The organism is Ruegeria sp. HKCCD8929 (assembly GCF_013031405.1).
Taxonomy (GTDB): Bacteria; Pseudomonadota; Alphaproteobacteria; order Rhodobacterales; family Rhodobacteraceae; genus Ruegeria.
This window is the reverse complement of record NZ_WPZY01000023.1, coordinates 1-56,420: the sequence shown is the minus strand read 5'-3', so window position 1 is coordinate 56,420 and position 56,420 is coordinate 1. Positions and strand designations below refer to the sequence as shown.

Below are 56,420 nucleotides of genomic sequence, written 5' to 3'. Positions count from 1 at the left end.
GTTTTCCGAGCCGTGAATCACGCAGAGCAGCGAAAATCAATGCATCCTGACCCTAGCGGTCCTGAGCGGTCCGATCTCAGCACAGGATAGTGCGGCGACCGATACGCCAAATTTCTTGGTCATCTGGGGCGATGACATCGGATACTGGAACATCAGCGCCTACAATCAAGGCATGATGGGCTATGAAACGCCCAATATCGACCGCATCGCCAACGAAGGAATGCTGTTCACTCACAGCTATGGGGAACAATCGTGCACCGCAGGCCGGGCCTCTTTCATCACGGGTCAATCCGGGTTCCGCACTGGGTTGCTGAAGGTGGGGCTGCCGGGCGCCAAGGAGGGCATGTCACCCAAAGATCCGACAATTGCCGAATACATGCAATCCAAAGGGTACATCACCGCACAATATGGTAAGAATCATCTGGGCGACCGGGACGAGCATCTGCCGACCAACCACGGTTTTGATGAGTTCTTCGGCAATCTCTATCACCTGAATGCCGAGGAAGAGCCCGAAAACGTCGACTATCCCAAAGATCCGGCCTTTCGGGAACAGTTCGGGCCGCGCGGCGTGATCAAGGCCTCGGCCGATGGATCGGTCGAAGACACCGGCCCGTTGACCCGCAAACGGATGGAGACCATCGACGAAGAGGTCACCGCCGGGGCGCTTGACTTCATGCAGCGCGCCGTCGATCAGGGCAAACCGTTCTTCCTGTGGTACAACACCACGCGCATGCATATCTTCACGCACCTCAAAGAGGAAAGCCAGGGCGTCACAGGCCTGGGCGTCTATCCGGACGGCATGGTCGAGCATGACAAGATGGTGGGTCAGATACTCGACAAGCTGGATGAGCTTGGCATCGCCGACAATACCGTCGTGATGTATTCCACCGACAACGGCGCCGAGGTGTTTTCCTGGCCGGATGGCGGCACAACCCCGTTCAAGGGTGAGAAGAACGACAACTGGGAAGGCGGCTATCGCGTTCCGATGATGATCAAATGGCCCGGTGTCATCGAGCCCGGCCGCAAATCGAACCAGCTTATCAGCCATCTCGACTGGTTCCCGACCTTCATGTCGGCACTCGGTGACGGAGACATGAAGGAGCGCATGCTGACCGAGGCTCCGTTTGGTGAGGAAAACGAACCGGTTCACCTTGATGGTTACGACTTCATGCCCTTCTTCAAGGGCGAAGAGGAAATCGGCCCGCGCCGCGAGTTCATCTATTTCTCGGATGGCGGCGATCTGGTGAACCTGCGCTACAACCGCTGGAAGATCGTTTTTGCGGCGCAGCGCTCGGAAGGGTTTGATGTCTGGCAGGAACCGCTGATTTTCCTGCGCCTGCCTAAGATCATCGACCTTTATGCCGACCCGTTCGAGCGGGCACAGCACGAGTCCATCGGATATTCCAAATGGCGCCTGGACCGCACCTATCTTCTGGTTCCGGCGCAGGCGATCGTTGCGAGTTTCCTTGGCACCTTCAAGGATTACCCGCCGCGGCAAAAGCCCGCCAGTTTCTCGATCGATCAGGTTCTTGAAAATCTGCAATCTGCGTCGGCAAGCCGTCAGTGATCAGGTGATCACAAGTCACACCAACACGTGGCGCGGGATTGCCCCGCGCCGTATTCCCAACAAAAGAGATTGCTCATGAACATGCGCCTGTTGGCCACTGCGGCCCTTTCGGCCTTGCCGTTTGCCGCTTTGGCGGACCCGCTTCCATCGTGGAATGACACACCGACAAAGGCTGCGATCATCGCGTTCGTGGAACGGGTGAGCGATCCAAACACCGCCGAGTTCGTGCCCGAAGAGGCGCGCATCGCAACCTTCGACAACGACGGCACGCTCTGGGGCGAGCAGCCGCTTTACTTTCAACTGATCTATGCGCTGGACCGATTGCGAGAAAAGGCCGAGGCCGATCCGTCCATATTGAAATCCGATGCCCTGAAAGCCGCTGCCAAAGGTGATACCGATACGGTTCTGGCCAGCGGGCAGGACGGGCTGCTTGAAATCCTCAATGTCTCCCACTCGGGCATGAGCGTCGAGGCGTTTCAGGGCGACGTGGCCGATTGGATCGCGACCGCAAGACATCCGACCACGGGCATGACCTACAACCAGATGATCTATGCGCCGATGTTGGAACTGCTGGACTATCTAGAAACATCGGGCTTTCAGACCTGGATCGTTTCGGGTGGCGGCATTCACTTCATGCGCGCTTTTGCCAGCGAGACCTACGGCATCCCGGTCGAGCGCATCATCGGCTCGGCCACCCCAACCCGGTACGAGGTGGTGGACGGAGTCCCGGTGATCATCAAGGATCCCGGTATCGCCTTTGTCGATGACAAGGCGGGCAAGCCGGTCGGGATCGACTCGCATATCGGCCGCCGTCCGATCTTTGTCGGCGGCAATTCCGATGGCGATTTCCAGATGCTCGAATATGCCACCGCAGGCGATGGCCCGGCGCTTGGCGTGATCGTGCATCATACCGATGCGGAGCGCGAGTTTGCCTATGACCGCGAGAGCCATATCGGAAAGCTCGAAAAAGGCTTGGATGAGGCAGAGCAGCGCGGCTGGGTCATTATCGACATGCAGAACGACTGGGTAAGAATATGGCCGCAATGATCCCACCCCGCGACCAGATTGATGCCCTGCGGGGCCGTATGGGTCAGTCCATCATCGGCCAGCGCGACGTTGTCGAGCGCCTGCTGATCGGTCTGCTTGCAAACGGTAACCTGCTGGTCGAGGGCCTTCCAGGGCTGGCCAAGACGCGGGCGATCAAGGCGATGGCGAAGAACCTGGAAAGCGATTTTAGCCGCATCCAGTTCACACCCGATCTGCTGCCATCCGACGTGACCGGCACGGATGTCTATTACCAGACCGATGCGGGCGGCGCGTTCCGTTTCGAGGCCGGCCCGATCTTTGCCAACATCGTTCTGGCCGATGAAATCAACCGCGCGCCGGCCAAGGTACAGGCTGCCCTATTGGAAGCAATGGAAGAACGGCAGGTCACCGTGGGCGGCAAGACCCACAAGATGGCGCCATTGTTCATGGTCATGGCCACACAGAACCCGGTCGAACAGGAAGGCACCTATGCGCTGCCCGAGGCGCAGCTGGACCGCTTTTTGATGCATGTCCTGATCAGCTATCCGCCCGTTGAAGACGAGGTCAAGGTCATTCGCCTCGTGCGCGACGAAGAAATCGCGGCGCAACGCGATGCGCCAACCGAGAACAAGCCTGCATCGATCCCGCAGCAGGCGATCTTTGCCGCCCGGTCCGAAATCGGCGCGATCCATGTCTCGGACCTGATTGACCGCTACTTCGCCGATCTGGTGCAGGCCACCCGCTCGCCCGATCTTTACGGGGACGACCTCAGCCGCTGGATCGAGGTGGGCGCCAGCCCGCGTGCGTCCATAGCGCTGGACAAGTGCAGTCGAACCCATGCTTGGCTAAACGATCGCGATTACGTCGATCCGGCGGATGTGCGCGCCATTGCGCCGGATGTTCTGCGTCACCGGTTGGCGCTCAGCTATGAGGCGCATGGCGAAGGGGTCAGCGCTGACCGGGTGATCGACGAGATACTGGCGCAGGTCGCCCTGCCGTGAGACGCAGATGTTGAACCGCAACGCATCGCAACGATTGGGGCAGGTTCGCCCCCAGCCCACGCAAACCGACGATCCGCGCGTACGCGTGGACGTGGCACATCTGCGCGCGCTCGAGGCTCGGGCCAGGGCGCTGCGGTTTCTGCCGCGCCAACCGGCGCGGTCGGTGCTGAACGGCCGCCATGCCTCGCGGTTGCGAGGACGGGGGCTGAACTTCGAAGAGCTGCGTAGCTACCTGCCTGGCGACGACGTTCGTTCGATCGACTGGAAAGTGACCGCCCGCACTGGCGAGCCCTATGTCCGGGTGATGACAGAGGAACGCGATCGCCCGGCGTTGATAGTGGTGGATCAGCGTATGTCCATGTTCTTTGGCTCGACGCACAACATGAAATCGGTCACCGCGGCTGAGGCGGCAGCGTTGTCGGCCTATCGCATCTTCGATCAGGGTGACCGGGTGGGTGGCATCATCTTTACCGATGACAGGATTGCCGAAATCCGTCCCGCCCGAAGCCGCGCGGCGCTGTCGCGTTTCATTGCCGTTCTGGCCGCGGCCAATGCGCAGCTGCATGCCGACGCGCCCAAGGTCGATCCCATTCGTCTGACCGATGTATTGCGGTCGGTTGCGCGCATCGCACCGCGCGACCACCTGTTCATCGTGCTCAGCGATTTTGACGTGATCGACGCCGAGACCGAACGCCTCGTTTCGGGCCTGTCACGCCGCAACGATCTGGTTATCGGGTTGGTCACCGATCCTTTTGCACAGGACCTGCCGCGCGATCTGTCAATCATCATATCGAATGGTGAGTTGCAGGCAGAAATCCGGACATCCGACAGCCGGCAACATGCGGCGCTGACGGAGTTTGCCAGCGGGCGCGTGGCACAGGTTCTGGATTGGCAGCGCCGCTTTGGCGTACCTGTTCTGCCGCTGTCCGCAGGTCAGGAGACGTTGCCGCAAATCCGGCACCTGATGGGGCTTGGGCCGGGATGAACGAAACCGAAATCCCTGCCGACACGTCACTTGTCGAGTTGCTGGATCAACTGGTGGTTCCGGAACTGCCTGCGCCCATTTCGATGGTGCCCCAAACCATGGGCTGGCCGATTGTAGGCGCTGTGCTGGTGCTGCTGCTTACCTATGCGCTTTGGCGTTGGTTTCGGGTTTATCGCGCCAATGCCTATCGCCGCGCGGCGCTGGCAGAGTTGGCCGGGGCAGGGGATGACCCGGCGCAAGTGGCTCGCATTCTGCGCCGGGCGGCGCTGGCAGGGTTCGACCGCCGCGATGTCGCGGGCCTGCGAGGGCGGGATTGGATCGCGTTTCTTGAAAAGACCGGCGGCGAGCCTTGGGAAGAGGTCCTGAAGGAACCGTTGTTAACAGGCCCATACCGGCACTACGCCACAATCGCGCCACGGCTGACCGCTCGCGCTGCGCGTTGGATCAGGACCCATGACCGCGAGGCGCCGTCATGATCCAGCTGGCGTTTCTCTGGGCGTTTGTGCTGCTACCCGCGCCCCTTCTGATTTGGCGCTTCGTGCCGCCCCATCGCGAGAAGGTCACAGCGCTGCGGGTGCCGTTTTTCCGGCAGGTTGCGCAGGCTCTGGGGCAGGAGCCTCGTGCGGGCGCGATTATCCTGTCGCGCACGGCAGTACAGATGATCACGGCGGCGCTCTGCTGGGTGCTGATCGTGATCGCGCTGACCCGCCCTGAACGTGTTGGCCGCCCCATTGAGATCGAAAAATCCGCACGCGATATGATCCTCGCCATCGATGTGTCCGGGTCCATGGACACTGTGGATTTCATCAATGCCGAGGGCGAGAAACTGCAGCGCTTTGCCGCCGTGCAGGAAGTCGTGCGCGACTTCGTCACGGGGCGCGAGGGCGATCGGGTGGCGTTGATCGTCTTCGGCTCCAAGGCTTATCTGCAATCGCCGCTGACCGCAGATTTGCAAACCATCGTCGATCTGCTGGATCGCACGCAGGTGAGCATGGCAGGGCCGCATACCGCACTTGGGGATGCCATCGGTCTGGCGATCCACACCTTCGAGGCCAGTGCAATCGATGAACGCGTGCTGATCCTGCTATCGGATGGCAGCGACACCGCCAGCCGAATGGACCCGGTCAATGCCGCAGAGATCGCCAGCGACAACGGCGTCACCATCATGACCATCGGCGTGGGCAACCCGGACGCTTCGGGCGAGGACAAGGTTGACCTTGGGGTGCTCGAAGACGTGGCGGACCGCACCGGCGGGAGCTATTTCTTTGCCGCCGATCAATCGGCGCTCGGCGAGATATATGACAGGATCAACGCGCAAACTCCGCGGCAGGTCGAAACCCTGTCCTATCGCCCCCGTCAGGCGCTGGCATGGATTCCGCTCGGCTGGCGGCACTTTTGGGGAGCGCTGCCCTTGGCTGGATGATACTTGGAGCCCGACACGGGCGGAGGGCGCGCGCATGACTGACCTGTGGCTGGCCCTGTCGGTGTTTCATTTCCTGCGCCCCAGTTGGCTTTTACTGGTGCCGGTGCTTCTTGCCTTGTGGTGGCTGTCGCGCCGCCGCCACCGCGGCAAGGCCACAGGCACCGAGGGCATCGCGCCGCATTTGCAGGCGGCGATACAGGTCGGCTACCCCGAGGCGCGGCGCATCCGCCCCGTCGACGGTGTGGTCCTCACGTTGCTCTTGTCGGTGCTGGCGGCGGCTGGTCCGACATGGTCACGCCAGCCCAACCCGCTGGTGGCGCAGTCGGCGCCTGTGGTGGTGGTGTTCAAGGTCACTGCGTCGATGGAAAACACCGACCTTGCCCCAAGCCGCCTTGAGCGCGGCAAGCAGAAGATCCGGGATTTTCTGGATCTGCGGGCCGGGGCGCGGTCGGCTCTGTTGGCTTATGCGGGCAGCGCCCATGTGGTTGTGCCCATGACCGAGGACGCCTCGATCATCCTGCCCTATCTGGAAGGCCTGTCGCCCGAGATCATGCCCAAGGACGGTGCAAGCCTTGCCCCGGCGCTGGAGCGCGCGCAGGACTTGTTGGAGGGCGAAGGCGGTGGCGCGCTGCTTTTGGTGGCGGATGCGCTTGATCCGGCGGATGTTGCCACTGTCGAAGACATTCCGATACCGGTTTCGGTCCTTTCCACAATGCCCGAGGGCACCCGTGACCGCGGGCTGGATGCGCTTGGCGGACGCGTGATCGGCGTGCGGCCGGACGATGACGACATCCTCCGCCTGGACCGCGCGTTGAACGCAAGTTACCGCCGGAACCTGCTGGAGAACTCCGATGACCCATGGCTTGACCGTGGTCCGCTGCTGGCATGGCCTGTCGTGCTCTTGCTGCTTCTGTGGTTCCGGCGGGGCTGGACCATGCAATGGGCTGCTGCTTTGGCAGTAATGCTGGTCTGGACGCCGGACCAATCCCGCGCCGAGGGCGTGGCGGATTGGTTTTGGGCCCCTGACCAGCAAGGCCAGCACGCCTATGACCGCAAGGAATACAGCCGGGCCGCCGATCTTTTCACCGACCCTTTGTGGCGGGGCTGGCCCCTTTATCGTGCGGGACGGTACGAGGAGTCGGCGCTGATCCTTGAACGTGTCGAAACCGCACAGGCCGCCATGATGCAGGGCCTCGCCAATATCCGCAACCATGCCTACCGCGACGGGGTGCGTTCGTTCGAGACGGCGCTGGCGCGTGATCCGGACTATCCTGGTGCGGCGGAAAATCTTGAGACCGCAAAGCGCGTTGTTGCCTATATTGAGGCGGCGCAACAGGCGCAGGATACTCGCGATCAGACCGAATTGCGCCCCGATGACGTAACCTATGATAACGAAGAGAACAAAGGACAGGAGCTTCAGGTTGAACTGCCGCAGGAGGGCGCCGATGGTGCAGGGTTGCAAAGTGCCGAGCAATGGATGAACTCGGTGGACACCGAGACAGGTGAGTTCTTGAAAATGCGGTTCATGCTGGAAGCGGCGCAGGCACCCGCTGGGGAAGGGCAGGGGGCAGTCAATGAGTAGGATGTGGCTCTTTGCGGCTCTGTTCACCGGGACCCTGCCGCTGGCCAGCGCGGCGCAAGAGCTGTTTCCCGGCTTCAGGTCCAACGCCGAAATCAAGGCCGAAGAGGATAAGGCACAGGCCGAAACCGCCGGCGAGGAGACGCAAACTGCAACACCCGATGAACCAGTTCTGCGCGCCGAGCTGTCAGAGACTGACGTCGTTCCGGGGCAGGCGCTGGACCTGCGCCTGACGCTGTTGGTGCCGACCTACATGCCCAATCCGCCAGTCATCCCGGCGTTTGATCAACCCAACCTTAAGATCGACTCACCCGAAAGCGGATCGGGCCCGGTCACCGAGATCATTGGTGGAGACAGTTGGTCTGGCATCACAAAACGATACAGGATCACGCCTCTGGTGCCCGGGCGCTTTGAGGTTCCGTCAATGGACATACAGCTGACCTGGGCTGATCCGGAAACCAACGCCCCGGTCGAAACCACCGTCACGGTTGCCGCGCAGAGCTTTACCGCGACGGTGCCGGAGGGTGCCGCGGGGCTTGATCCCTTCATCGCGGCCCGGGCGCTGTCGCTGACGCAGGCGATTGAGGGGGACGCCGACGCGTTGCAGCCCGGTGACAGCCTCAGCCGCACGCTGACGGCAGAGATAACTGGCGCCAGTGCAATTTTGCTGCCCGAGCTGATGCCCACGGGCGAGATTCCGGGCCTAGCCACCTATCCCGACAGCCCGACCGTCTCCGATCGGGATGAATGGGGGCAGATCACTGGCACCCGTGTCGAACGCATGGTCTATGTGGCGGAAAGCGGTGTGACAGGCAGCTTGCCTGCTGTTGCCATCGACTGGCTCAATCTGGAAACCGGTCAGGTGGAAACCGCCACCGCCGAGGTCGTGCCTTACGCTGTCAAAGGGCCGATCCTGCCGAACACCGGGGACAAGCGGTATCTGGTGTTCATCGGAGTTGCTGCGCTCCTGATCCTGCTGGTTCTGCTCTGGTCCGTCCGGCGGCTGTTTCTCCGGCAGAGCAACAAAGTATCCGCGCCCGCGACAGAAGCAAGCCTTTTTCGCGCGCTCATGAAGGTGGTGAAAGCCCGCGATCTGGCTCATCTTTACGGGGCGCTGGATCAATGGGCGGTCATGGTGTCGGGGTCGGATCCCCGCTCCCGGACCGATCTGCAGCAGGCCCTGACCGGGATCGGGGCCGCCGCTTATAGCCGTGACAAAGCCGATGCCAATGCCGTATGGGCGGCACTTGAGAAAACCTTGTCTGCCGCCCGCCGCAGCAAAAGCTCCAGAACCGCGTCGCACACGCTGCCGCCACTGAACCCAACTCGCGCAACCTGACCAGCAAAGGACCGCAATGCGCCTGCTCATGATCGCCACGCTTGCCCTCGCAAGCCTCGCCACCACGGCAGCGGCCCAGCTTGCGGGCTATGTGGGTTCCGGGTTTTTGCGGACTGCCACAAGGTCGAAACCGACGCGTGGAGGGGCTCGCATCATGCCAAAGCCTGGACAGAGGCCACGGCCGACAACGTTCTGGCCGATTTCGACGGCACGGAATTTGTGCTTGGTGACACGCGCGCGCGCTTTCGCATTGGCCTGGACGGCACCCGCTATGCCACCGTGACCGAACGCGACGGCGCGAAGACCGACTATCCGGTGCATTCGGTCATTGGCGTCGAACCTCTGCAGCAATACCTGATCGAGACCGCGCCGGGTCGCCTGCAGAGCTTTGACGTGGTTTGGGATACCGAGCGAAAGGCGTGGTTCCACCTGTATCCGGACCAGAACGTGCCGCCATCGGATGGTCTCCACTGGACCGGGCCCTACAAGAACTGGAACGGGCGTTGCGCCGTCTGTCATGCCACCGGGTATGACGCAGGCTATGATCCTGATACCGAGACCTATCGGTCCACGCAGTCCGAAATCGGAGTCGGATGCGAGGCCTGCCATGGTCCCGGTGCCGGACATGTCGAATGGACCCGAGGCGACGGGGAGGCGGCCCGCATCGCCAATTCCGGATTTCCGGCCGATCTTTCTACGCCCGAGGGCCTGATCCAGCAATGCGCCGGATGCCATTCGCGCCGCGAAGCCTTTTTTGACCACAGTCCCGAACCTGGAACGCCATATCACGACGCCTATAATCTGTCGCTGTTGCGACCCGGATCGTACTACCCGGACGGGCAAATCCGGGATGAGGTCTATGTCTAGGGCTCGTTCCTGCAATCTAAGATGTACGCCAAGGGTGTGACATGTTCCGATTGTCACGATGCGCACTCTGCCCAAATGATGGCCGAGGGCAACGCGGTCTGCACTCAATGCCACAACCCGGCCGGAAATCCCCGGTTCCCCAGCTTGCCGCTGGGCGAGTTCGACAGCCCCGCGCATCACCACCACCCTGAGGGCAGCCCCGGTGGGCAATGCAAATCCTGCCACATGCCCGAGCGGGTCTATATGGGAAATGACTGGCGCGCCGATCATTCCATCCGCATTCCGCGCCCCGATCTGACCGAGGCAACGGGGGCGCCTGATGCATGCACCACCTGCCACACCGACCAAAACCCGGAATGGGCCGCCGCGCGGATACGTGACTGGTTTCCGGACCGTGCGCAGCCCGGTGTGCATTTCGGACAGATTTTGGCGCGCGCCGAACTCAATCCGCGCCTGGCGTCGGACGATCTTGTGGAACTCGCCCATGACGATCAAGCCCCGATGCTGGTCCGTGCGACGGCCATCTGGCTGATTGGCCAGACTGCTGACCCGGCCACCATCGACCGGGTCGCGGACCTGGCGGCCTCCCCTGACGCCACTCTGCGCACCGCAGCGGTCGAGGCCATGCGCAGCCTGCCCGGCCATCAGCGTGTGCAAAAGATGCTGCCGCTTCTCGATGATCCCGCACGCAACGTGCGGATCGCGGCTGCGCGCGGGTTCTATAATGCGCCCATTGCGCATATGCCGGACAGGATCGCCGCGTCTTTCCGAAAAGCCCTTGCGGAATGGCAAAACGCAATGGCCGCACGTCTGGATTTTCCGGAAACGCATCTGCAACTGGGGGGCTTCGCCCCGACCACACGCAACCTGCCCGCAGCGGAGCGGGCCTTTGAAAAGGCGGTTGAGCTGGATCCAAAGCTGGTCGATGCCTGGATCATGCGCATCCGCATTGCCGCGATTTCAGGTCAGCAAGACACCATGCACGCATTGATTGACGCCGCGCTGACCGCAAATCCGGGCGATCTGAGTCTGCAAAACCTGATTGCGGAACTGACCGGGGCGCAAGTGGATTTGCTGCCACCTGTTGCGGACCCAGCCGAATAAGTCTCTCGCGTTTCATTTTTGCGAGTTTTGCGTATCCTGCGCGGCAGTGCGAGTATTTTGATGGCTTCAGGTCTCAATCGCAGCAGCGCCCTTACGCATCGGGACAAAGCAGCAGCACACCCGAATAACGTTTCCGAGCCATCACCTGCATTACAGGTCTTTCAATGGAGTTCAATTGCGATTCAACCATGGGAAGTGTTTAATGAATCAAACGACGCATTGGGCGACTACGGCGCAAGAGGTCCATTCCCGACATTGGATGAAGTTCGCTCTGTGCGTGTGATGTAACTGGACCGGGGTCTGTCTGTGCCACGATAGGCAGAGAACACGCCCGAAGAAAAAGCGAGCCGCTGTGTTGACGCGTTTAGGTGCACTTTGGGCAGCTCTGATTGCGACCCCAGTTCTGGCCGAACAATCGTTGGAAAGCGAAGCGAGCGACCCGACCGCCTCGCTGATGGCATTTCAGTTGCAGAATTTCTACGCGCCGAGTTTGCACAACAGGTCCGGGTCGCAGAACTTGCTACAGTTCCGCGCCGCGATCCCCTTTGAACTGGGGTCAACCAACCATATTGCGCGCCTGACACTGCCCTATGTCACGCACAACTCTGGCGGCCAAACAGGCTTTGCGGATACCACGCTGTTCAACCTGACGACCTTTGATCGTGAGTGGGGGCGTTTTGGCGTCGGAGCCGTTGCTTTGCTGCCCACGGGCACCGATGGCCTGAGCGCCGAGAAATGGGGGTTGGGTCCTGCCGCCGGCTTCGTGGCGCAGACCGACTGGGGGCTGTTCGGACTTTTTAATCAGAACATCTTCACGGTGGCGGGCGACGACGCGCGCCCGGATGTAAACCTGTCCACATTGCAGCCGATCCTGAACGTCGAGCTTGGGTCCGGATGGTCGGTTGGAACGTCGGAAATGACCTTTGTTTATGACTGGGAGCGCAGCGAATTCACCGCCCTGCCGGTGGGGATCAAACTGTCCAAGCTGACGCAACCGGGTCGCTTGCCTGTGCAGTGGCAGCTGAGTTACGAGCGTGATTTCTATGATCGGGGTACAGGTCCCCGGGATACGATTGGCCTGACGGCGAAGCTACTGGTGCCGAAATAGTGGTTCGCGCTGGTGCCATCCGCCTCAGAACGACATGATCCGTTCGACGACCCAGAAGGTTGCGACTGCGCCGATGCCATAGCTGACGGTCGTCCCCGCCAAACTGCCGGGTGCACGCCACTGCGCCAGAGCCCGCGGTGACGCGGCACGCAGCAGCAGGGCAGCCATTAAAACGCAGCCAACAAAGGCAAGCTGCCCGGCCTCGACCCCCAGATTGAACGCGAGCAACGCTATCACGATATCTTGCTCTGGCAAGCCGATCTCACGCAGCGCGCCGGCAAACCCCAAACCATGCAGCAACCCGAAGGCAAAGGCGATCAGCCAGGGAAAGCGCTCGGATAAGCGTTCCTGCCCCGAGCGGGACTTGAGCGTTTCGACGGCAAGAAACACAATGGATAGCGCAATGACGGCCTCGACTGGCGGGCCGGGCACGGAGATATGCCCCAGCGCCGCCAGCGCCAGCGTGATGGAATGGGCAACCGTAAACGCCGTGATCGCACCGACCAGGCGCCAGAAATTCCGGATCAGCAGCAACAGGGCAAACACAAACAGCAGGTGGTCCCACCCTTCGAGGATGTGCTCAAATCCCAGTGCCAGATAACTGCCAAACACGCTTAGAGTGCTGGGTTGAGCCGGAACAGCATATTCGGCCTGATCCGGAGTCAGACGGATTGTGGAGGTCGCGCCGTCGAGCGCCTCGATCCGCAACAGAACATCTGTGCGCTGCGCAGGCAGCCCCGATATGGAAACCGTTTTCCCCTCCAGTCCTTCGGGGCAATCCGAAACCCACGCGGCGATCCAGGCAGAGCCGTCAAATCTCGACCCCGGTCCGGTCATCGGGGTGCAGGTTGGCGGAAGCTGTAGCTCGATGTTCTTCGGCCTGCCTGCGACGTCGGGTTTGCGCCAGAAAACCTGCCACGTGTCCGGGTTCAGCTGCCGCATATCCACAAAACCGGGTTCCAGTGCGTGACCGAACGCTCCGACGCCGGGAAGCAATACCAGCAGCAATGTCAGCAGGAGCCGTTTGATCACTGGCCGATCCTCGCCGCTACATCATCCGCCGACGGGGTAGAGACGTCATATTTCGATTTCAGCGCGTCAAACTGAGCTTCGGAAAGCTCGGACTTCAGATCGCGACGCCAATCGAACAGGACGTCATCGCGGATCTGGTCAAAGGGTGGCAGGAGGGCGGGTTCGGTTGTGTCGATACGGACAATGTGAAAGCCGAAGCTGGAGGGAACCGGTCCGGCCCACGTGCCTTTGGGCAGCTCCTCAAGGGCAGCAAAGAACCCGCGGCCAAAGGTGGCATCAACCTGCCTTGCTGTGCTGAGCGGCTGCGCAGAAGGCAAGAGGCTTGCGCTGGCGAATTGCGCGGCGTTGGTGCCGCCGTTCAGCGCGGTAAGCATTGCGTCGATCTGCGCCGGATCGGGGGTTGGCCCCAGCCCCACCTGTTGGAACGCCACCCGGCCGGGCCGCATGAACCGCGCGCTGTTCTCGGCCAGATGCGCCTGGAGAACTGAGTCATCCGGTTCAGTGGATTGGGCCAGCGACAGAGTCAGAAACTCCATCTTCTGGGCTAGCCGGTTACGCACCACGCTGTCGCCGCGGTCCAATCCTAGGGCCCGAGCCTCGCGTACCAGAACCTCTTGACGCAGAAAAGCGTCTTGCAGCCCGTCCAGTTCCTTAGGCGTGGGCCGGCGTTGCCAGGTCGATTGAAACTGATCGATCAATCGGTCAATGTCCTGATCGTCGACGATGATCCTGTCTGTGCTGTCAGGCACGGCGGGCGCAGGGTTCAGATAGCTGAACCAGGCGAATACCGCGATGCCCAGAAGGAAAAAGTGGAGCAAGGGCTCTTTGAGAAAGGACATGCCGGACCGCGTTTGGAATTGAATGGCGGACAGGCGCGGAAACGCCTGCCCGATAGGCCTAGCCCGGTGTGTACCAGATCGGCGAGGTATAGGCGCGATCCTGAACCGCGACCGGAATGTCGTCCGGAACGTCCACGCCAAATATCTTGGCGTCATAGGTGGTCCAGCGAGGCGTCGGGATCTCGATCACGCGCACATAATAAAAGGCGCTTTGGTCCGGATCGAATTCCGGGTCCTGCCAATAAGCCTCCAGCATCGGTGCGCCGATTGCATTGGTATAGGTGGCGTTGTCACCATCGACCGTGTTGCCGACCGGTTTGTCACAGCGGTTGTTGGCCGTGGTGCCACGATTGTCTGAGCAGGCGACGTCATGGATTGCCTCATGGGTCTCACCTTCAGCATCCAGCCATCCCTTGATCACCTGCACCCGGTCCAGATTGGCGCCGTCCGGGTCGCGCAGGGCGCGGATCAGCAAGGCCGGGGCGGCACCGTCCTGCGCGGCGGCCAGGTCGCCACCCATCGGGACACCGGCGGCATAGCCATGCGTCGCAAAATCCGGTCGGGCCAGATCGCCCTCGACAAAGTCATAGCCCGCAAAGACCCGGACCCGCAGCCGCGTTCCTGTGGTGGCATAGACCTCACGCCGTTTCATCGCGTCCCAGATCGCCTCTCGCGTGTTCTCACGTGCCCAGACCGCAGCCAGGCCCGATGCAGAGCTATAGGCCGCGGTTATGTCGTCCGAAGGATCGTCTGGCGTCAGCGCTCCGGTGATCGCCTCGTCCATGCGCACGGGATCATTGGTCGGCTCCAACGCCGAGACCTTGCCAAAGAAATTGTCTTCGGTCGACGTCGACAGGCCCGTATGGCTGTCGGTCGATCCTACCAGGCCGAATTTGAATGGATTTACCCCCAGATCGCGCCGATAGGCGAGGCCGCGTTTCAGAGCCTCGCGCGCATATTCGCGCGGCAGCATGTCGGGGGTCTTGAGCTGCGGTCCAAAGCTGCCCTTGTCCCAGGTTTCGAAATCCGCAAACTCATCCTCGGGAGACAGCAACGGGTGCGCCTCTCCGTCACCTTTCATCTGGGTCACCTCATAGATAGGCTCCCACCGCTGGCGGCGCGTGGCGTAATCCGCGCTGAGCGGTGCGCCTGAAAGCGTGACGTCATCAAACATCAGCCCGTTGGACAGGTTGCCGTTGTGGGCAAGGGCTAGAACCTGCCCGCCGGTCGTGTCTTCATAGGCTTGCAGCCAGTCCCACAGCTTTTCCGGGTCCTCCGTGTCGTATGCGGACAAGGGCACCACCTGATCAGCCTTGTCCTTACCGTCCCGGAAAATGACATTTCGATGCAGGTTGTTGCCATTCGGAGCGGTGGTCCATTCAAACCCTATGAAAGTGGTGAACGCGCCGGGCTGGTTGTGGCGTTCGGCGGCTTCGGTTGTTTTGGCCCAATAGCTCTCCATCAGACCGGTGTCTGCCATCGGGTCCGCCGCACCGGGTGTATTCACCTCGTTGAACCAGATCCCATAGGCATCACGCAGGGCATCCATCGTCCGGGGGGCGAACGTCTCGCTGATCGAGCGGCTCCAGTCATTGGCCTGCATAACGGCATCGCCTGAGGTCAGCGCGACGGGCAGACCGAGGTTTTCGGCATGGTCCGTTACCACCAGCCAGTCGAGTGGACGCTCAAGGCGTGCGGGTATGCCCAGTGACGAGGTGACGGCCTCGCCCTGGGCGAACCGATAGGCGTCATCCGGGGACAGTGTGGCAAGAACCAGCCCTGCATCCGCCGAATAGGCCGTGTGTAGATGGGTGTCGCCGAACAGCACCTGATTGGGAAAATCCTGTTCGAGATACGGCGAATATCCGGCGCTTTCGGGGGGCACCGGAATAACCTCTTGCGCCGCAATCGGAGAAGCTGTGAGGACGAAAGGGATGGCTTTCAGCCAGCTAAACTTACGCATTGTGACCTCCGCTATCGATATGCAATCCTGATTGGGAATCGGTACGTATGGTAAAGACTTCGTATCGTTTCATTTTGTGCAAAAGAGTGGGGCGTTGCAACCATTTGGCGAACCGCCAAGCCATCCTTGCGGCAGAAGGCACACGGAAAAAGCCCGGTCTGTTACGCTGTTGTGTGTCACTCGTTTTGACTGGAATGTTTCGTTAAACCGAGCCTGAATGCACGGCATTCTAGGCTTGAAACGGATCACCAAGCGTCTGTCCGTTAGCTTCAGGAGTGTGCAGAATGACGTACCTCAAACACCTTTCAGCAACAGCATTTTTCCTCGCGGCTTTGCCCGCCGGCGCGCAGGTTAACACCGACGGCGGCACCATAGATCCCGCCGAAACGGCACGGTTTTTCAGCCAGCCAGGATACTCTCCTTACGCGGGACGCCCGTTTCCAACCCGTCCACTCTGGGGTGAGCAGCATCTGCACACGTCATGGTCGGGTGATGCCATTGCCGGAGGTACCCGGATTGGCCCCGATGAGGCACTGCGCTTTGCCAAGGGCGAGGAAGTGATCTCGACCACCGGGCAGAAGGTGCGCCTGTCGCGGCCTTATGATTGGATGGTCATCGCAGACCATTCCGACGCGCTGGGGTCGATGAACAAGGTACAGGCAGGAGATCCAGCATTCATGGCGGATCCTCTGCTGAAGAGTTGGCACAACAAGATGCAGCAAGGCGGCAGCAGCGCAGCCGAGGTGCTGATGGAGGTCATCACTCTGCAGGGCTTGGGAGAATTGCCGGACATTATCACTGATTTCGACACGCAGCACGACATCTGGCGTGACCAGACCGCGATTGTCGAGAGCCATAATGACCCCGGCACTTTCTCGGCGATTATCGGTTATGAATGGACGTCGAATTTCGGCGGCGGTAACAACCTGCACCGCAACGTCATCTATAGGGACGGCAAGGACAAAGCCGACATCGTGCGGCCCTACACGACTTTCGAAAGCGACATTCCCAACAAGCTGTGGGAGTGGATGCAGGTTTACGAGGACACGACCGGGGGTCGGGTCCTTGCGATCCCGCACAATGGCAACCTGTCCAACGGGCTGATGTTCGCCACTGAAACCCCGGACGGACGGCCGATCGACGCGGAATGGGCGCAGGCACGCGCCCGGTGGGAGCCGTTATACGAACTGACCCAGTCCAAGGGCACGTCCGAACAGCACCCCTCGCTGTCCCCATCAGACGAGTTCGCGGATTTCGAGATCTGGGATGCGGGCAATCTGAACGTGGTTCCCAAGGAACCGGGTATGATCGAGTTCGAATATGCTCGCCAAGCCCTGAAACGCGGTCTGAAGCTGCAAGACGAATTTGGGGTCAATCCGTTCAAGTTCGGGCTGGTCGGATCGACGGATTCTCATACCGGTCTTTCGACGGCTGAAGAAGAGAACTATTTCGGCAAGTTCCCGGCCAGTGAGCCGGGCCCGGAACGGTCGACCGGCAACGCGTTCGACTTCGAGGGCCGCATCGTCAAGGATTGGCAATTGGGTGCTTCGGGTTTGATGGCAGTCTGGTCGTCCGAAAACACCCGTGTCGCGATCTGGGATGCGATGAAACGCAAAGAGGTCTATGGCACCACCGGGCCACGGATCACCGTGCGGTTCTTTGGCGGCTGGAACTTCGCCTCCCATGACGCGCTTGGCCGCAACCCCGGGGCTGTGGGATATGCCAAAGGCGTTCCTATGGGTGGCGATTTGCCACCGGCGGGAGCAGGGACCGCGCCGTCGTTTTTAGTCGCCGCGCTGAAAGACCCGTATTCAGGAAATCTAGACCGTATCCAGATCATAAAGGGTTGGGTCGATGACGCCGGGGATATGCACGAAAAAATCCATGACGTCGTTTGGTCCGGCGACCGCGCGCCGGATGTGGATGGCAAGTTAGCCTTGGTTGGCTCGACTGTTGACGTTGCAAATGCGACCTGGTCCAACACCATCGGCGCGCCAGAACTAATCACCGTCTGGACCGATCCCGATTTCGATCCTGCGCAGAAAGCGTTCTACTACGCGCGTGTCCTTGAAATCCCGACGCCGCGCTGGACGGCCTATGATCAGGCCTATTACCCAGAGGCCACGTTCGGCCCCGAGGTGCCAATGACGCTTGTCGAACGTGCTTATACCTCGCCTATCTGGTATACGCCGGAAGGATAGGTTGCATTGCGGGCTCAGATGCTAATTCGGTTTCTGAATGGCGCCGTGGGTCAGCGACGTTGAAACTAAGGCGGTCAGCGTAAGCAGCCGATATCCACCTTCGTCTGCTTCGCTGTCATCCGTAACGCAGTGCATTCCAAATCCAAACGAAAGGCTGCCTTGGTGATACGGCCCCGGACCGTCCTCAGTTTCGAATGTCAAACACGGTCGAGGTATCATCACCAAGGCACTGGCACTGCTTGATCACCTCTATGCTAAGAACCGCAGACGGTGCCAATAGCGGGGATTGATACATGTTGAAAGGAACGTGCCATTGCGGCGAAGTTGGCTGGACTCTCGAAACTGCACCAGAACTGGTCACGGCCTGTAACTGCACAATTTGCCGCCGTTACGGAGTTCTCTGGGCCAATGGTTACATCGGCCATGACATTCAAACGACCGGGCAATCCAATGCTTATCGGCGTCGCGATGGCGGAGATATCCATTTCCATTTCTGCGCCTATTGCGGATGTGTGACGCATTACGTTGCGTGTTCCGAGGACGAAAACGGGCGCAAGCGGACTGCTGTGAATGTTCGGATGTCTGACCCCTCCGCAATCAGTGAGCTTCCAGTCCGCCACTTCGACGGGCACGACAGCTTCAAGGAACTTCCACGTGACAGCCAGAAGGTAAAGGACATGTGGTTTTGAGGTGCCGGCGAAATGGGGCCTTCACACACCCGAAAGGGCGGCCCCAGATTCGGACAGGCAGAACGATACTGAAATAGCGGTTGATGGTCCCTTGCAGTCTATCGCGCAGCGTTGCTTCTACCGAACATGCGCTTCAGAGTGTCATCACGCCGGATCCACTGATGCCAGATCAACGCAATGGCAATGTGCCCGGCCACCAGCAACCCCAATATCCACCCCATTTCGCCGTGCCAGTCCGCTGGCGCCCGCATCCATGTCACATGTTCCTCACGATCGGGGAAGACGGAAATGCCGAGAAGGTTGAAGCCCTTTTTGTTGCCTGCCGCTGCAAGTATTCGGACAGCGGGAACAACGACCATCAGCGTGTAGAGTATGATATGACCAGTGACTGCCACTCGCCCCATGACCCCGGAGTGACGCGGTCGGCGAGACATATTCGCAAGCCCCCAGACTCCGCGAACGAGAACCAGAAAAAACAGCGCGATGCCGAGGGGTAGGTGGTAGCTCCAGAGGATCCGCCACATGATATGCCCGCGTGGCAGTCCCCAATGGGCTGCGGCAGACAGAAACTGCGCGGCGAGCAAAGCGGCCATGCCCCAGTGCAGGGCGCGGGTCACGCGGTCATAGGTTTCAGGCCGGTCGGCAGGGCGGCTCATTTTCTTCTCCGGGCTGCGGGCGTGCTGCCATGTCTATTGTTTAAGGGGGTGGACGGTCCAGTCGCGCATGAAATCCGGTCTTCACGCTCTCCGGTTGCCAGATAAGTCGGCGGCTGGCACACTTCCGCCATTGGTTGACGGATTTGATGATGCAGACACGCCAGACGGAAAATCTCGCCAACGCCGTCCGGCTTCTTGTTGCGATGGGCGGGTTCGTTTCGGCGCCGGGACCCAAAACCGGCCTTTCTGTTTACGACGCCATCCGTAAGATCGCTGCTCGTCCGCCGAAGTCGCTCAAAACCATGGCGGACGAACTGACCGAGGCCGCTGGTACCGCTTTTGCCAGATTTCCTGACACGCCGCGGGATGCGGACATCCTCTTTGTTCAGATGGTCGAGGTCGGTCTATTGACGCCGCAGGAGATCGCCGCCGAAGGCATGGATGCCGCGGCATGCACCAGGGCGATGCTCGCCAAGCTCACCGAAAAGACCGATCCGACGGGTGAAATGCGCCGAACCGGGATGCGCACGCTCTTTGCCGACATCACGCAGGCCACCCTCGCCCCTCTGCTCGGCTCCAAGGAATACGCCGCCGACCTGACGCCCGCTTACATGGCGGAGAGTCTACAAGCAGCGCACCGCACCGAGCGCAAGATCGAGAATGTCGCCGCAAAGCTTGACAATCTTGCGGCCCAGTCACGCGACACCCTCGACGCCCTCGCGCTCCGTTTCGGCGAGCTAACGCCCGAAGCGCTGCCACTCCCCGATCTGCGCACCTTCCTGATCGAGAAGGCCCGCGATTACAGGGATCTCCGGCAAGAAGTTGAAGCGCTTCGCGGTACTGCTCCACGCATCGACAACGTCCTTTCCGCAGTTGAGGCCACAATCGAGTCACTGGATCTCGACGAAGCCGAGCGCCTGTTGGCATCCGTCCGCGAAACCAGCGCCGAGGCGCTCCGCAAACCGTTAGAGGACAATGCCAGAGTGATGGAGGCTCAGGCTCGGATCGCGCTGATGCGCGGGCGGCCGGAGAGGGCGTTTACCTTGTTGTCGAGCGCGGCCGACGGCTTTGCCGCGCTTGACCCGCTGGAGCCGTCCCGGCGGCGTCTTTCATATGCGCGCGCGTTCTACGAATATGGTGAACGCTTCGGCGGACCGGTGACCGAATTGGCCGAGCGTGTGGCGCAGGCAATTCTGGGCGTTGTCAATGACGCCGATTCAGTGATCTTTTCCGAGGCACAAAACGTGCTGGGCCTTTCCCTTCTGTCACAGGGCCGCTACGCGGCGGACGCTCATGGCAGCGACCTTCTGGAGCGCGCGGTCGAGGCGTTCACCATCGCGGGCAGGGTGGCAGAGGGACATCTGCGTGCCGCCGCGCTCGACAACCTGTCGCTGGTTCGGATGACGCAAGCGCATCGGGCAGCGCCCCCTGACCGCTCGGTTTTGCTGCGCAGTGCGATCGAAGGATCGCAGGCAGCAATCGAACTCTTTGGCGATGACCGGCTGTCGGTCGCGCGTGCCCTCAACAACCTCGGCAATGCGCAACTGATGCTGGCCGACGATTTAGAAGGTGCTGAGCTTGATGAGGCGCTCGACCGCGCCTTTGAGGCGCTTGACCGCGCCACGCGGCTTTTTGGCGAGCTTGGCGATATCATGAACATGGCCGGCGCAAGGTTTGGTGTGGCGACGGTGATCGAGCGGCAGGCAACGGTCCGGGATGACCCGGCACGCCGAAAGCATGCCATCGATGAGTTCAGCCGTGCGCAGCAGTTCTACCGCGAGCATGAGATGCCGCAGGACGCCGCCATGGCCGCTGGCGCGCTTGGATCGGCGTTGCTGAAACACGCCACGAATGCACCACCGGAACATATCGTCCCACTGCTGACTGCGGCAGAGGCCGCACTTGCGGAGGCCGCAGAACACTACCGGGAGACGGGGCAACCCCTGGTCGAGGTCGCGCTTTTGCGCAAACATGCCATCTCGGAGGAGATGCGCGCCCTGGCGGAGCCACCGTCGGAGGCAGCGGATCTGTTGCGCCAAGCGCAGGCGCGCCTCAGACGAGCGGTGGACCTCGGGGCCTCTGGCCTCGAAGCGGACAAGCTTCACGCGGCGCTGGAGCGGATAGAAGGCAAGCTTTCTGCGCTTTCCTGACGGCTCGGCGGAATACTTGAAAACTCCATTTTTTGAACCGGTTGGGCCGCTCGGTGAATGCGCGTTTTGCAATGGCATTGCGAGGCTGCGCCGCGAAAGTTGACCAATTCGATATTGGTAAATAAGGTACATGTATGAACAGGTTGGTACATGAAGATACAAGTAAGAGTTTGATCGGCGCCCCGAAGTCCGTGAAAATCGCCAATGTGCTTGAGGCGGAAATTCGGTCCGGGTCCTTGGGGAAGGGCGCCGCACTGGCAAGCGAGAACGCTCTGGTCAAGCGGTTTTCCGTCAGTCGGAACACTGTTCGCAAAAGCCTCGAAATCCTGAATGAAAAAGGGCTTATCACGACCAAAAGCGGCATCGGGTCTTTTGTGACCTACGGGGGGCAAACCATTGATGACCGCCGTGGGTGGAGCGTCGCGCTGTCATCTGCCGAAGACCAGATAGCCACACGCGTTTTGCGCATTGCACGGGCGCACATGGATTTTGACGATGCACCTCCTGACGCCCGGGCTGAGTGCCTTTTCGTAGACAGACTTCGGTTCCAGGTGGCAACGGGTCTTGCCGTTTCTTTGGAGCGAAGCCGGGTGGTCTGGCGCTCCGGCTTCGATGACATTCTGCGCGAAGGTTTGAAAAACGGCTCTCTGACCGAAACCCTGCGCGGCAAGGGGCTGGTGGTTGCAAGTGGAGATGAGTGGGCAAATGTTCTGCCATCCCTTCCGGAGAACGACGCCAAGGTGCTGGGGCGATGCGCCGGAGAGCCGATGCTGATGTTGCGCCGCCTGACCCGCGCGGCTGATGGAACGGTGATCGAATATGTTCAGAGCATTCTCGACCCGGTTCGTTTCGGTCTGCATATGGAGTTTTGAGGCGATATGGGCGCTGCATCCTCAAAACTGGACCGGGCCTATGGGGCGCTTATCGGAATGGCCATCGGCGATGCGCTTGGAATGCCTTCGCAAACCATGTCTCCGGAGCAGATTTGCCGGCACTATGGCCAGATCACGGGATTTGTTGCGCCGTATCCGAACCACCCAGTCTCGCATGGGTTGTCTGCCGGACAGGTGACGGATGACACCGAGCAGGCTTTGATGCTGGCCCGCAGGCTCGTCTCGGGTAGGGGCCGGATTGACGAGGATCTGCTGGCACAGGACCTGTTGGAGTGGGAGGCCGGTGTAAAGGCGCGAGGTTTGCGCGATTTGCTGGGCCCGTCCTCCAAAGCCGCATTGGATGCAATGCTGGCCGGATCCCCCGTCACGGAAACCGGCCGCAACGGCACCACCAACGGGGCTGCGATGCGCATTGCACCCATCGGCATCGCGGTCGCCGCAGAACCGATGTCGGAATTTGTTGATCAGGTAGAACTGGCTTGCCGGATGACTCACAATACGGGCGAAGCGATTGCCGCAGCAGCTGCTGTTGCGGCGGTGATCAGCTGCGGAGTCGAAGGCGGCACTTTCGTGGGGGCTCTACCGGTCGCCTTGAAAGCCGCCGAAGAGGGTCAATCAAGGGGTTACCCGGTAGGTGACGGCGACATCGCAGTGCGGATTTCGACGGCTGTGTCTTGTGCGAAAGAGGGTGCCGCCGCCGATGAGCTTGCAGCCAAAATCGGAACGTCTGTCGCATCGCATGAATCGGTTGCCGCCGCCTTCGGAATTGTTTTGCTTGCAGCCGGGGATCCGTGGCAAGCGGCTCTGATCGCGGCGAATATCGGTGACGATACCGACACGATTGGCGCCATTTCCTGTGCAATGGCCGGGGCCTGTTCCGGGGCTGGCGCCATTCCGAAAGAGGCGATTGAAACAATCGCGACAGCCAATTCACTGCCCTTGGAAGAGACGGCGTGGGATCTTCTGTCCCTGCGCACCGGCACGGATGTCCCGGCACATTTAGGGGAGGCACAAGCATGAGCGCCCGTTTACTTCAAATGTCCGGCGTCGTGGTCGATTTACTCTACAGCGTTGCTGCCGTCCCCGCCCCAGGAGAGGAGGCGATCGTGGATAGTTTTTCTATCAAGCCCGGCGGCGGGTTCAATGCGATGGTTGCGGCCAAAAGGGCAGGGATGGACGTTTGGTATGGAGGGGCACTTGGAACAGGGCCTTTTGCGCGGATCGTTCGCGAGGGATTGAACCAAGAGGCCATTCCATTCCTGCGCCCGCAGGACACCGAGCGTGATCAGGGCTGCTGCACGGTGCTCATCGATCAGACCGGAGAGCGGACTTTCATCGCAAGCGATGGGGCCGAGGGGCACGCAACGGCTCAGGCCCTTTCGCAGGTCACGGCGTCCGGGTTCGACTGGACACTGCTGTCCGGCTACGCGTTGCATTACAAGGGGTCGTGCTGGGCAATGCAGGATTGGCTGCAAAGCGATGCGCCTATTTCAAACCTCGTGTTCGACCCGTCGCCCGTAGTGTCTGCGCTGCCCGCCGATGCGTTGGAGGCGGCCCGCGCCCGCGCCACCTGGATCAGTGCGAATGCCCGTGAGGCTGCCATTCTCACCGGGATTACCGACCCTGTCGAAGCGGCACGGGCACTGGCCAGCGAGATACCGAAAGACGGAGGCGCGGTCGTGCGGGATGGAAGGAATGGCTGCGTGATCGCAACAGACGAGCTCTGCGAACGGGTTCCGGCTTATCCGGTGACACCGGTCGACACCAATGGTGCGGGAGATGCACATCTGGGCAGCTTCATTGCCAGGCTTGCCCAACGCAGTAATCCGCTTGATGCGGCGCGCTATGCAAATGTCGCCGCTGCGCTGTCCACAACAAAAAAAGGGCCGGCAACCGCGCCTGAAAAAGAAGAGGTCGCCGCCGCGATGAACAGGAAAGAGGCGGTTTAGAGACCCGGAGAGCACAAGAAAACCCAATGGGAGGATGTCATGAATATGAACCTGTTTTATGCGACGGCAGTTGGTGCGTTCGCTGCCCTGTCTGCGGCCAATGCGGACGAAATCCGAGTCTTGAACTGGCAGGGTTATGGTACCGATCTGGATTGGGCTGTTTCGGCCTTTACCGAGGCGACCGGCCACACCGTGGTCCATGAGTATTTCAACTCGGAACAGGAGATGCTGACCAAATTGCGCACCAACCCGGGTGCGTATGACGTGGTGCTGATCAATGCGGCCTTCACACCGCAAGCTCAGGACGAAGGGCTGATCGGGCCGGTTGATACTTCCAAGATCGCCAATCTGGCGGACGTTCCCGAAGATTTGGCCGGCAATCGGGACCTCAATGCGGGCGGTGCGCTGCACGGGGTGCCCTGGACCTGGGGGCTGACGTCATTTGCGGTCAATACGAATGATTTTGCCGAGGCGCCAACCTCGATCGAAGTGTTCTGGGACGAACAATACACCGGTAAGGTGTCGATCCGCGACGATGCGCTGGAGGCTGTGCAATTCGCGGCCATAGCCACAGGTCAGAACATCAATGACATCTCGGACCTCGATGCGGTCAAGGACAAGCTTTCGGCGCTGATGCCCCAGATCAAGACCTATTGGGGATCGGAAAACGACTGGAACCAGTTCATGGCGGCAGGCGATCTGGCCGTGGCGACCTTCTGGTCGGGTTCGGCCAGCCGTTCAATCTCTGCGGGGTTGCCGGTTCAGTTTGTTGTTCCGCAGGAGGGGGCCATAGGCTGGCTGGACGGGTTGTCGATCCCGGCCTCGTCAACCAAACAGGACGCGGCACATGCCTTTATCAACTGGATGATTGACCCGGAGTTTTACGTCAAGTGGGCCGCCGAGGGCGCCCCGGCGTCGGCCAATGCGAAAGCCGCAGCTGCCTTGCCCGATGACGCGTTCAACAAGCGCATCCTCGGTGATCCCGAAGTGGTTGCACGCGTGCAGTTCCAGCGTCCGGTGTCGGATGAGAACCGCGAGAAGTATCTGGAGCTATGGCAGGGTCTGAAGGCCGCCCAGTAACACGCAGGGCCAACAGGGGGCGGCAGATGTCAGCAAATCTCGCCAATCAGGAACGGCTTCGGATATTCGGTTTGCTGTCCCCGGCCTACCTCTGGCTGACGGTGGCGATTTTTCTGCCGCTGTCTGCCATGCTCTATTTCAGTTTTCTGTCCGACGTACCTTTTGGCGATGCCGACTGGCATCACACCACCAAAAACTATCAGGCGTTCTTTCAGACCAAGACCTATGCAACGCTGTTGTGGAAATCCATCCGCCTTGGCCTAACGGTGACGGCGGTTGCGGTTCTTGTGGGCTTTCCCTGCGCATATGTTCTGGCCAAAACCATCAAGGGCCGGTCGCGAGAGGCGTTGTTTCTGCTGGTCATACTGCCGTTCTGGTCCAATTCACTGGTGCGGATTTTCTCCTGGGCCATCGTGTTGCGCGGGAACGGGGTGCTTGAATTGGGGCTGAATGCAATCCTGCCTTTCCAGGTGGACGTGAACCTGATGTTCTCGACACCTGCCGTCGTCATAGGACTGGTCCACTCCTACCTGCCTTACGTCATTCTCACATCTTACCTGGCGCTGCAGGCAATAGACGACAACCTGATCGATGCGGCCCGTTCGATGGGGGCAAACAAGCTGACCATCCTCTGGCGCGTCATCCTGCCATTGTCGTTGCCGGGCTTGCTGGCCGGTGCAGTCCTGATCTTCGTGCCGGTCGTTGGGTCTTTCATGGAGCCACGCATTCTTGGCGGGCGGGTCGGCACCTATTATGGCACGGTGATCGAGGATCAGTTCGTGGCGGTGTTCAACTGGCCGCTCGGCGCCGCCTTATCCTTTATTTTGCTGGCCGTGGTGTTGCTCATCCTCGCGATTGCCAGCCCAGTATTGAAAAGGGCCCAGACATGAGTGGAGTGTTTCTTGCGCGCCTTGGTAAGCTGTGGTTGGCCTGCATCCTGTTCTTTCTTTACGCCCCCATCGCCGTGATGGCATTCATGTCCTTCAATGCCTCGCAATACTACCAACTGCCGTTCGACTTCTCGCTGAAATGGTACGAGAAACTGGCCGGCAACCAAGAGATCGTCGATGCGGCCACCCGGTCGGTCATGATCGCTCTGGCGACCACCGTCATCGCGACCATTCTGGGCACGGCAGCTTCTGTCGCGCTCTTTCGGTACGAGTTTCGGGGCAAGCGGTTCCTGCAAGTGATGCTGTTTCCGCCGATCGCCATTCCCTGGCTGATCACCGGCACGGCAATGCTCATCTTCTTCTTCGGGGTCGGTCTGGGGCGGGGAACCCCTTCGGTAATCATCGGCCATGTCGCCCTGGCGCTTCCTTACGTGATTGTCGTTGTCAGCGCGCGGCTCGCCACTTTTGATGCCACGCTGGAGGAAGCGGCCCGATCCCTTGGGGCAGACAGCTGGACCGTGACCCGCGAAGTGACCTTGCCCTGGATCTCCTCAGGGGTCATCGCGGGGGCGCTGTTTGCTTTCGCCGTCAGCTTTGATCAGTTCGTGGTTTCATATTTTTTGTCGGAACCGGGCGACAGCACCTTGCCGGTGTTGATCTACACCTCGATCCGCAAAGGGTTCACGCCTGAAATCAATGCGATCTCGACAATCATCATCGTCGTTTCAATGGCCGTGATGTTGTTTGCGGCCCGGTTTTCCAATTTTGGGGGAGAGCGTTAATGGCCGAAGTCTCGGTAAACAACGTCACCAAGACCTTTGGTTCTCTGAAAGCCTTGGATGACGTCACGATGGACTTTCCCGACGGCGGGTTTTTTGCGCTGCTCGGCCCCTCCGGCAGCGGCAAGACGACCTTGTTGCGTGCGATTGCCGGGTTCATTTTTGCCGACAGCGGAACCATCCGCATCGGTGACCAGCCGGTTGAGAATGTGCCTGTCGAGAAACGCGATATCGGCATGATGTTTCAGAACTACGCCCTGTTTCCCAACATGACTGTTTCGGACAATGTCGGCTTTGGCCTGCGTGTGCGCAAGGTCGGGGCGGCAGAGGAACGTCGCCGCATCGGTGAGGCGCTTGATCTGGTGCAGCTTGGGCAACACGGGGACCGAAAACCTCATCAATTGTCAGGCGGTCAACGGCAGAGAGTGGCGCTGGCCCGGGCGATCGTGACAAACCCGCGGGTTTTGCTGCTGGACGAACCGCTTTCGGCTTTGGACAAGGCTCTGCGGGTCGATATGCAGTTCGAACTCAAACGCATTCAGCGCGAAATCGGCATCACCACGATTTTCGTGACCCACGACCAGGAAGAGGCGCTGACCCTGTCCGACAAGATCGGCATTCTGCGCGACGGCAAGATGATCCAGGCGGGCCCTCCGCGCGACGTTTATAGCAACCCCGCCGATCTCTTTACCGCAACGTTCTTGGGCGAAGCCAATATCCTTGATGCCCTCGCCGGCGAGGGCGCCGATATCAAGATACCCCATGGCTTTCCGACCGGAGGCACCTTGGCCGTAAGGCCCGAGAATATCTCTATATCACAGACCGAGCCGACGGCGAACGGGCTGTCAAAATGCCAGGCGGTACTGGAGCGCCGGGTTTTTGCCGGTGCGATGGCCACCTGCATCCTTCAAAGCAATGGGAACAGAATCAAGGTGATATCCCGCGACCAGGACATTCCATCGGATGTTGCCGAGGGAGACCGCCTTTGGCTGACTTGGCCGGTGGAGAAAACCCTGTCCGTTCCAAGTGGGCGGCATTAGACCGAACCGCGTGATCAAGACGGCAGGCCTGAGAGTGTGATCGCCTACGTTAGCTCGCATACTTAGATCAGCCCGCAATCAGCGGGAGGATTGCTCAGGTCGGAACGCTCCTGCTGCATCCGTTATGCCGAAGGGCGCCATCGTTCGGCTACCGGCGCGACAACACCCAGGCAATCTATGGCTCGCGCCGCAATTTGATCGACCACGTCGCTCAAATTGCGCGGTTCAAGATAGAAGCCGGTTCTGGTCCAGGACCTGAACACGATAGGCACCAGCATTGTGGCTACCGACATTGTCCGGTTCGCTGGCGTGAGGTCGGGTTACAACCACGGGCCAGGTGATAAGCGGCCCCGCGTCGCCCGGCCGATGCGTCTGAACAGGCAGCGTCGACAAGTCAACCTCGGCCCCCTTCTGGACCACGCTTTGAACCGGCGCCGATCCGACAAGCTTGGGTCGTGTCGCAAGAGCAGCCTTCAGCATCGGCCACCGCGACAGCGCATCGCGCAGCCCATCGGGTGGTGTTGGGGCGCGGAGCGCAGCCAGAAACGCGCCAAGGTCGCCCAAGCCATCAATTGAAACACCAAGCCCGGCGGCGACGCGTTCAGCGGTCCCGAAGAGGTTTACCACAACAGGGACGTCCGAGCGCCTGCCCTGTCCGATCACAGGCTGGTCAAACCGCAAAACCGGTCCATGCGCCTCTAGTACGGCGCGGTGAACCGCAGTCATCTGATGACGCACTGAAACCGGATCGGACACAGCTTTGAACTGTCCGGTCTCTTCGCACCAATCCAGGAAATGTCAAAGAGTTGGATATGGCGGCAATGTGCGAATGAGAGGGCTCCGACAAGGGTTCCTCCCCCCTAACAGCCGTCCCACACGACACACTTGACAACAGTCAATTCCCCAAGACCGAGCGCAGCCTAGGAAGGCAAAAGTGGTGAACTTCCCTGAGGCAGCAGGAGGTCTGTTTGTCCAATCCTCAAAACCTGATACCACGTTGCCCTGCGCCTTTGGCAGCGGCTCTGCGGGTTATGCCGCTTGCGCCGCTGTCGCTCTCGCTGACCGTATTCTCGCGCAAAATCGTAACGAACAATCCCTGCCTGTTTCAGCGTCTCGGTGAGTATGGCCGGACCGATTTCGTTCTCGATCCAATCGATCTGCCGATTGTCCTGTGCCTCAATCCCAACGATGGCCTGCCAAAAGTGAAACTCACCCGGCGGCAGACAGAAGGTACGGCGCGGATTTCCGGTCCGATGGCGGCGCTGCTTGGGTTGGTCCATGGCGCGTTCGATGGTGACGCTCTGTTTTTCTCGCGCGATCTCGTGGTCGAAGGCGATACGGGTGCTGCTCTGGCCCTGCGCAATGCAATAGATGACGCGGAGTTGGATCTGGCCCAAGAGGCGGCGGCGCTATCGGGACCGTTTGCGCGCCCGTTACAACAGCTGATCGCCTTGGCAGAACGCCAAACGGGGCTGTATCTGACACGGCCAGAGGATGCGGCAATATGGTGATGGAAATCGTCTGTCCGGCGGGAACCCCAGCCGCATTGCGGGCTGCCGTCAAGGCAGGTGCGCATACCGTTTACTGCGGCTTCAATGACGAAACCAATGCGCGCAATTTTCCCGGTCTGAATTTCAATCGGTCTGAGATGCGCGATGGGGTGGCCTTTGCTCATGCACGTGGCGCCAAGGTGCTGGTCGCCATCAACACGTTTCCCCGCGCTGGCGATGAGGCGATCTGGCACCGCGCAGTCGGCGACGCCGAGGCCTGCGGCGCGGATGCGGTGATCTTGGCTGATCTTGGACTGCTGGACCATGCGTCCCGCAATCACCCCGGGTTGCGGCGACATCTGTCGGTGCAGGCGGCGGCGGCCAATGCCGATGTCATCAATTTCTACGCCGGTACTTTTGGCGTCAGACGGGTGGTCCTGCCACGTGTCCTGTCTGTGCCCGAGATTGCGGCCATCAACGCCGAGGCCGAAGTCGAGACCGAGGTGTTTGTGTTCGGCGGTCTCTGCGTGATGGCCGAGGGCCGCTGTTCGCTGTCCTCCTACGCCACCGGCTTGTCCCCTAACATGAACGGCGTGTGCTCTCCCGCCAGCCACGTGGAATACAATGAAGATCAGGGCGTTCTGGACGCGCGCTTGGGCGGCTATCTCATTCACCGCGTCGATAGGGGAGAGCCTGCACCCTATCCGACTCTGTGTAAGGGGTGTTTCTCGGCGGGTGAGAAGGCTGGGCACCTGTTCGAAGACCCAGTCAGCCTGAATGCCGAAAGGCTGATCCCGCAGTTGCAGAAGGCCGGGGTGACGGCCCTGAAGATCGAAGGCCGGCAGCGCTCGAAATCCTATGTCGCGCAGGTTGTGCGCAATTTCCGCGCCGCCGTCGATGCGCTGGAGGCCAGACGCCCGATGCCCGAGGGGATGCTGGCCCGCCTGTCCGAAGGGCAGGCCATGACCACTGGTGCTTACAAAAAGACGTGGAGATAGCGCGATGGAGCTGACAGTCGGGTCCAATCAATTCTTCTGGCCAGCCGAGACCTGGAGCGGGTTTTATGACGATCTGACCCGGTCCCCAGTGGACCGCGTCGTGATCGGAGAGCTCGTTTGCTCCAAACGACTATCGTTCTATCAGGATCGTATCCCCGAAGCGATTTCCAAACTGGTTGAGGCCGGAAAGGAAGTTGCGCTGACCAGTCTTGCGTTGGTGACATTGAAACGGGAACGCAAGCTGACTGCGGAACTGGCCGAGATGGGCGTCACGGTCGAGATCAACGACCTGACAGCGCTGGCCTATCTGCTAGAAGGCAGCGATTTCTCAGTTGGCCCGCTGGTGAATGTCTACAATGAAGGCACGATAACATGGTTGGCCTCCCGCGGTGCGCGGCGCGTATGTCTGCCGCCGGAACTGCCCATTGGTTCGGTCGAGACGCTGGCGAAGGCAGCCACCGATCTGGGCATCGCGATAGAGGTCTGGGGCCATGGGCGACTACCACTGGCCATTTCCGGGCGCTGCTATCACGCGCGCCTGCACGGGCGCAGCAAGGACAACTGCCAGTTCGCGTGCGAAGAGGATCCGGATGGGTTGGATGTGCTCACCGTGGAGGGCAGACCCTTTATGGCGATGAACGGGGTGCAAACCCTGTCAGACAGCTATGCCTGCATCGATCATCAGATCGAACTCTTGCGGTCCGCCGGTGTTTCAGCCCTGCGTCTGTCGCCGCAATCGAAAGGATTCGTGCAGCTTTGCACGCTTTACCGCCAGCGGATTGATCGGACCCTGTCGGAGGGAGAATTGGCAAACGCAGTCCTCTCCTTCAATCCCGGCGTCCACCTGAGCGATGGGTTTCTGACAGGCGCCTGCGGCGCCGAGTGGTCCGGCACCTCGAACTCATGATTTCAGCGGGCAGAAACAGGTTCTTCCGCGATTTCCGGGAGGCCCCGCACCGCCCGCTTTTCTCAGCTGCCATTTTGTGCGCCATGCTGACCGTCGCTTGGTGGCCGCTTGGGGCGCGGCTGGGACTTCCCAGCCCGGGCCTCGAGCCGTTGATCGTCTGGCATGCTCACGAGCTAATCTTCGGATTTGCCGGTGCGGCTATCGGAGGTTACTTGCTGACCGCGCTTCCGGGCTGGACGGGACAGCCTCCGGTGCGAGGGAATGTCCTGAAAGCGCTGTTGATGTTTTGGGTATCCGAACGTCTGGCCATGGCGCTGGCTTCATATGTGCCAAATACGCTGCTCGTTACGCTCAATGCCGGGTATTTTTTGCTGCTGGCCGGGATCATCGGCCACCAGCCGCTCTCAACCGGTGTCTATCGCAAACTTGGGTTTCCGGTGGCGGTTGTGGCGTTTGCTATGGGTGAGGTTCTGTTTCTGCGGGCAACGCTGATCGGGTCGCCATGGGTCAGTCTTTCAATGGTCCAGCCATTACTGATTGGACTCATTGTGCTGATGGTCAGCATTGGTACGCGAGCGATCCCGGCCTTCACCCAGAACTGGCTTGCTTTGAATAGATGTGGAACTCGAGCGAGTCAGAGTTCGGCCATGTCGGTGGTTTCGGCACAGGCGCTGCTGGTCATCGCCATTGTGACGAAGCTGATCGGCCAACACGACATAGCGTATGTCGCAATGATCGGCGCCGGGCTGGCGCTGCTTTGGAACATGCGCGGGTGGCAAAGCCTGTCAGCGCTGACCAATCCACTCCTCGCGGCGCTTCATCTTGCCTTTTTCTGGCTGCCCTTTGGTCTGATGGTCGTCGGGGTATCGCGTCTTGCCCCGGCAATTTATCCAATGGCTGACGCGTTGCAGGCAATAACAATCGGCGGGATGTCGGGGCTGATAATGGCGATTTCGGGCAGGGCGGCGGCACATACCAAAAGCGGCGATATGCGGGCCAACCCGGGCTTCACAGTTGGATTTCTGTTGGTTTGGATCGCGACCTGGATCCGGCTGGCAGCACCGATCTTTCCCGGTCAGTCACTTGAGGTATTGGCGGCCGCAATATGGCCTGCCGCCTGGATCGCATTTGCGCTCGGCTTTTTACCGGCATTGACCGGCCCGCTGCGGCGCCCGGTTCTCAGCGGCCGACGTCATTGGGAGTTGGCTGAGATTAGCAAGGCAGAAAGGATGAGATGATGAAACTCGCTTATGTCTCTTCACAAAAACGCGGTGAAACTGACCGGCTACTGGCGGAACTGGCTGCTGAACTGAGGGCGGACGGATTAGTGCTGCGGGGGCTCGTCAAGGAGTTGAATTATACAGCCGCCTACCAAAACGGATGCGACATGAGCGTCTGTGTATTGCCGGAAGGACCAGCAATCAAAATCACCCAGAACCTCGGTGCGGGCTCGGATGCATGCCGGCTTGATCCGGCAGCCCTTGCCGAAGCGGTGGCGCAGGTCGAGCGGGGCGGCCTTGAAGGTGCCGACCTGTTCATTCTGAACAAATTCGGTCCTGAAGAGGCCGCCGGCAGAGGTTTCTGCGCCGCGATGGGGAGGGCGTTGGAACACGACATCCCCGTGTTGGTGGGTGTCGGCGCAGCAAACAAGGACGCCTTTCAGGCATTCGCAGAAGGTCTTGCCGAAGAACTGCCGGATGATAGTGGCGCCCTCAGGAGCTGGTGCATAGCCGTGCGAGGGGTCACCTGGTTCGAAGCCACGCCGTGATCGTAGTGGTGCATGAGCTGATGCAGTCAACGCTCCGTGCCACTTTGCAGTTCAATTGCCCTCAAACTGATCGACCTCTTGCGATCAGAACAACTGGACCGAACCGATCACGCCGGGGCCATCCCAACCCCGGCGTGAAGGTCCTGCTTTAAGGCTTCACTGGATGCCCATGAGCATCTTCGGGAGGAAGAGTGAAAGCTCTGGCAGGAAGGTGACAAGAAGGACCATCGGCAGATGACCGAGGCATAGGAACTTAAGCGTGATGCCGATATACCGATCCAGAGTGATCTTGCTGACACCAGCAGCCATATAGAGCATCGGCGCACAAGGTGGCGACACGTTGCCCAGACCCAGATTGGTGCCAACGATTGCGGCGAAATGGATCGGGTGAACGCCCAACTCGGTTACCACCGGCAACAGCACGACGGCGGCCAGAACGCTGCCTGAAATGTCGTCGACTATCATTCCCATCAGCAATAGGACGAGGTTGATCAGCAACAGAAGCAGGATCTTGTTTTCCGACAGGTTCAGCAACAGGTCGGCAATTTGGCCCGGAACTTGCTGCAAGACCATCGAACGGCTCATCATGAACAAGAAGAACAGAACGGTAATGATCGAGCCTGTCGTGATCGCTGCCTGAATGGTGCCTTTCCAGAAGCTGGCAGGCGTAAGCCCCCGGTAGATGAAAAAGCCCACAACCGCAGCGTAGACGAGTGCGATTGCCGCTGCTTCGGTTGGCGTGGCGATCCCACCATAGATCGTTCCCAGAATGATCAGCGGCATCAGCAATGCCCAGAACGCTTCCTTGCCCGACCGGAAGATTTTGACCCGTACTTCGGCCAAGGGCAGCTTGGGCTCGACCTGTATTTCATCGTTGTTCCGCAGGAAGACGAAATTCAGGATGATATACAGCAGCGCCAGCATGATGCCCGGGATCACTGTCGACAGAAAGGCCGCGCCAACGGACAAGCCGCCGGTCACCGCGAAGACAATCATCGGAATCGATGGTGGGATCATTAGGGCCAGAACTGATGAACAGGCCACCAGAGCAGTGGCGTGTCCCACCGGGTAGCCTTCTTTCACCATACGCGGGATCATGATTTGCCCGATCGCGGCAATCGCCGCCGAGGACGAGCCAGAGATCGCGCCGAACAGGGCGCAGGTCACGATGGTCACCGCGCCGAGACCGCCTTTGATACGGCCGACGAAAGCGTTCACGAAGTCGAGCAATCGGTTCGAGATACCGCCTTCGGCCATGATCGTTCCTGCGAGAACGAACAGCGGCAGCGCCAGCAAGGCAAAGCTGGTCGTTGTCTGATAGGCATAGGGGATCAGGAACGAAATATTCGATCCGGTGCCAACACCAAAGAACAGTGCGCCGATCCCAAAGGCAAAGGCGATGGGCATTTCCAGCAGAAGCAGGACAACGATCAGCGCGATGGCAATAGCAAAAATCAGCATTGTCCTGCCCCTTTCGATTGCATCATTCGGATGTCGATGAACTGGTTTGCGGCCTGCATCAGCAGGGCCAGGAGGGTGCCGGCAAAGCCGATGACCAGCGAGAAGGACCAGATGCCTTTCGGCCATCTGAGATATGAGCTTAACCGCCCTTTCTCGATCTCAAAGAAGGCATACTTGATCGCGAAATAGCCGAACACTGCACAGGCCACGATGCTGAGCAGGGTCATGATCAGTCGCACGGTTTGCACGACTTTGGGCGAGCTTACGACTAGCGTCAGAATTCCGCCGTGGATGTGCTCTCCTTGTCTGGAGACATAGGCCATGGCCGGAAAGTAGATCCAGGCGCCGAACAGAAGGGCCATTTCCTCGATGCCGACAAAGGGCGAATTCAAGCCGTATCGCAAGACGACCTGGGCAAACATCAGAACCGCCAGGCAGATGCTGAAAAGGGCAAGGCCGTTGGCCAGCAATGCTGCATAGAGCTTTTCGATCTTCAGAAACGCGGCGTATCCACCAGATACGTCCCATTCGGGAACAGCGGTAACGTGTTCCGGTGGCTCGGCAACGGTGACTTCGGGGTCATAGATAAATGACGCCCCGCGCTCGACCGGGTCTCGCGGGTGCTGTTTGGATTCTCGTTCCATGTTGTCCTCCCAAAAAGCGTTGGGCCCACCGGATGGCAGGCCCAACAAAGTCTGATCATTCGATGCCAGCGGCTTTCTTCAGCTTGGCCATGATTTCGGGGCCAACAACTTCCTCCATTGCAGGCCACTCGGTGTCGTAGACGATCTGGGCTGCGGCAGCGATCTGCTCATCGCTCAGTTCAACCACGTTGATGCCTTCGTCGCGCGCCTTTTGCAGGAACTCGTTGGACTTGCCTTCGGCCTCGTCCCAGGACCACAGAACGGTTTCATCCGCAGCGGCCTGCAGGGTTACGCGATCTTCGTCGGACAGACCGTCCCACCAGCTCTTGTTCACCAACCAGAAAGCGGTTTCAAAGTAGTCGTTGGTCAGGATGTTGGTTTCCAGAACATCACGCAGGTTGTAGGTCTCAACCGCGGTCGAGAAGGCCCGGGCATCAACTGTTCCCAGTTGCAGCGATGTGTAGACTTCCGCCAGCGGGATCGGCACGGCGCCAAAGCCCAGATTGTTGAAACGGTCCACGGCGATTGACACCGGGGGGACGCGGATCTTAAGGTTACCGCCTTCAGAGGGCAGGTTCAGAGGCATCGCGCCGACACCCTTGCGGATCACGACAGAGCCGAAATCGGTCGGGATGATGCCGATGGCGTGGACGTCCAGGTCGTGCAGGATGTCGTTGTAGATTTCCAGCATCGGTCCGCCGGGACCGTAGACCTGGCGTGCGTCCTCCCAGTTCGATACGACGTAACCCAGCCAAGACAGATCGAGACGCTGATCGAACTCGGAGGCCCCCCAGGTCAGGGTCATCGGGATCACGCCCTGCATCGACTGTTCAAACAGCGAGGTCCAGTCGCCAAGATCGCCACCGGGGTGGTATGCGATGTTAAAGGCCGCTTCTTCGGCCAGGTTTTCCTGAAACTTTTCTGACAGCGCGTGGAAGATGTGATCGGTGGTCATCGCATGCGCCAGAATGACTCTTTCTTGTGCGATGGCTGGCGTGGAGAATGTGGTCGCAGCCAGCATAGCGGCGCCACCCATCGCGCCGAAGGCGCGGCGGTTAATCTTCGAAATCATTAAGGTTTCCTCCTCAGTGTTATGCCCCGTCGACCGCTGATCGACGGGACGCTTCTTTGCTTCAGATCAGCAAAGTTCCGGGGCGACGAACTCGTATCCGAGGTCATCGGCCACAGCCTTGTACGTCACCTTGCCATGGGCCACGTTCAGGCCGTTCATCAGGTGACGGTTATCCGCAAGCGCCTGTTTCCAGCCATTGTTTGCAATGGCCAGAGCGTGGGGCAGGGTGACGTTGTTCAGTGCATAGGTTGACGTGCGCGCGACCGCGCCCGGCATGTTGGCGACGCAATAGTGGACCACATCGCCAACCACATAGGTCGGCTCGGCATGGGTGGTGGCCTTGGACGTTTCAAAGCAGCCGCCCTGATCGATGGCCACATCCACGACCACCGCGCCGGGCTTCATCTTCGAGATCAGCTCGCGCGTGACCAGCTTGGGTGCGGCAGCACCCGGGATCAGCACGGCGCCAACTACCAGATCGGCGTTGGTGACTTCTTCCTCCAGCGCGGCCTTGGTCGAATAGACAACTTTGGCCGAGGCTTCGAAATGGTTTTCCAGCTTTTCCAGAACCGCCGGGTTGCGATCCAGAATGGTGACGTCTGCGTGCAGGCCAACAGCCATTTGGGCCGCGTTGAACCCGACGACGCCACCGCCTATGACCACGACTTTACCGGGCTTCACGCCGGGCACACCGCCCAGCAGCACACCCAGCCCGCCTTTGGCCTTTTCCAAGGCACTTGCCCCGGCCTGGATCGACATACGGCCAGCCACCTGGCTCATCGGTTTCAGCAATGGCAGGCCGCCATTGTCGTCGGTTACGGTTTCATAGGCGATACACACCGCGCCCGAGTTGACCAGATCCTTGGTCTGATCCGGATCGGGGGCTAGATGCAAATAGGTGTAGAGGATCTGACCTTCGCGTAGCATCGCGCGTTCAACGGCCTGAGGCTCTTTCACCTTCACGATCATCTCGGCATTGGCAAAGATATCGGCGGCGGTTGCGGCAATTTCGGCACCGGCCGCGCGATAGGCTTCGTCATCAGCGCCAATGCCAACACCGGCATTGGTTTCTACGACGACGTTGTGGCCGTTGGAGACCAGTTCCGCGACGCTTTCCGGGGTCAGGCCAACGCGGTACTCGTGGTTCTTGATTTCCTTGGGAACACCAATGAACATGTTCTTCACTCCTTGGATCAGATGATCATTTTGCCGTCGGCATGACGAACTCAGCACCTTCCGAGATGCTTTCGGGCCAACGCTGCATGATGGATTTCTGTTTGGTGTAGAAACGAACGCCTTCTTCGCCGTAAGCGTGCATGTCGCCGAACAGGCTCTTCTTCCAGCCGCCGAACCCGTGCCAGGCCATCGGCACCGGGATCGGAACATTCACACCGACCATGCCGACCTGAACCTGCTTGCCGAACTCACGTGCGACATTGCCGTCACGGGTGAACAGCGACACGCCGTTGCCGAACTCATGGTCGTTGATCAGCTGCAGGCCTTCGGCGAAGTTCGAGACACGAACGCAGGACAGAACCGGGCCAAAGATCTCTTCCTTGTAGATCTTCATCTCGGGCGTGACGTTGTCGAACAGGGTTCCGCCGAGGAAGTAGCCGTCTTCGTGGCCTTCGACTGCGTAGTTGCGGCCATCGACCAGCAGGTCAGCACCTTGTTCAACGCCGGAGTCAATGTATCCCTTGATCCGGTCACGTGCAGCAGCAGTCACGATCGGACCCATCTCGGCGTCCAACTCCAGACCGTTCTTAACCTTCAGGGCTTCGGCCCGCTCTTTCAGCACCGGCATCAGCTTGTCGGCTGCATCACCGACCAGCAGAGCGACTGAGATCGCCATGCAACGCTCGCCAGCCGAGCCATATGCGGCGCCGATCAGGGCGTCAGCGGCCTTGTTCATGTCGGCATCGGGCATCACCAGCATGTGGTTTTTCGCACCACCCAGAGCCTGAACCCGCTTGCCGTGACGTGCGCCCACTTCGTAGATGTAGTTGGCAATCGGGGTCGAGCCGACGAAAGAGACGGCTTTTATGTCGTCGTTTTCCAGCAGAGCATCAACCGCCACCTTGTCGCCCTGAACGACGTTGAACACGCCATCGGGGAACCCGGCCTCTTTCATCAGATCGGCATAGAGCAACGACGCGGACGGGTCGGTCGGCGAGGGCTTCAGGATGAAGGTGTTGCCTGCGGCGATGGCGATGGGAAACATCCACATCGGCACCATGACAGGGAAGTTGAATGGAGTGATGCCTGCCACAACGCCCAAGGCCTGACGCGTGGTCCTGTTGTCCATGCCGGTCGAAACCTGCTCGGTATAATCCCCTTTCAAAAGCTGCGGGATACCGCAGGCGAATTCGATGATGTCGATGCCGCGTTCTACTTCACCCTGCGCATCGGTGAACACCTTGCCGTGCTCCACGGTGATAGCGCGGGCCAGCTCGTCCTTGTGCTGACGCACCAGCGCCAGGAAGTTGTTCATCAGCCGGGCGCGGCGGATCGGCGGCGTGTTCGACCACTTTGGAAACGCGGCCTTGGCGGCGGCCACGGCTTCGTTCACGGTCTGAACCGATGCCAGTGAGACCTGTCCCGTTTGCTCGCCGGTGGCAGGGTTATAGACTGGTTGCGTATTCTCGCCGGATGGGACGGTGCGCTGGCCACTAATGTAGTGACCGATCGCGGTGATCGGGGCTGCATCTTTCATGATGTCGGTCCTTTGGATTAGCGTTTTGGGGTCACGGCAATTCGGCCAGTACCTCGCCAAGCGTCTGGCACAGGGTTGTTATTTCGGGCTCTGAGATGATCAGAGGCGGTGACAGGGCGATGATGTCTCCGGTCACCCGGATCATAAGCCCGGCGTCCCAGGCACGTTTCATGGCCTCATAGGCCCGGGCGCCTGGTGCACCATCGCGCGGAGCAAGTTCAATCGCGCCCACCAGCCCGAGGTTGCGGATATCGATAACATTCGGCAGGCCTTTCAAGCTGTGAAGTTGATCTTCCCACGGCTGCGACAGCAAGGCGGCGCGGCGGAACAGGTCGTTCTGTTCATAGCTCTTCAGAGTTGCCAACGCGGCGGCGCAGGACACCGGATTGGCCGAGTAGGTATAGCCGTGAAACAGCTCGATCGGCACATCCGCGTTCTCCATCGCCGAATTGTAGATCTCTTCGGACACGATGACCGCGCCCATCGGAATGACGCCGTTGGTCAGCCCCTTGGCGGTCGTGATGATGTTGGGTTTCACACCAAAATACTCCGACGCTGTCGCCGCACCCAACCGGCCAAAGGCAGTGATGACCTCATCGAAGATCAGCAGAATACCATGCCGGTCGCAGATCTCGCGCAGCCGCTTCAGATATCCCTTGGGTGGCAGAAGCACTCCGGTAGATCCTGCCATCGGTTCAACGATTACGGCCGCAATGGTCGATGCATCGTGCAGCGCGACAATTCGCTCCAGATCATCGGCAAGGGCAGCGCCGTGTTCCGGGCAGCCACGCGAAAACGCGTTTCGGTCAAGGTCATGTGTGTGACGCAGGTGATCCACGCCGGCCAGCAGCGTTCCGAAATGCATGCGGTTCTTGACAATGCCGCCGACGGAGATGCCGCCGAATCCGGTCCCATGGTAACCGCGCTCGCGCCCAATCAAACGTGTCCGCGCGGCGTCCCCCCGCATCCGGTGATAATGCAGCGCGATCTTGAGCGCCGTATCCACGGATTCCGACCCGGAATTGGTGAAGAACGCATGGTTCATTCCGTCCGGCATCATTGCTGTCAGCTTTGCAGACAGCTCAAATGCCTGAGGATGCGAGAACTGGAAATTCGGCGCATAGTCCAACTCATGCACCTGTTTTTGTACGGCCTCAACGATGAGAGGGTCTCGGTGGCCCGCATTGACGCACCACAGTCCGGCAGTGCCGTCCATGACCTTGCGACCATCGGAACTGGTGTAATACATCCCCTCGGCCGATTGGATCATCCGGGGCTCGCGAAGGAAATCACGATTGGCCGAGAACGGCATCCAGAACGATGTCATTGAGTTGGGTTGATCGAGCACGTCCATTCCTCGTGAAGCAGATTTTCGTTTGCTGCTAAATCCTTGCAGAGTTCAAACCTTCCGCACACCCGGCTTTATTGAAATCCGTAAGTCATTGAAAAACAGAACCGGCCAACCTAAAGTGCTTTCGATCCAAAGCGGGAAATCACAATGGGCGCCCCTACGACATCCGATCTGGAAACTGCCCGGAGGCTGCGTTTGATTCGGACATCAAAGGGGCTCAGCCAACGCGAGATGGCGAAACGTGCTGGTGTTGGTAGTGGTACGATTTCGCAGATCGAAAGCGGCTCGACCCAGCCGTCCGTTGCCTTGCTCAAGAAGATCCTGGCCGGGGTCGATGTGAACCTTGGCTTTTTCTTCAGTTTTGAACTGAAGGATGACGACAGCTTCTTTTTTCCGCGCAGCAGTATGCGTGACCTCGGTTCTCATGGCGTCGCCTATCTGCTTGTTGCGGGTGAGCGCCGAAACCGGAAGCTGCAGATGCTGATCGAAGAATACGATGTCGGTGCGGACTCTGGTCGCGCAGAACTATCTCACGAAGGTGAAGAATGCGCTGTCGTCATTGAGGGTCGGCTTGAGGTAATGGTGGACGGTCAATCCCGCGTGCTTGGGCCCGGAGACGCATACTATTTTTCCAGTATCCTGCCACACCGTTTCAGAAACGCCGGCGATACACCCTGCAAGGTCATCAGCGCTTGCACGCCCTCGTCGTTTTGAACTGGAAAACTGCGAGAAGGCCACGACGGGCCGTTCGCAGAGTTTTTTGCAATCCAAAGCGCTCCAAGCAGATTGGTGGGTCCGTACTACCGCGGAGTTATGCAGACCCGGGAGCCGTTTTCACGAAGGACCAACGGCAAGTTATCACTGACTATTAAGTTGGACACTCAAGTAGTTTGATTAAACATGCATTGGATCACTTGGCCTCGACTTCATGCGGCAGGAATATAAAGCGACAGGCTGGCGCCTTTATCTACCTTGTCAATTGTTAGCAACCCGCCGTGCCGCTTAGCGACAGATGTGGCAATTGCGAGGCCGAGGCCGCTGCCGTCGGAGGGTTCCACCTGCGAGAAGCGGCCAAAGGCGACCTCACTTTGTTCAGGCTGCAAACCTTTGCCATCGTCCCTGACAGTAACCACCGCAGCCTCGCCCGCCTTCGCGACGCTCACGTGAATACGGGTCAGCGCCCGTCCTCCGTGTTTCAGCGCGTTGTCGATAAGGTTCTTGATGGCCTCTGTCATGAACAACTCGTCACAGGCGACATGGACCGGAGTGTCGGGCGCGTCGAATTCAAACTCTACCCCTCGTGACAAAACGGTGGGCCCGAGTTCGGCACAGATGTCCTGAACAACTTCGCGAAGGTCCAGTACCTTGTCTTCCGCCGCCATCGCTGTCTGCTGAAGACGGTCTAGCGACAAGAGCTGATCGGCCACCCGTGCTGAGCTTCGAGCGGCGTTTACAAGTTCGAAAATTCTTTTATTTCGTTCCTCTTTGTCCTGCGCATCTCTGACCGCTTCGGCCATGGACTGAACCGCTGCCGCCGGGTTTCGCAACTGATGCGCTGCGTCAGAGATAAAGACCTGATGCGCGGTGATGCTGGCATCAACCTTGCTGAACAGCCGGTTCAGTGTCTTGACGATGCCCAGCACTTCAAGCGGAACGGGGCGCTTTATCTGGCTCAGGTCGTTGGGTGATCTGGCGGCGATGGCGTCCTGCAGGTCGATCAGGGGGCGCAGGCCTCGCGCGACACCGAACCAGACCACCAATGCAAGTGTTGCAAGCAGCATCCCCATCAGCGCAGCGGCGCGAACGGCGAGTTGCCTAGCGAAAATCTGGCGGTCTTCAATACGTTGCCAGACCTTTACCGAAGCGTCACCGGTCAGGTTTTCGATTGTCACACGCTCTTTGATTTGCAGGACGCGAACCTCTTCGCCGCGGTAGGTCGCTTCGAAAACGGAAGGCGCGTAAGGGTCTGCCTGATCCAGGCCGCTAGATTTTGGCGGGTACGCATAACCGGTGATGTATATCCCGCCAGGGCCTGTTGCGTGATAAAACACTTCGCCGCCGGACGCATCCCGGATCAGGTCGCGCGTTGATGGCAGCAGAGCATCGCCGCCTGACACCACCACGTCGCGAGAGATGGCCAATGCAGCGGCCAGAAGGCTGCGATCGAAGAGGTCCTCGGCAGTTCTCTGTGCCACGGTGACGCGCCAAAACCCCAGCAGAACAGCCATCAGGACAAGAGGACTGAGGATCAGTATAAAGAGACGAAGCCGTAGCGATGCCCGTCGCATCAGGCCTGAACCTCCAACATGTATCCAAGGCCCCGCGCCGTCTTGATAGCTATGCCGTGCGGAGCGAGACGTTTACGCAAACGCGACACATGCGGCTCAACCGCAGTATCGTCCACATCGGCGCCCACGCCGTAGACATGATCGGTGAGCTGGGCCTTGGATACGATGCGCCCGCGCCGATCCAGCAGGCATTCAAGCACCGCCAGTTCTCTGCGGGGGATGTCCAGCGGAACGCCCTCTGCGCTGACTTCGCGCATGTTTCGGTCAAATTCGAGCCTGCCGATCTTTTCGACAGCCCCATAGTCCAGGCTCTTGCGCCGGGACAATGCGCGAATACGGGCCTCCAGTTCGTCCATTTCAAAGGGTTTAACCAGATAATCGTCAGCACCCATATCCAGCCCTGCGACCCGATCACTGGTTTCGGATCGCGCCGTCAGCAGAATCACTGGCGCGCCGTCTTTCCGCTCCCGCATGGCCCGCAAAATCTCAAAACCGGAGCGCCCCGGCAGATTGATATCTAAAACCACAAGGTCCGCCCCCTCGCGTGCTAGAAACGCTTCCGCCTCCTGACCATCGAGCAACACATCAGCCGCGTGTCCCCTGTCGCGCAATCGGTACGCGATGGCGTTGGCCAGCGCTTCGTTGTCCTCGACAATGACGATCCGCATTTCAGCTCCCGCAAGCTTGGCGCAAGGTTGGCTTACCATGATTGGCAGATTGCAAGGGGAATCAACCCCATAAGAGCTGGCAGTCAAGCCGGGATCGGAGGAGCCGGGCTGGGTGTTGTCAAAAAGGTAGGACAAAATGACCGTTTCCAACTTCACACGCCGTGCCGTGATGTCGCTGATGACGGCTGCGGGACTGGCTGTGCCCGCCGCGGCCGAGGTCGACTTTTCCGGCAAGACGATCGAATGGGTGATCCCGTTCTCGGAAACCGGCGGGTCGGCCAAGTGGGCGAACTTCTTTGCGCCGCTTTTGTCCGAGGCGCTGCCCGGGCAACCCACCGTGGTCGTCAAGTTCATGCCGGGCGCTGGATCGACCAAGGGCGCCAACTGGTTCCAGGAACAAGCGCATGACGACGGCACTTTGCTGTTCGGAACGTCAGGGTCGACCCAATTCCCGTACCTTCTGAACGATCCCCGCGTCCGCTATGAATACAAGGATTGGATTCCGGTCATGGCATCGGGCACCGGTGGTGTCGCCTATCTGAATGCCGAAGACGGAGCCAAGTTCGATGGCTCCGCGAACAGTCTTAAGGATGTGGATTTCATTTATGGAAGCCAGGGCGCGACACGGCTTGATCTTGTGCCGCTGCTGGCGTGGCAGATGCTGGGCATGAATGTCGAGCCGGTGTTTGGCATCAAGGGGCGCGGAGACGGGCGTTTGATGTTCGAGCGCGGCGAAGCGACGATCGATTATCAGACATCCTCGGGCTACCTCGGCGGGTCGGTGCCGCTGGTCGAGGCCGGTCAGGCCGTCCCGATGATGACCTGGGGCGCGCTGGATGCCGATAGCAACATCGTGCGTGATCCGACCTTCCCGGACATTCCGACCTTCAAAGAGGTTTGCGAGGCCACCGATGGGTGTGAAACATCGGGCGAGGCCTGGGATGCATGGAAGGCATTCTTTGTGGCGGGCTTCCCGGTTCAGAAACTGGCCTTCCTGCCTGCCGGAACGCCGCAGGATGTGGTCGACACCTACACGGCGGCATTTCAGACCGTCGTCGATCGCCCTGACTTTGCCGAGATTTCGTCCAAACGGGTCGGTAAGTACCCGGTGTTCGTGGGTGATGGCTCGCAAGCCGCTCTTGAAACCGCGACGAGCGTTCAGGATGGCGCCAAGCAATACGTCCTTGGCTGGCTCAAGGACGCCTATGGCGTAGAGCTCAACTGACCGACCTGAGATCGGCAGCACCGCTTTGACGGTGTTGCCGTCTTCGAAATTCCTGTTTCTCATTGATTGAAAGCGACTCCCATGGAGATTCTCGCGACCGCTCTTCCTGAGCTCGGCAATGCCTGGGCTTTGATCCTGCAACCCATCGTTCTTGGCTACCTGGTCCTCGGTGTCGTCATGGGCCTTGCCGTCGGTGTGTTTCCCGGACTTGGCGGCATTGCAGGCCTGTCGTTGCTCTTGCCGTTCATGTTCGGCATGGAACCCGTCTATGGCCTTGCACTGATGATCGGTATGGTCGCTGTCGTCCCTACCTCGGACACTTTCGCATCGGTGTTGATGGGCATTCCTGGAAGCTCGGCGTCGCAGGCAACGGTTCTTGACGGGTTTCCGATGGCCAAGAACGGGCAGGCGGCGCGCGCGCTGTCGGCGGCCTTTGCGTCATCGCTGTTTGGCGGGCTGGTTGGCGCCACTTTCCTAACGGTATTCATACTGATTGCGCGCCCCATCGTGCTGGCCTTTGGTCTGCCCGAGATGCTGATGATCACCATTTTGGGCCTTTCGATGGTGGCCGTTCTTGCGGGCCGCATCGCGCTGAAGGGTATGGCGGCTGCCGGTCTGGGCATGATGATCGGCACGATTGGCGAGGCCGACGCCGGCGGTAGCCTGCGCATGGCCACCTATGACATTCCTTATCTGACCGATGGGCTGAAACTGGTCATCGTGGGCTTGGGCATTTTCGCGGTGCCGGAAATCGTCTCGCTGCTGCGTCAGGACCGCTCGATCGCCAAGGGGGCATCGCTGGGGGCCGGATGGTTTGACGGCATCCGCGATTGGTTCGCGAATATCTGGCTTTCGGTCCGTTGCTCGGTAATCGGTGTGGCAGTAGGTGTGATCCCCGGGCTTGGCGGCTCGGTAGTCGATTGGATCGCCTATGGTCATTCGGTGCAAACCACAAAGGACAAGTCCGGTTTCGGCAAGGGCGAGGTGCGCGGCATCATCGGGCCCGAAAGCTCGAACAACGCCAAGGAAGGCGGCGGACTGGTACCGACCCTGCTGTTCGGCATTCCCGGCTCTGGTTCGATGGCGATCTTCATTGGTGCCGTAGCGCTGCTCGGGTCCGGCGATATCGAGGTCGGCCCCGGCATGCTCAAGGACAATCTGGACATCACCTATTCCATCGTCTGGCTGCTGGCGCTGGCTAATGTGGTGGGCACCATTCTCTGCATTGCCGCGTCGGGCGGGATCGCAAAACTCACAACGATCCGCTTCACCTATCTGGCCCCGTTCCTGTTTATGCTGATCAGCTTTGCGGCCTTTCAGTCGGGGCAAAATTTCGAGGATCTGCTGGCGCTCTTCACAATAGGTCTGATCGGTATTTTCTTGCGCCGCTTCGACTGGTCGCGCCCGGCTTTCCTGATCGGTTTCGTGCTGTCGAACCCGGTTGAGAAATTCACCAACCAAGCGTTCCAGATCGCCTCCTTCCGGTTCCGCAAGAGTTTCGAGGAAGGCATGGACTACATTTTCAGCCCGATTGTGATCGTGCTGATCATCGTGACCGTGGTTTCGGTTGTACTCGGTATCCGTCAGGCCAAGACAATCATGGCCGAGGGTGATGTGCAATCGGGCTCCAAACGCGCGCCGCTGATCTTCCTGCTGGCGATCATGGCCTATCTGATCGTGGCGCTGATCAATGCCGGCATGATCCCTGACTACAACATGACCGACAAGATCATTCCACTGGTTATCGGAGGCTTTTCGCTGGCCTGCTGCGTGATCCTGCTGGTGCAGATGATGCGCCGGCCCGAGGGTGACGTGATCTTTGCGGACAAGGAAGTCGCGGGCGAAGATGCGGATGCGCCCTACGGGCTGTGGCCGACGCTGGCCTGGTTCGTTGGGTTGATCGCCGCCACTTGGGTCGTGGGTTTCATCCTTGCGCTGATCGGGTTTCTGATCACCTTCTTCCGTGTGCGCGCGGGTGCTGACTGGCGGATGACGCTGATCCTCACGGCGGCGGGCATCGGGTTCATGTGCCTGATGGCGGGTGCGCTAAACCGCGACTTCCCGCCGGGTCTGCTGCAAGGCGTGGTCGACCTGCCGTGGCCGCTGAAATGACCCAGACGGCCATCCCATATCTGTTCATGCGGGGCGGTACTTCGCGAGGCCCGTATTTTCGGCGCGGTGATCTGCCTGAAGACCGGGATCAACTGGCGCAGGTGCTACTCTCCGCCCTGGGTTCGGGCCACCCGCTGAACATTGACGGGATCGGGGGCGGCGCGGCGGTGACCACCAAGGTCGCCATGCTATCGGAAAGCGGCGATGACTGGGCGGATGTGGATTATTTTTTTGCGCAGGTTTCGGTTGAGGATCGTTTGGTCGATTTCAAGCCAACCTGCGGCAACATCCTGTCGGGTGTGGGACCAGCGGCGCTTGAGATGGGGTTGGTGCAACCGCAGGGAAACGCAACCGAAATCCGGATCCGAGCGGTGAACACGGGGGCCAGGGTTCTGGCGAACGTGCAGACGCCCGAAGGCCATCTTACTTATGAGGGCGCAACCGAAATTGCTGGCGTACCCGGTCAGGCCGCGCCCGTCAGACTGAATTTCATGGGTGTTGTTGGCGCGGCCACCGGCGCGTTCCTGCCCACGGGAAACCTGCGCGACACCGTAGACGGGATCGAATTGACCTGCATGGATGTCGCCATGCCCATGGCCATCGCCCGTGCCGAGGCCTTCGGTTTGACCGGCTATGAAAGCGCCGATGAACTGGACGAAAACCGCGCTTTCCTTGACCGAATGGAGTCGGTTCGCGTCAAGGCCGGGGCGTTGATGGGCATGGGCGATGTCTCGAAGTCCGTCACGCCTAAATTTGGCCTGCTGGCACCGCCGCGGAACGGCGGGACCATCGCGACGCGCTATTTCATGCCGTGGAACACGCATCCCTCGATGGCGGTGACAGGCGCGCAATGCCTTGCGTCTTGCGCGTTGACACCGGGTTCGGTTGCCGACGGGCTTTTGGCACGTCCAGAGGCCAGCCCTGCGCAGGTCGTCCTGGAACATGCCAGCGGAAAGATCGAAGTCATGGTCGACTTTTCGACCGAGGGTGGGTTCAGCCTGAACAATGCGGGCCTCGTGCGCACTGCGCGCAAGCTGGCCGACGGACATGTCTACATTCCCCGTTCGGTCTGGGCGGGACCGGAGGATACCCCATGAGCGTTCGAAACATTCTTGTCGCCTTCAACGGGTCAGAAACCGCGCTGTCCGCGTTGAAATACGCGGCCGCACTGGCGGGGGATATCGCGCATGTGACTGCCCTGCTGGCCTATTCGACGCACGAAACGGTCGACAGCCGGGCCGCGTGGGTGCCCGCCAAGGCGCGGAAAATCATCGCCGAGGCGAATGCGGAGATCCTAACCGAGATCGAGACCCGCTTTGATGCCGCACGCGACGCGCTCGGATTGGGCAGCAGGCTGCACTTTGAGCGCGCGCCGGGGCGGGTGGATATGGTCCTGTCTCAAACGGCGCGCAATTATGACCTGCTGGTGGTGGGGCAAGACCTGTCAGAAGAGGTCGATACCCACGTGATTCTGCATCCGGATCGCATCGCGCTGCTCAGTGGCAGACCGGTTCTGATCATACCGGAGGGCTATGAAGCTGACGCTATCCGCCAACATGCCGTTGTTGCGTGGGATGGCGGACGCGCCGCAGCGCGAGCGCTGTCCGACGGTCTTAGCCTGCTGCAAGGGAAGGGCCGGGTTACGGTTTTGACGGTGGGCCAGACTACCGAGACCCTGCCTGTCCCCGACGTTGTTCGGCATCTCGAACGGCATGACGTCGTTGCCACCCACGAGCAGATTGCGGCCGACCCCGGCATTGCGCGGGCTCTTTTGGCCTATTGTCGGGAGCAGGCCCCAAGCTTGCTGATCATGGGCGCCTACGAGCATTCGAAATTCCGTGAGGATTTTTTGGGCGGAGTCACGGCTCGCGTACTGCGTGATACGCCTGTTCCGGTTCTGCTCTCGCATTAGACCGACCAACACAGCTTGAATCGGTCAGCCTCATTTGGTATACATCGGTATACAATGGAGGGCATTATGACTCACGACTATTCTGAATGCCTCGACATCGCCAGGCAGGAACTACGTCTTGCGCGCCATGCGCTTCGCGACGAGATACTGAACTATCCCACACCGATCGCGGGCTGCGATGAGCAGTTCAATCATCTGCTGGTGCAGAGCCAACGGGTGCGGAACGCTCTGGATGCGCTGGACGCCCAGCTGTTTGTGCCGACCCCACGCAAGCTGGACTCAGAGCGCAGCATCGAAAGCCGATGAAAGTTCATATCCTTGATGACTGGTTCGACACGCTCAGGCATCTACCCTGCTTCGCCCGGCTTGATGCGCATGAGGTGACGGTCTGGACGGATCATGTCGAGGATACCGGAACACTCGTCGAGCGGTTGGCTGACGCCGAGGCGCTGGTGCTGTTTCGGGAACGCACGCAGATCACCCGCGCCCTGCTTGAGCGCCTGCCCAATCTCAGGCTGATCAGCCAGCGCAGCGTCTATCCGCATGTGGATGTGCCCGCCTGCACCGATCATGGCGTGTTGCTGTGTTCCAACATGCACGCCGGCACGCCCTCATACGCAGCGGCGGAACTGACTTGGGCGCTGATCATGGCGGGGATGCGCGATCTGCCGCGGCAGATGGCATCCGTTAAGGCAGGCCACTGGCAGGCTGGCGTTGGCAAGACGCTGCGCGGTCGACGTTTGGGCCTCTACGGGTATGGCCGGATCGCGAAGGCGGTAGGGGGCTATGCCGAGGCCTTCGGAATGGAGGTCGTCTGGTGGTCCTCGGAGGACGGGCGTGCGCGGGCTGTCGCAGACGGAGTGCAGGTTGCACCAAGCCGCAAGGCATTCTTTGCGGACTGTGACGTCATCTCGCTGCATGTGCGTTTGAAACCTGCCACACGCGGGATCATCACAGCGCAGGACTTTGCCTCGATGCGACCCGGCACGCTATTCGTGAACACTTCGCGCGCGGGGCTGATTGCGCCGGGTGCGCTGCTAGAGGCCTTGAATAGGGGCCGCCCGGGCATGGCCGCCGTTGACGTGTTCGACAACGAACCGCTGACCGATCCCGCCGATCCGCTGCTGGCCCACCCCAATCTCATCGCAACACCACATATCGGCTTCGTCACCGAGGATGAGTACGATCTGCAATTCGCCGATATCTTTGATCAGGTGAATGCCTTTGACCAGGGCGCCCCGATCCACATGATCAATCCCGAGGTCTGGCCCGGCTAGATCGCTGTCCGGACCGCCTCTTTCAGTGCGGCGACCGTCACAGAGTCCCTTTGTCCGAGACGTGACAACAACCCGATTGGGCGCATGATCTCGGGTTCCTCCAGCGCACAAACGGAGACTTCAGCAGTACTGACCGCCGAACGCGGCAGCGGTGCCAGGCCGATCCCGCTTGCGACCAGATCAAGCGCGGTGGTCGAGCGCCCTGCTTCAAAGCTCCAGCGTAGCGGCAGCCGGGCCTTGGCCATTGCCTCATCGATCAGCAGCCTGTTACCGGTGCCTCGGGCGGGGAGGATCAGAGGGACATCCGTCAGTGCGCTCCATTGCACCCTGCTGCGGCCTGCGAAATCATGGTCTTTCGGCACCGCCAGCACCATCGGGTCGTCAAAGAGCGGTTCGAACACGGTTTGCGGGTCGGTCAACGGGATCGAGCAGAGACCAAAATCCGCCTCGCCTCCGGCTACCGCCTCGGCCACTTCATTTGCCGAGCCATCCACCAGGCGGAGGCGCGAGGTGTGGCCCGCAGCGCGAAAGGCCCGCAACGCCGGGATGACGATCCGCCCAAGCACTGTGGGGATTGTCGCCAGCGTCACCACCGCGCCTCGCTGATGCGCAAAAGCCACGCTTTCGTCCCGCATGGCACGCGCGGTCTCGTGCGCGTCGTCCAAAATGGCTTCGGCCCGCGCCTGCAGCCGCTTTGCTGCAAGCGTGGGTTTCACCGCGCGGGTCGTGCGTTCGAACAGCAGGGAATCCAACGCTTGTTCCAGCTTGCGGATCCGCCGGGTCACCGCCGATTGCGACAGGTTGAGGCGCTCGGCGGCCGCGTGAAAGGAACCGGTTTCCTTCACGGCCAGAAATGCCTCGAGATCTCCGAAATCGTAATTGATGCGCATTCTGCATTAATCCGAGAAAAACCGGCATTGGTCAAATCAATCTACAGGCGGTAGGCACGACCCAGACAAGGATACAGCCCATGAGCACATATGATATCGCGGTGATCGGCGGCGGCAATGCCGCCCTGTGCGCGGCCATCACAGCGGCCGAGGCAGGTGCCCGTGTTCTGATCCTGGAAACCGCGCCGAAACCGTATCGTGGCGGCAATTCCCGTCATACGCGCAATTTACGTTGCGCCCATAACGGCCCGCTTGGGCCACTGGTCGAGTCCTACCGGGAAGATGAGTATCTGGATGACCTGTTGAAGGTCACAGATGGGAACACCGACGAACAACTGGCCCGACTTGCCATTCGCAGCTCCGAGGATTGCCTGCCGTGGATGGAGGCACATGGCGTGCGGTTTCAGCCTTCGCTTTCAGGAACGCTCTCGCTCGCGCGCACAAATGCGTTTTTCATGGGCGGCGGGAAATCCCTTGTAAACGCTTACTATCGGGCCACCGAGGCGCTGGGGGTCGACGTGGCTTACGAAGCGTATGTGACGCATCTTGAACTGAGTGGCGACAGGATCGCATGTGTCGAATACACGCATCAGGGCAAGGATCACCGTATCGAACCAACAGCCGTCATCGTCGCTTCGGGCGGGTTTCAGGCGGACACTGATTGGCTTGCCCGCGCATGGGGACCGGCGGCTAAAAACTTCCTGATCCGCGGAACACCCTACAATCGCGGCGTGGTTCTGGCCGACCTGCTGGAACAGGGTGTCGAGAGTGTCGGTGACCCGACCCAATGCCACGCCGTAGCCATTGACGGGCGCGCCCCGAAATTCGATGGCGGCATCGTTACCCGGCTCGACTGCGTGCCTTTCTCGATTGTCGTTAACAAGAATGCCGAACGGTTCTATGACGAGGGCGAGGATGTTTGGCCCAAACGCTATGCAATTTGGGGCCGACTGGTGGCCGCGCAGCCAGATCAGGTCGCCTATGTGATTATCGACAGCAAATCGTTGAACCTGTTCATGCCGTCGGTGTTTCCACCCCTCAAGGCTGACACGCTGGAAGAACTTGCCACAAAAATGGAGCTGCCCGCAGACCGTCTGCGTCATACGGTGGAAACGTTCAACGCAGCTTGCGGCGACGCCTCGGCATTTCACCCGACCGAGCTGGACGGGGTCGCCACGTCCGGTCTGACCCCACCAAAGACCAATTGGGCCCGTCCGATCAGTGACCCGCCTTTCTACGGTTATTCGCTGCGCACTGGGGTGACCTTCACCTATCTGGGTTTGAAGGTGGATGAAACAGCGCGGTGCTCCAGTTCCACAAGCCCAATCCGAAACCTCTGGGCTGCGGGCGAAACGATGGCTGGCTCAATCCTGGGCCAGGGCTATCTGGCCGGATTCGGCATGACGATCGGAACCGTCTTCGGGCGTATCGCAGGACGGGAGGCCGCGTCTTATGCAAACTGATCTGATCGCAGAGGCCCGACGTCAGGCCGAGATCTGCAACGCGTGCCGGTATTGCGAAGGTTATTGTTCGGTTTTCCCCGCACTCCACAGCCAGCGCGCGTTTGCCGATTGCGATATCACCCAGTTGGCCAATCTCTGCCACAACTGCCGGGGATGCTATTACGCCTGCCAGTACACCGCCCCTCATGAGTTTGACCTGAACTTTCCGAAGGCGCTTGCTGAGGTTCGTCGCGACAGTTGGGAAAGCCTTGCGTGGCCTCAGCCGCTGGCAAAACGGTTCCATACCCACGGCGGCGCCGTCGCGCTGGCACTGATTGTTGGCTTTGCATTCATGTTCCTCACGATCCGGGCGCTTGGCTCAGCCGGTGGCGTAGGCTTCTATGCAGTGATGTCTCACGGGGCAATGGTTGCACTCTTCGCCCCGGCTTTCCTGTTTCCGCTGCTTAGCCTAGCCATCAGCCTGCGCAGATATTGGCAAGCCGTTGGTGGACGGCTCATTACACTTGCTGATCTGAAGGCCGCTTTTGGCCGCGCCGTGCGTATGACCGATCTGGCGGCAGGCCATGGTGAAGGTTGCAATTTCGAGGATAAGGACCGCTTCTCTCAAGCACGCCGCTACGCCCATCAGGCCATTATGTACGGCTTCCTCCTATGTTTCGCTGCGACGTGCGCTGGCACCGTTCTTCACTATGTCTTCAACAACCCCGCACCGTATCCATTTTGGTCTGTGCCCAAGCTGCTGGGTGTGCCGGGCGGAGTGCTGTTGACGCTGGGATGCGCGTGGATGGCCTGGCTAAAGCTTCAGTCCGACCGCACACTTGGCGACCCGCAGGCGTGGGGAGGCGATATCGGTTTCATTCTGCTTTTGGGTTTCACGGGGCTCAGCGGGCTCTTGCTCTACGTCCTTGGAACAACAGCGTGGATGCCTGCGCTGCTCTCAGTCCACTTGGGGGCGGTGCTGACATTCTTTTTGCTTACCCCCTTCACCAAGATGACCCATGGCTTTTATCGTATAGCGGCCTTGCTCGCCGATGCACAGAGGCATCGGAAATAACACGACAAGGGAGCGCCGGTAATGCGAACCACAATGCCATCGTTGGGTGCGTACACATAAGCCTTAGCCAGTCGTCCAGTTCCATCTTGGGAAGATGAACTCCTAACCCATCAGTCGATTGCCAAGGGTTTTGATTTGGACAAGATGGCGGCTGAAACCTTCGGCAAGAAGACCGGGCTTTCGGGTGGCAGTGGCAGGCACATACATATCTTCGATGCGGATGTGAACTTTGCCTGTTCCGGCATCATCGCCCAGGGCATGGGTCCGGCGGTCGGCGCCGCCCTTTCGCGCAAGATGCAGGGCAAGCCCGGCGTCGCGGTGGCCTTGCTTTTTGAGGGTGCGGTGAACCACAGCACCTGACACTAAAGCCCCTTGACGACCGCAGCCTGCGGGAGCTCTGCAACAAAGCCGTTTCAACTGCCCGGTGTTGTCTGTTGGGTCACGCGGGCGTTGCTATGGCGTTCAAGATGGACCCTCACGCCCTTGTTTTGACGATCAGGCTGGTCGCTCTATTGTGATTTCCGAAGATAATGCGCGATAGAGCATGCACGTCATTAACCCGTGACTTGCTCTGAGACTTCAGGTGCAAGGCTCGAGACGCGCCTTCTACGCTTGCGTCGGCCAGAAAAGATCGCCCATATCACTGCTTGGGTTTTGAAAAACGAATCTCGACCACCTTCCGAAATTAAAGGGCCTGATTCCAGACTGGGCCTGAGGCAGGTGGCCAGTTCGGAGTCCCCGATGTGGCGGTCGAAATCTGCCCAATGACCTGCGTCCCAAGGCAATACTCATAGGTCGCTTACCTGTTTTGGAACATTGTGTTAGATTGCGAACTGTTTATGGGGTGCCATGTCTAGGAGGTACAATGGCTGAAGATTTAGGGAGGCGTATAGCCGCGCTGGAAAAGCGCTTGGATGCAATCGTCAAAGATCAAAACAAGGTGAACCAAAAGACGTATGATAACGTCATGGGGACCATTCAGGCCCAGAACAAGGTGAACCAGAAGGCATATGACCACATTACCAAGCTGGAGAAGCGTCTGGATGCCATCGTCAAGGACCAAAACAAGGTGAACCAGAAGACCTATGACAATGTCATGGGGACCATTCAGGCCCAAAACAAGGTCAATCAGAAAGCACACGACCACATCACTCAGCTTGAAAAACGTTTTGCGAAACTAGAGAAAAAGCGCTGAGTCATCATATGAGTGGGGTCAAGTCCGCCTGCCCGGACAAGATACTTGCCCGGGGCGCTGAGCGTGGAGTTGCCGTCGAGCCGTTCGGGCCGATTTGGGACAGTGCCCGGCTGAAATTTGGGCGCGCGGCCTGGTCGCAATCCGGTCTCGAACCATTCCTGACCTACGATGTGCCTTACACCGGAACCTCCTCGGGCCGCTTATCCGAGGATGCGGTGGACATTTTTCTAAGCACCGCTGCGTCTGCCGGACCGTTGAGAATACTTGAACTGGGTGCAGGCTCTGGGGTGTTTGCCAAGCTGTTCCTTGACAGGCTTCTGGATCTGGACCCGGCCGTTTACGCGCGCACGACTTATGTGGTTTCAGATGGGTCTGAAACGGTGTTAAGCGCGATGTCGCAGCATCGAATACTGAATGCGCATCTGGATCGGATCGAAACGCGCGTTCTGGATGTTGTGACCGATCCGCTTGGCGACGCGGAATTTGACGCAATTTTGGGCACTTACATACTGGATAGCTTGCCCTTTGACCTTTTGGCCGTGAACGACCAGCAAACCTGGCGCAAGGAAGTTCGCAGTGTGGTTGAGGGCGACGACGTTCACCATGCAGATCAGCTTAGGGCCGATCTGATCGCGGGAAGCTCCGAAAAACTAAGAGAATGGGCGTGGATTGCGCCGCATCTTGGATTGCAAACCCGACACGTGCCCATCGACCGGGCTCAGTTGGATTTTGGAGACAGCCTTCCCCGCGATACGAGAAATCAAACCATACCATTCGTGCACTGTCAGGGTGCGCTGGCCTGTCTTGATGCTTGTCGAAGAGCTTTGCGCCAAAACGGCGTCGCAGTGTTTAGCGATTACGGGCACCTGACCTTTCTGCCCAAGTATGAATTCCTTGAGTTCCAGGTGTTTGGCTCATCAATTGCAGTTGGCGTAAATTTTGAACAGATGTCGGCGGCCGCCGGAGGTTGGCCGGACGCGGTTCTATACCGGCCGTCCGAAGAGGAAGGCAATCTCCATACACGTGTCTTGCAACGTGCACATGAGCCTGACAGCGTGTTGCAGGGTTTGGTTAATGGTCTGTATGGAGCTGCGACATACCACACACAGAACGATCCGCTTACAAGGGCGCGCGCGATGCTGGAAACACGGTACTTTGAAAGTGCCCGTGCGCATTACCGAGAGGCGCTTTCCATCCAGCCGCGCAACTGGGCAATCATGGAAGAAGTGGCCTCGGCATTCATGATGATGACCGAGGACTACGGCGCGGCAGAGGAGATGGCAGATCTGGGCCTCGCCTTAAATCCCGTCGCGCCGGGCTTGTGGCGTGTTAAAGGTGAAGCTCTGCTTGCATTGGCGCGCGCCAACGATGCGCGGGGCGCTTTGGAACAACTCGCAGATCTTGCGCCCACCCTTCCTTCGACCTGGCGGGTAATAGCGGAGCTTGAGTTGGTCGAAAGTAGATACGCGGAGGCCCTGGATGCAGTCGCGACCGGTTTCAAGTCTGACAAGGCCTGTGAAGAACAAGAAGAATTGTTGAGTATTCAGGGCCGGGTCTTGGCGGCGCTTGCCAGCCAAGAGCACAAGGTTCTAACGGCTCGCGCCAATCAGATGCGCGCACTTGATAACCTGCCGGAGTCTTCGACCGAATGAGACAGCGAGGAATGTTACTGTTCCCGCAAGGCACTGAGTGGTTCTCGGTATGCCGTGGTGTTTCTTAGGGTCAGGATTCATAACCAGTAGATGACGGTTGCTGCGAGTGCGATGGCGGAC

The 56,420-nt window shown here is 59.8% G+C and carries 52 protein-coding genes; 38 read left to right on the top strand and 14 right to left on the bottom strand.

Annotated elements, in window-relative coordinates; all coding sequences use genetic code 11:
* Positions 1 to 115: 115 nt before the first annotated feature.
* The 11 genes from GOX53_RS22700 to GOX53_RS22655 all read left to right on the top strand — a co-directional run bounded on the left by GOX53_RS22700 (position 116) and on the right by GOX53_RS22655 (position 11,999).
* A complete protein-coding gene (locus GOX53_RS22700) occupies positions 116 to 1,567 on the top strand; it encodes an arylsulfatase (RefSeq protein ID WP_371810401.1) in 1,452 nt (483 codons plus the stop codon).
* Positions 1,568 to 1,648: 81 nt separating this feature from the next.
* The gene (locus GOX53_RS22695; RefSeq protein ID WP_171180471.1) at positions 1,649 to 2,614 is read left to right on the top strand and encodes an HAD family phosphatase; all 966 of its coding nucleotides are present in this window, start codon (positions 1,649 to 1,651) and stop codon (positions 2,612 to 2,614) included.
* The gene (locus GOX53_RS22690; protein WP_371810404.1) at positions 2,614 to 3,594 is read left to right on the top strand and encodes an AAA family ATPase; all 981 of its coding nucleotides are present in this window, start codon (positions 2,614 to 2,616) and stop codon (positions 3,592 to 3,594) included. The genes GOX53_RS22695 and GOX53_RS22690 overlap by 1 nt, the downstream gene beginning before the upstream one ends.
* A 7-nt stretch (positions 3,595 to 3,601) precedes the next feature.
* Positions 3,602 to 4,579, top strand: a complete 978-nt coding sequence (locus tag GOX53_RS22685; protein ID WP_171180453.1) for a DUF58 domain-containing protein — start codon at positions 3,602 to 3,604, stop codon at positions 4,577 to 4,579.
* Positions 4,576 to 5,055, top strand: coding sequence for a DUF4381 domain-containing protein (locus GOX53_RS22680; protein WP_171180451.1), 480 nt, complete (start codon positions 4,576 to 4,578; stop codon positions 5,053 to 5,055). The genes GOX53_RS22685 and GOX53_RS22680 overlap by 4 nt, the downstream gene beginning before the upstream one ends.
* Complete coding sequence (locus tag GOX53_RS22675; protein WP_254446705.1) at positions 5,052 to 6,002, top strand: VWA domain-containing protein; 951 nt, start codon at positions 5,052 to 5,054, stop codon at positions 6,000 to 6,002. Before GOX53_RS22680 ends, GOX53_RS22675 begins: the two co-directional genes overlap by 4 nt.
* A 34-nt stretch (positions 6,003 to 6,036) precedes the next feature.
* Positions 6,037 to 7,584 carry a VWA domain-containing protein gene (locus GOX53_RS22670; protein ID WP_171180449.1) on the top strand — a complete coding sequence of 516 codons (1,548 nt, stop codon included), beginning with the start codon at positions 6,037 to 6,039 and terminating at the stop codon, positions 7,582 to 7,584.
* Positions 7,577 to 8,920, top strand: a complete 1,344-nt coding sequence (locus tag GOX53_RS22665; protein WP_171180447.1) for an LPXTG cell wall anchor domain-containing protein — start codon at positions 7,577 to 7,579, stop codon at positions 8,918 to 8,920. Before GOX53_RS22670 ends, GOX53_RS22665 begins: the two co-directional genes overlap by 8 nt.
* Positions 8,921 to 9,139: 219 nt before the next feature.
* On the top strand, positions 9,140 to 9,787 hold the full coding sequence (locus tag GOX53_RS29890) for a multiheme c-type cytochrome (RefSeq protein ID WP_371810400.1): 648 nt from the start codon (positions 9,140 to 9,142) through the stop codon (positions 9,785 to 9,787).
* A gap of 21 nt (positions 9,788 to 9,808) precedes the next feature.
* Positions 9,809 to 10,891 carry a HEAT repeat domain-containing protein gene (locus GOX53_RS29885; protein WP_254446704.1) on the top strand — a complete coding sequence of 361 codons (1,083 nt, stop codon included), beginning with the start codon at positions 9,809 to 9,811 and terminating at the stop codon, positions 10,889 to 10,891.
* 352 nt (positions 10,892 to 11,243) lie between these two features.
* A complete protein-coding gene (locus GOX53_RS22655) occupies positions 11,244 to 11,999 on the top strand; it encodes a hypothetical protein (protein ID WP_371810399.1) in 756 nt (251 codons plus the stop codon).
* 24 nt (positions 12,000 to 12,023) lie between these two features.
* Here GOX53_RS22655 and GOX53_RS22650 read toward each other — a convergent pair whose 3' ends face one another.
* From GOX53_RS22650 to GOX53_RS22640, 3 genes are read right to left on the bottom strand one after another with little or no spacing between them, the layout of a single operon-like run.
* On the bottom strand, positions 12,024 to 13,031 hold the full coding sequence (locus tag GOX53_RS22650; protein ID WP_371810398.1) for a HupE/UreJ family protein: 1,008 nt from the start codon (positions 13,029 to 13,031) through the stop codon (positions 12,024 to 12,026).
* Positions 13,028 to 13,870, bottom strand: a complete 843-nt coding sequence (locus tag GOX53_RS22645) for a peptidyl-prolyl cis-trans isomerase (RefSeq protein WP_171180445.1) — start codon at positions 13,868 to 13,870, stop codon at positions 13,028 to 13,030. Before GOX53_RS22645 ends, GOX53_RS22650 begins: the two co-directional genes overlap by 4 nt.
* Before the next feature lie 58 nt (positions 13,871 to 13,928).
* A complete protein-coding gene (locus GOX53_RS22640; protein WP_171180444.1) occupies positions 13,929 to 15,833 on the bottom strand; it encodes a DUF3604 domain-containing protein in 1,905 nt (634 codons plus the stop codon).
* A 284-nt stretch (positions 15,834 to 16,117) separates the two neighbouring features.
* Between GOX53_RS22640 and GOX53_RS22635 the strand changes: the two genes are divergently transcribed.
* The gene (locus GOX53_RS22635; RefSeq protein WP_171180443.1) at positions 16,118 to 18,034 is read left to right on the top strand and encodes a DUF3604 domain-containing protein; all 1,917 of its coding nucleotides are present in this window, start codon (positions 16,118 to 16,120) and stop codon (positions 18,032 to 18,034) included.
* A 293-nt stretch (positions 18,035 to 18,327) separates the two neighbouring features.
* Positions 18,328 to 18,723, top strand: coding sequence for a GFA family protein (locus GOX53_RS22630; protein WP_171180442.1), 396 nt, complete (start codon positions 18,328 to 18,330; stop codon positions 18,721 to 18,723).
* Between the two features lie 98 nt (positions 18,724 to 18,821).
* Here the strand turns inward: GOX53_RS22630 and GOX53_RS22625 are convergent, their stop codons facing one another.
* The gene (locus GOX53_RS22625; RefSeq protein WP_171180441.1) at positions 18,822 to 19,379 is read right to left on the bottom strand and encodes a cytochrome b; all 558 of its coding nucleotides are present in this window, start codon (positions 19,377 to 19,379) and stop codon (positions 18,822 to 18,824) included.
* A 389-nt stretch (positions 19,380 to 19,768) separates the two neighbouring features.
* Here GOX53_RS22625 and GOX53_RS22620 point away from each other — a divergent pair, with 389 nt between their 5' ends.
* From GOX53_RS22620 to GOX53_RS22585, 8 genes are all read left to right on the top strand, one after another.
* Positions 19,769 to 21,529, top strand: a complete 1,761-nt coding sequence (locus GOX53_RS22620; RefSeq protein ID WP_171180440.1) for a hypothetical protein — start codon at positions 19,769 to 19,771, stop codon at positions 21,527 to 21,529.
* A 134-nt stretch (positions 21,530 to 21,663) separates the two neighbouring features.
* On the top strand, positions 21,664 to 22,401 hold the full coding sequence (locus tag GOX53_RS22615; protein ID WP_171180439.1) for a GntR family transcriptional regulator: 738 nt from the start codon (positions 21,664 to 21,666) through the stop codon (positions 22,399 to 22,401).
* Positions 22,402 to 22,407: 6 nt separating this feature from the next.
* On the top strand, positions 22,408 to 23,442 hold the full coding sequence (locus GOX53_RS22610) for an ADP-ribosylglycohydrolase family protein (RefSeq protein ID WP_171180437.1): 1,035 nt from the start codon (positions 22,408 to 22,410) through the stop codon (positions 23,440 to 23,442).
* The gene (locus GOX53_RS22605) at positions 23,439 to 24,371 is read left to right on the top strand and encodes a PfkB family carbohydrate kinase (protein ID WP_171180435.1); all 933 of its coding nucleotides are present in this window, start codon (positions 23,439 to 23,441) and stop codon (positions 24,369 to 24,371) included. The genes GOX53_RS22610 and GOX53_RS22605 overlap by 4 nt, the downstream gene beginning before the upstream one ends.
* Positions 24,372 to 24,410: 39 nt before the next feature.
* Positions 24,411 to 25,451 (top strand): PotD/PotF family extracellular solute-binding protein, encoded by a 1,041-nt coding sequence (locus GOX53_RS22600; protein WP_171180431.1) that lies wholly within the window; start codon positions 24,411 to 24,413, stop codon positions 25,449 to 25,451.
* Positions 25,452 to 25,477: 26 nt separating this feature from the next.
* On the top strand, positions 25,478 to 26,341 hold the full coding sequence (locus tag GOX53_RS22595; RefSeq protein WP_171180428.1) for an ABC transporter permease: 864 nt from the start codon (positions 25,478 to 25,480) through the stop codon (positions 26,339 to 26,341).
* Positions 26,338 to 27,123 (top strand): ABC transporter permease, encoded by a 786-nt coding sequence (locus GOX53_RS22590; RefSeq protein WP_171180427.1) that lies wholly within the window; start codon positions 26,338 to 26,340, stop codon positions 27,121 to 27,123. The genes GOX53_RS22595 and GOX53_RS22590 overlap by 4 nt, the downstream gene beginning before the upstream one ends.
* On the top strand, positions 27,123 to 28,160 hold the full coding sequence (locus tag GOX53_RS22585; RefSeq protein ID WP_171180426.1) for an ABC transporter ATP-binding protein: 1,038 nt from the start codon (positions 27,123 to 27,125) through the stop codon (positions 28,158 to 28,160). Before GOX53_RS22590 ends, GOX53_RS22585 begins: the two co-directional genes overlap by 1 nt.
* A gap of 225 nt (positions 28,161 to 28,385) precedes the next feature.
* Here GOX53_RS22585 and GOX53_RS22580 read toward each other — a convergent pair whose 3' ends face one another.
* On the bottom strand, positions 28,386 to 28,952 hold the full coding sequence (locus GOX53_RS22580; RefSeq protein ID WP_171180465.1) for a UbiD family decarboxylase domain-containing protein: 567 nt from the start codon (positions 28,950 to 28,952) through the stop codon (positions 28,386 to 28,388).
* Between the two features lie 176 nt (positions 28,953 to 29,128).
* Between GOX53_RS22580 and GOX53_RS22575 the strand changes: the two genes are divergently transcribed.
* From GOX53_RS22575 to GOX53_RS22555, 5 genes are read left to right on the top strand one after another with little or no spacing between them, the layout of a single operon-like run.
* Positions 29,129 to 29,671 (top strand): SCP2 domain-containing protein, encoded by a 543-nt coding sequence (locus tag GOX53_RS22575; protein ID WP_254446703.1) that lies wholly within the window; start codon positions 29,129 to 29,131, stop codon positions 29,669 to 29,671.
* Positions 29,671 to 30,648 (top strand): peptidase U32 family protein, encoded by a 978-nt coding sequence (locus GOX53_RS22570; protein WP_171180461.1) that lies wholly within the window; start codon positions 29,671 to 29,673, stop codon positions 30,646 to 30,648. The genes GOX53_RS22575 and GOX53_RS22570 overlap by 1 nt, the downstream gene beginning before the upstream one ends.
* 4 nt (positions 30,649 to 30,652) lie before the next feature.
* Positions 30,653 to 31,555 carry a U32 family peptidase gene (locus GOX53_RS22565; RefSeq protein WP_171180424.1) on the top strand — a complete coding sequence of 301 codons (903 nt, stop codon included), beginning with the start codon at positions 30,653 to 30,655 and terminating at the stop codon, positions 31,553 to 31,555.
* Complete coding sequence (locus tag GOX53_RS22560; protein WP_256415897.1) at positions 31,552 to 32,793, top strand: NnrS family protein; 1,242 nt, start codon at positions 31,552 to 31,554, stop codon at positions 32,791 to 32,793. Before GOX53_RS22565 ends, GOX53_RS22560 begins: the two co-directional genes overlap by 4 nt.
* Entirely contained in the window at positions 32,793 to 33,323 is a 531-nt protein-coding gene (locus GOX53_RS22555; protein ID WP_171180420.1) for a DUF2478 domain-containing protein, read from the top strand. Before GOX53_RS22560 ends, GOX53_RS22555 begins: the two co-directional genes overlap by 1 nt.
* Before the next feature lie 156 nt (positions 33,324 to 33,479).
* Here GOX53_RS22555 and GOX53_RS22550 read toward each other — a convergent pair whose 3' ends face one another.
* The 6 genes from GOX53_RS22550 to GOX53_RS22525 form a co-directional block, all read right to left on the bottom strand.
* On the bottom strand, positions 33,480 to 34,784 hold the full coding sequence (locus GOX53_RS22550; RefSeq protein ID WP_171180418.1) for a TRAP transporter large permease: 1,305 nt from the start codon (positions 34,782 to 34,784) through the stop codon (positions 33,480 to 33,482).
* Positions 34,778 to 35,428 (bottom strand): TRAP transporter small permease, encoded by a 651-nt coding sequence (locus GOX53_RS22545; protein WP_171180416.1) that lies wholly within the window; start codon positions 35,426 to 35,428, stop codon positions 34,778 to 34,780. Before GOX53_RS22545 ends, GOX53_RS22550 begins: the two co-directional genes overlap by 7 nt.
* A gap of 55 nt (positions 35,429 to 35,483) precedes the next feature.
* Complete coding sequence (gene dctP / locus GOX53_RS22540) at positions 35,484 to 36,500, bottom strand: TRAP transporter substrate-binding protein DctP (protein ID WP_171180414.1); 1,017 nt, start codon at positions 36,498 to 36,500, stop codon at positions 35,484 to 35,486.
* Between the two features lie 66 nt (positions 36,501 to 36,566).
* Positions 36,567 to 37,676 (bottom strand): alanine dehydrogenase, encoded by a 1,110-nt coding sequence (gene ald / locus GOX53_RS22535; protein ID WP_171180412.1) that lies wholly within the window; start codon positions 37,674 to 37,676, stop codon positions 36,567 to 36,569.
* Between the two features lie 25 nt (positions 37,677 to 37,701).
* Positions 37,702 to 39,213 (bottom strand): CoA-acylating methylmalonate-semialdehyde dehydrogenase, encoded by a 1,512-nt coding sequence (locus GOX53_RS22530; protein WP_217351888.1) that lies wholly within the window; start codon positions 39,211 to 39,213, stop codon positions 37,702 to 37,704.
* Positions 39,214 to 39,244: 31 nt separating this feature from the next.
* The gene (locus tag GOX53_RS22525) at positions 39,245 to 40,567 is read right to left on the bottom strand and encodes an aspartate aminotransferase family protein (protein WP_171180409.1); all 1,323 of its coding nucleotides are present in this window, start codon (positions 40,565 to 40,567) and stop codon (positions 39,245 to 39,247) included.
* A gap of 144 nt (positions 40,568 to 40,711) precedes the next feature.
* Here GOX53_RS22525 and GOX53_RS22520 point away from each other — a divergent pair, with 144 nt between their 5' ends.
* The gene (locus GOX53_RS22520; protein ID WP_171180407.1) at positions 40,712 to 41,278 is read left to right on the top strand and encodes a cupin domain-containing protein; all 567 of its coding nucleotides are present in this window, start codon (positions 40,712 to 40,714) and stop codon (positions 41,276 to 41,278) included.
* Positions 41,279 to 41,490: 212 nt separating this feature from the next.
* On the opposite strand, the gene GOX53_RS22515 is transcribed toward GOX53_RS22520, so the two are convergent.
* Positions 41,491 to 42,792: a sensor histidine kinase gene (locus GOX53_RS22515; RefSeq protein WP_254446702.1), complete on the bottom strand. Its 1,302-nt coding sequence runs from the start codon at positions 42,790 to 42,792 to the stop codon at positions 41,491 to 41,493.
* A 59-nt stretch (positions 42,793 to 42,851) separates the two neighbouring features.
* Positions 42,852 to 43,520, bottom strand: a complete 669-nt coding sequence (locus tag GOX53_RS22510; protein ID WP_171180457.1) for a response regulator transcription factor — start codon at positions 43,518 to 43,520, stop codon at positions 42,852 to 42,854.
* A 136-nt stretch (positions 43,521 to 43,656) separates the two neighbouring features.
* On the opposite strand from GOX53_RS22510, the gene GOX53_RS22505 reads away from it, so the two are divergent.
* The 6 genes from GOX53_RS22505 (at position 43,657) to GOX53_RS22480 (ending at position 50,046) form a co-directional block, all read left to right on the top strand.
* Positions 43,657 to 44,745, top strand: a complete 1,089-nt coding sequence (locus tag GOX53_RS22505; protein WP_171180404.1) for a tripartite tricarboxylate transporter substrate binding protein — start codon at positions 43,657 to 43,659, stop codon at positions 44,743 to 44,745.
* Positions 44,746 to 44,826: 81 nt separating this feature from the next.
* Positions 44,827 to 46,857, top strand: coding sequence for a tripartite tricarboxylate transporter permease (locus GOX53_RS22500; RefSeq protein ID WP_171180402.1), 2,031 nt, complete (start codon positions 44,827 to 44,829; stop codon positions 46,855 to 46,857).
* Positions 46,854 to 47,954, top strand: coding sequence for a 4-oxalomesaconate tautomerase (locus GOX53_RS22495; RefSeq protein WP_171180400.1), 1,101 nt, complete (start codon positions 46,854 to 46,856; stop codon positions 47,952 to 47,954). Before GOX53_RS22500 ends, GOX53_RS22495 begins: the two co-directional genes overlap by 4 nt.
* Positions 47,951 to 48,769 carry a universal stress protein gene (locus GOX53_RS22490; protein WP_171180398.1) on the top strand — a complete coding sequence of 273 codons (819 nt, stop codon included), beginning with the start codon at positions 47,951 to 47,953 and terminating at the stop codon, positions 48,767 to 48,769. Before GOX53_RS22495 ends, GOX53_RS22490 begins: the two co-directional genes overlap by 4 nt.
* 66 nt (positions 48,770 to 48,835) lie before the next feature.
* A complete protein-coding gene (locus GOX53_RS22485; RefSeq protein WP_171180395.1) occupies positions 48,836 to 49,075 on the top strand; it encodes a hypothetical protein in 240 nt (79 codons plus the stop codon).
* Positions 49,072 to 50,046: a D-2-hydroxyacid dehydrogenase family protein gene (locus GOX53_RS22480; RefSeq protein WP_171180393.1), complete on the top strand. Its 975-nt coding sequence runs from the start codon at positions 49,072 to 49,074 to the stop codon at positions 50,044 to 50,046. Before GOX53_RS22485 ends, GOX53_RS22480 begins: the two co-directional genes overlap by 4 nt.
* On the opposite strand, the gene GOX53_RS22475 is transcribed toward GOX53_RS22480, so the two are convergent.
* The gene (locus tag GOX53_RS22475) at positions 50,043 to 50,936 is read right to left on the bottom strand and encodes a LysR family transcriptional regulator (RefSeq protein ID WP_171180391.1); all 894 of its coding nucleotides are present in this window, start codon (positions 50,934 to 50,936) and stop codon (positions 50,043 to 50,045) included. The two genes, GOX53_RS22480 and GOX53_RS22475, sit on opposite strands and share 4 nt — an antisense overlap.
* Positions 50,937 to 51,016: 80 nt before the next feature.
* Between GOX53_RS22475 and tcuA the strand changes: the two genes are divergently transcribed.
* From tcuA to GOX53_RS22450, 5 genes are all read left to right on the top strand, one after another.
* On the top strand, positions 51,017 to 52,399 hold the full coding sequence (tcuA, locus tag GOX53_RS22470) for an FAD-dependent tricarballylate dehydrogenase TcuA (protein WP_171180389.1): 1,383 nt from the start codon (positions 51,017 to 51,019) through the stop codon (positions 52,397 to 52,399).
* Positions 52,389 to 53,453 carry a tricarballylate utilization 4Fe-4S protein TcuB gene (gene tcuB, locus GOX53_RS22465; protein WP_171180387.1) on the top strand — a complete coding sequence of 355 codons (1,065 nt, stop codon included), beginning with the start codon at positions 52,389 to 52,391 and terminating at the stop codon, positions 53,451 to 53,453. The genes tcuA and tcuB overlap by 11 nt, the downstream gene beginning before the upstream one ends.
* A gap of 117 nt (positions 53,454 to 53,570) precedes the next feature.
* The gene (locus tag GOX53_RS22460) at positions 53,571 to 53,813 is read left to right on the top strand and encodes a thiamine pyrophosphate-dependent enzyme (protein ID WP_371810402.1); all 243 of its coding nucleotides are present in this window, start codon (positions 53,571 to 53,573) and stop codon (positions 53,811 to 53,813) included.
* A gap of 505 nt (positions 53,814 to 54,318) precedes the next feature.
* Positions 54,319 to 54,648, top strand: coding sequence for a hypothetical protein (locus GOX53_RS22455; protein ID WP_171180385.1), 330 nt, complete (start codon positions 54,319 to 54,321; stop codon positions 54,646 to 54,648).
* A gap of 8 nt (positions 54,649 to 54,656) precedes the next feature.
* The gene (locus tag GOX53_RS22450; RefSeq protein ID WP_171180383.1) at positions 54,657 to 56,300 is read left to right on the top strand and encodes an SAM-dependent methyltransferase; all 1,644 of its coding nucleotides are present in this window, start codon (positions 54,657 to 54,659) and stop codon (positions 56,298 to 56,300) included.
* The last annotated feature ends 120 nt before the right edge of the window (positions 56,301 to 56,420 follow it).

Coding starts and splice junctions, on each gene's coding strand:
- GOX53_RS22695 (WP_171180471.1), top strand. CDS start 1,649: ATGCGCCTGTTGGCCACTGCGGCCCTTTCGGCCTTGCCGTTTGCCGCT.
- GOX53_RS22685 (WP_171180453.1), top strand. CDS start 3,602: ATGTTGAACCGCAACGCATCGCAACGATTGGGGCAGGTTCGCCCCCAG.
- GOX53_RS22680 (WP_171180451.1), top strand. CDS start 4,576: ATGAACGAAACCGAAATCCCTGCCGACACGTCACTTGTCGAGTTGCTG.
- GOX53_RS22675 (WP_254446705.1), top strand. CDS start 5,052: ATGATCCAGCTGGCGTTTCTCTGGGCGTTTGTGCTGCTACCCGCGCCC.
- GOX53_RS22670 (WP_171180449.1), top strand. CDS start 6,037: ATGACTGACCTGTGGCTGGCCCTGTCGGTGTTTCATTTCCTGCGCCCC.
- GOX53_RS22665 (WP_171180447.1), top strand. CDS start 7,577: ATGAGTAGGATGTGGCTCTTTGCGGCTCTGTTCACCGGGACCCTGCCG.
- GOX53_RS29885 (WP_254446704.1), top strand. CDS start 9,809: ATGTACGCCAAGGGTGTGACATGTTCCGATTGTCACGATGCGCACTCT.
- GOX53_RS22645 (WP_171180445.1), bottom strand. CDS start 13,870: ATGTCCTTTCTCAAAGAGCCCTTGCTCCACTTTTTCCTTCTGGGCATC.
- GOX53_RS22640 (WP_171180444.1), bottom strand. CDS start 15,833: ATGCGTAAGTTTAGCTGGCTGAAAGCCATCCCTTTCGTCCTCACAGCT.
- GOX53_RS22635 (WP_171180443.1), top strand. CDS start 16,118: ATGACGTACCTCAAACACCTTTCAGCAACAGCATTTTTCCTCGCGGCT.
- GOX53_RS22630 (WP_171180442.1), top strand. CDS start 18,328: ATGTTGAAAGGAACGTGCCATTGCGGCGAAGTTGGCTGGACTCTCGAA.
- GOX53_RS22625 (WP_171180441.1), bottom strand. CDS start 19,379: ATGAGCCGCCCTGCCGACCGGCCTGAAACCTATGACCGCGTGACCCGC.
- GOX53_RS22620 (WP_171180440.1), top strand. CDS start 19,769: ATGGTCGAGGTCGGTCTATTGACGCCGCAGGAGATCGCCGCCGAAGGC.
- GOX53_RS22615 (WP_171180439.1), top strand. CDS start 21,664: ATGAACAGGTTGGTACATGAAGATACAAGTAAGAGTTTGATCGGCGCC.
- GOX53_RS22610 (WP_171180437.1), top strand. CDS start 22,408: ATGGGCGCTGCATCCTCAAAACTGGACCGGGCCTATGGGGCGCTTATC.
- GOX53_RS22605 (WP_171180435.1), top strand. CDS start 23,439: ATGAGCGCCCGTTTACTTCAAATGTCCGGCGTCGTGGTCGATTTACTC.
- GOX53_RS22600 (WP_171180431.1), top strand. CDS start 24,411: ATGAATATGAACCTGTTTTATGCGACGGCAGTTGGTGCGTTCGCTGCC.
- GOX53_RS22595 (WP_171180428.1), top strand. CDS start 25,478: ATGTCAGCAAATCTCGCCAATCAGGAACGGCTTCGGATATTCGGTTTG.
- GOX53_RS22590 (WP_171180427.1), top strand. CDS start 26,338: ATGAGTGGAGTGTTTCTTGCGCGCCTTGGTAAGCTGTGGTTGGCCTGC.
- GOX53_RS22585 (WP_171180426.1), top strand. CDS start 27,123: ATGGCCGAAGTCTCGGTAAACAACGTCACCAAGACCTTTGGTTCTCTG.
- GOX53_RS22570 (WP_171180461.1), top strand. CDS start 29,671: ATGGAAATCGTCTGTCCGGCGGGAACCCCAGCCGCATTGCGGGCTGCC.
- GOX53_RS22565 (WP_171180424.1), top strand. CDS start 30,653: ATGGAGCTGACAGTCGGGTCCAATCAATTCTTCTGGCCAGCCGAGACC.
- GOX53_RS22560 (WP_256415897.1), top strand. CDS start 31,552: ATGATTTCAGCGGGCAGAAACAGGTTCTTCCGCGATTTCCGGGAGGCC.
- GOX53_RS22555 (WP_171180420.1), top strand. CDS start 32,793: ATGAAACTCGCTTATGTCTCTTCACAAAAACGCGGTGAAACTGACCGG.
- GOX53_RS22550 (WP_171180418.1), bottom strand. CDS start 34,784: ATGCTGATTTTTGCTATTGCCATCGCGCTGATCGTTGTCCTGCTTCTG.
- GOX53_RS22545 (WP_171180416.1), bottom strand. CDS start 35,428: ATGGAACGAGAATCCAAACAGCACCCGCGAGACCCGGTCGAGCGCGGG.
- dctP (WP_171180414.1), bottom strand. CDS start 36,500: ATGATTTCGAAGATTAACCGCCGCGCCTTCGGCGCGATGGGTGGCGCC.
- ald (WP_171180412.1), bottom strand. CDS start 37,676: ATGTTCATTGGTGTTCCCAAGGAAATCAAGAACCACGAGTACCGCGTT.
- GOX53_RS22530 (WP_217351888.1), bottom strand. CDS start 39,213: ATGAAAGATGCAGCCCCGATCACCGCGATCGGTCACTACATTAGTGGC.
- GOX53_RS22525 (WP_171180409.1), bottom strand. CDS start 40,567: ATGGACGTGCTCGATCAACCCAACTCAATGACATCGTTCTGGATGCCG.
- GOX53_RS22520 (WP_171180407.1), top strand. CDS start 40,712: ATGGGCGCCCCTACGACATCCGATCTGGAAACTGCCCGGAGGCTGCGT.
- GOX53_RS22515 (WP_254446702.1), bottom strand. CDS start 42,792: ATGGCTGTTCTGCTGGGGTTTTGGCGCGTCACCGTGGCACAGAGAACT.
- GOX53_RS22510 (WP_171180457.1), bottom strand. CDS start 43,520: ATGCGGATCGTCATTGTCGAGGACAACGAAGCGCTGGCCAACGCCATC.
- GOX53_RS22505 (WP_171180404.1), top strand. CDS start 43,657: ATGACCGTTTCCAACTTCACACGCCGTGCCGTGATGTCGCTGATGACG.
- GOX53_RS22500 (WP_171180402.1), top strand. CDS start 44,827: ATGGAGATTCTCGCGACCGCTCTTCCTGAGCTCGGCAATGCCTGGGCT.
- GOX53_RS22495 (WP_171180400.1), top strand. CDS start 46,854: ATGACCCAGACGGCCATCCCATATCTGTTCATGCGGGGCGGTACTTCG.
- GOX53_RS22490 (WP_171180398.1), top strand. CDS start 47,951: ATGAGCGTTCGAAACATTCTTGTCGCCTTCAACGGGTCAGAAACCGCG.
- GOX53_RS22485 (WP_171180395.1), top strand. CDS start 48,836: ATGACTCACGACTATTCTGAATGCCTCGACATCGCCAGGCAGGAACTA.
- GOX53_RS22480 (WP_171180393.1), top strand. CDS start 49,072: ATGAAAGTTCATATCCTTGATGACTGGTTCGACACGCTCAGGCATCTA.
- GOX53_RS22475 (WP_171180391.1), bottom strand. CDS start 50,936: ATGCGCATCAATTACGATTTCGGAGATCTCGAGGCATTTCTGGCCGTG.
- tcuA (WP_171180389.1), top strand. CDS start 51,017: ATGAGCACATATGATATCGCGGTGATCGGCGGCGGCAATGCCGCCCTG.
- tcuB (WP_171180387.1), top strand. CDS start 52,389: ATGCAAACTGATCTGATCGCAGAGGCCCGACGTCAGGCCGAGATCTGC.
- GOX53_RS22455 (WP_171180385.1), top strand. CDS start 54,319: ATGGCTGAAGATTTAGGGAGGCGTATAGCCGCGCTGGAAAAGCGCTTG.
- GOX53_RS22450 (WP_171180383.1), top strand. CDS start 54,657: ATGAGTGGGGTCAAGTCCGCCTGCCCGGACAAGATACTTGCCCGGGGC.